Origin of the sequence: Candidatus Seongchinamella marina, from assembly GCF_026262685.1 — a bacterium.
Classification (GTDB): Bacteria; Pseudomonadota; Gammaproteobacteria; order Pseudomonadales; family Halieaceae; genus Halioglobus; species Halioglobus marinus.
Genome location: NZ_SHNP01000001.1, coordinates 115344 through 173014 on the forward strand (window position 1 = coordinate 115344; position 57671 = coordinate 173014).

The 57671-nt window shown below is 54.2% G+C and carries 53 protein-coding genes and 1 other RNA gene (2 of these 54 cut by a window edge); 28 read left to right on the forward strand and 26 right to left on the reverse strand.

Features of this window, described 5'->3' with window-relative positions:
• Positions 1–128, forward strand: the final stretch of a protein-coding gene (locus tag EYC87_RS00405; protein WP_279251110.1) for a 2OG-Fe(II) oxygenase family protein. 721 nt of this gene lie to the left of the window's left edge; 128 of the gene's 849 nt are visible here — the last part of the coding sequence; the start codon falls outside the window, past its left edge; it ends in the stop codon at positions 126–128.
• Here EYC87_RS00405 and EYC87_RS00410 read toward each other — a convergent pair.
• Positions 118–351, reverse strand: coding sequence for a TetR/AcrR family transcriptional regulator (locus tag EYC87_RS00410; protein ID WP_279251111.1), 234 nt, complete (start codon positions 349–351; stop codon positions 118–120). The two genes, EYC87_RS00405 and EYC87_RS00410, sit on opposite strands and share 11 nt — an antisense overlap.
• A gap of 92 nt (positions 352–443) precedes the next feature.
• Here EYC87_RS00410 and EYC87_RS00415 point away from each other — a divergent pair, with 92 nt between their 5' ends.
• The gene (locus EYC87_RS00415; RefSeq protein ID WP_279251112.1) at positions 444–1592 is read left to right on the forward strand and encodes an aromatic ring-hydroxylating oxygenase subunit alpha; all 1149 of its coding nucleotides are present in this window, start codon (positions 444–446) and stop codon (positions 1590–1592) included.
• Positions 1593–1653: 61 nt separating this feature from the next.
• Here the strand turns inward: EYC87_RS00415 and EYC87_RS00420 are convergent, their stop codons facing one another.
• Together EYC87_RS00420 and EYC87_RS00425 are read right to left on the reverse strand one after the other, a co-directional pair.
• Positions 1654–2790: an acyl-CoA dehydrogenase family protein gene (locus EYC87_RS00420; protein ID WP_279251113.1), complete on the reverse strand. Its 1137-nt coding sequence runs from the start codon at positions 2788–2790 to the stop codon at positions 1654–1656.
• Positions 2791–2792: 2 nt separating this feature from the next.
• Positions 2793–3995, reverse strand: coding sequence for an acyl-CoA dehydrogenase family protein (locus EYC87_RS00425; protein ID WP_279251114.1), 1203 nt, complete (start codon positions 3993–3995; stop codon positions 2793–2795).
• A gap of 539 nt (positions 3996–4534) precedes the next feature.
• Here EYC87_RS00425 and EYC87_RS00430 point away from each other — a divergent pair.
• Positions 4535–11146, forward strand: a complete 6612-nt coding sequence (locus EYC87_RS00430; protein ID WP_279251885.1) for a DUF7507 domain-containing protein — start codon at positions 4535–4537, stop codon at positions 11144–11146.
• 422 nt (positions 11147–11568) lie between these two features.
• On the opposite strand, the gene EYC87_RS00435 is transcribed toward EYC87_RS00430, so the two are convergent.
• Positions 11569–12249, reverse strand: coding sequence for a DUF3313 domain-containing protein (locus tag EYC87_RS00435; protein ID WP_279251115.1), 681 nt, complete (start codon positions 12247–12249; stop codon positions 11569–11571).
• 246 nt (positions 12250–12495) lie between these two features.
• Here EYC87_RS00435 and EYC87_RS00440 point away from each other — a divergent pair, with 246 nt between their 5' ends.
• Positions 12496–13407, forward strand: coding sequence for a bile acid:sodium symporter family protein (locus tag EYC87_RS00440; RefSeq protein ID WP_279251116.1), 912 nt, complete (start codon positions 12496–12498; stop codon positions 13405–13407).
• Between the two features lie 20 nt (positions 13408–13427).
• Here EYC87_RS00440 and EYC87_RS00445 read toward each other — a convergent pair whose 3' ends face one another.
• Positions 13428–14723 carry a cytochrome P450 gene (locus tag EYC87_RS00445; RefSeq protein WP_279251117.1) on the reverse strand — a complete coding sequence of 432 codons (1296 nt, stop codon included), beginning with the start codon at positions 14721–14723 and terminating at the stop codon, positions 13428–13430.
• A gap of 283 nt (positions 14724–15006) precedes the next feature.
• Here EYC87_RS00445 and EYC87_RS00450 point away from each other — a divergent pair, with 283 nt between their 5' ends.
• Entirely contained in the window at positions 15007–15576 is a 570-nt protein-coding gene (locus EYC87_RS00450; protein WP_279251118.1) for an NUDIX hydrolase, read from the forward strand.
• 50 nt (positions 15577–15626) lie between these two features.
• On the opposite strand, the gene EYC87_RS00455 is transcribed toward EYC87_RS00450, so the two are convergent.
• Positions 15627–16862: an MFS transporter gene (locus EYC87_RS00455; protein WP_279251119.1), complete on the reverse strand. Its 1236-nt coding sequence runs from the start codon at positions 16860–16862 to the stop codon at positions 15627–15629.
• Positions 16863–17067: 205 nt separating this feature from the next.
• On the opposite strand from EYC87_RS00455, the gene EYC87_RS00460 reads away from it, so the two are divergent.
• From EYC87_RS00460 to EYC87_RS00485, 6 genes are all read left to right on the forward strand, one after another.
• Entirely contained in the window at positions 17068–17610 is a 543-nt protein-coding gene (locus tag EYC87_RS00460; RefSeq protein WP_279251120.1) for an HD domain-containing protein, read from the forward strand.
• Between the two features lie 147 nt (positions 17611–17757).
• Positions 17758–17922, forward strand: coding sequence for a PIN domain-containing protein (locus tag EYC87_RS00465; RefSeq protein WP_279251121.1), 165 nt, complete (start codon positions 17758–17760; stop codon positions 17920–17922).
• Positions 17923–18007: 85 nt separating this feature from the next.
• Positions 18008–19150: a hypothetical protein gene (locus tag EYC87_RS00470; RefSeq protein ID WP_279251122.1), complete on the forward strand. Its 1143-nt coding sequence runs from the start codon at positions 18008–18010 to the stop codon at positions 19148–19150.
• A 2-nt stretch (positions 19151–19152) separates the two neighbouring features.
• Entirely contained in the window at positions 19153–20280 is a 1128-nt protein-coding gene (locus EYC87_RS00475; protein WP_279251123.1) for an Ldh family oxidoreductase, read from the forward strand.
• Positions 20270–20785, forward strand: coding sequence for an SRPBCC family protein (locus EYC87_RS00480; protein WP_279251124.1), 516 nt, complete (start codon positions 20270–20272; stop codon positions 20783–20785). Before EYC87_RS00475 ends, EYC87_RS00480 begins: the two co-directional genes overlap by 11 nt.
• A gap of 10 nt (positions 20786–20795) precedes the next feature.
• The gene (locus tag EYC87_RS00485) at positions 20796–21575 is read left to right on the forward strand and encodes an SDR family NAD(P)-dependent oxidoreductase (RefSeq protein WP_279251125.1); all 780 of its coding nucleotides are present in this window, start codon (positions 20796–20798) and stop codon (positions 21573–21575) included.
• Here EYC87_RS00485 and EYC87_RS00490 read toward each other — a convergent pair.
• From EYC87_RS00490 to EYC87_RS00500, 3 genes are read right to left on the reverse strand one after another with little or no spacing between them, the layout of a single operon-like run.
• Entirely contained in the window at positions 21572–22636 is a 1065-nt protein-coding gene (locus EYC87_RS00490) for an arginase family protein (RefSeq protein ID WP_279251126.1), read from the reverse strand. The genes EYC87_RS00485 and EYC87_RS00490 overlap by 4 nt on opposite strands.
• Before the next feature lie 14 nt (positions 22637–22650).
• Complete coding sequence (locus tag EYC87_RS00495; protein WP_279251127.1) at positions 22651–23415, reverse strand: SDR family NAD(P)-dependent oxidoreductase; 765 nt, start codon at positions 23413–23415, stop codon at positions 22651–22653.
• Positions 23408–24727, reverse strand: a complete 1320-nt coding sequence (locus EYC87_RS00500; RefSeq protein WP_279251128.1) for a pyridoxal phosphate-dependent decarboxylase family protein — start codon at positions 24725–24727, stop codon at positions 23408–23410. Before EYC87_RS00500 ends, EYC87_RS00495 begins: the two co-directional genes overlap by 8 nt.
• A 134-nt stretch (positions 24728–24861) precedes the next feature.
• On the opposite strand from EYC87_RS00500, the gene EYC87_RS00505 reads away from it, so the two are divergent.
• Positions 24862–25698 carry a response regulator transcription factor gene (locus tag EYC87_RS00505; RefSeq protein WP_279251129.1) on the forward strand — a complete coding sequence of 279 codons (837 nt, stop codon included), beginning with the start codon at positions 24862–24864 and terminating at the stop codon, positions 25696–25698.
• On the opposite strand, the gene EYC87_RS00510 is transcribed toward EYC87_RS00505, so the two are convergent.
• The 6 genes from EYC87_RS00510 to EYC87_RS00535 form a co-directional block, all read right to left on the reverse strand.
• Entirely contained in the window at positions 25695–26876 is a 1182-nt protein-coding gene (locus EYC87_RS00510) for an MFS transporter (protein ID WP_279251130.1), read from the reverse strand. The two genes, EYC87_RS00505 and EYC87_RS00510, sit on opposite strands and share 4 nt — an antisense overlap.
• Positions 26877–26969: 93 nt before the next feature.
• Positions 26970–29210, reverse strand: a complete 2241-nt coding sequence (locus tag EYC87_RS00515) for a TonB-dependent receptor (protein WP_279251131.1) — start codon at positions 29208–29210, stop codon at positions 26970–26972.
• Positions 29211–29348: 138 nt separating this feature from the next.
• Positions 29349–30410 carry an AraC family transcriptional regulator gene (locus EYC87_RS00520; RefSeq protein WP_279251132.1) on the reverse strand — a complete coding sequence of 354 codons (1062 nt, stop codon included), beginning with the start codon at positions 30408–30410 and terminating at the stop codon, positions 29349–29351.
• A 15-nt stretch (positions 30411–30425) separates the two neighbouring features.
• Positions 30426–31193: an SDR family NAD(P)-dependent oxidoreductase gene (locus EYC87_RS00525; RefSeq protein ID WP_279251133.1), complete on the reverse strand. Its 768-nt coding sequence runs from the start codon at positions 31191–31193 to the stop codon at positions 30426–30428.
• Position 31194: 1 nt separating this feature from the next.
• Positions 31195–31686, reverse strand: coding sequence for a VOC family protein (locus EYC87_RS00530; protein WP_279251134.1), 492 nt, complete (start codon positions 31684–31686; stop codon positions 31195–31197).
• A gap of 7 nt (positions 31687–31693) precedes the next feature.
• A complete protein-coding gene (locus tag EYC87_RS00535) occupies positions 31694–32608 on the reverse strand; it encodes a VOC family protein (protein ID WP_279251135.1) in 915 nt (304 codons plus the stop codon).
• Between the two features lie 291 nt (positions 32609–32899).
• Here EYC87_RS00535 and EYC87_RS00540 point away from each other — a divergent pair, with 291 nt between their 5' ends.
• Genes EYC87_RS00540 through EYC87_RS00555 form a run of 4 tightly spaced genes read left to right on the forward strand, consistent with a single transcriptional unit; the run spans position 32900 to position 35922 of the window.
• Positions 32900–33670: an SDR family NAD(P)-dependent oxidoreductase gene (locus tag EYC87_RS00540; protein WP_279251136.1), complete on the forward strand. Its 771-nt coding sequence runs from the start codon at positions 32900–32902 to the stop codon at positions 33668–33670.
• 11 nt (positions 33671–33681) lie between these two features.
• Complete coding sequence (locus EYC87_RS00545; protein WP_279251137.1) at positions 33682–34917, forward strand: zinc-dependent alcohol dehydrogenase; 1236 nt, start codon at positions 33682–33684, stop codon at positions 34915–34917.
• Positions 34918–34942: 25 nt separating this feature from the next.
• Positions 34943–35431 carry a VOC family protein gene (locus tag EYC87_RS00550; RefSeq protein WP_279251138.1) on the forward strand — a complete coding sequence of 163 codons (489 nt, stop codon included), beginning with the start codon at positions 34943–34945 and terminating at the stop codon, positions 35429–35431.
• A gap of 14 nt (positions 35432–35445) precedes the next feature.
• On the forward strand, positions 35446–35922 hold the full coding sequence (locus EYC87_RS00555) for a VOC family protein (RefSeq protein WP_279251139.1): 477 nt from the start codon (positions 35446–35448) through the stop codon (positions 35920–35922).
• A 60-nt stretch (positions 35923–35982) separates the two neighbouring features.
• On the opposite strand, the gene EYC87_RS00560 is transcribed toward EYC87_RS00555, so the two are convergent.
• Complete coding sequence (locus EYC87_RS00560; RefSeq protein ID WP_279251140.1) at positions 35983–37014, reverse strand: AraC family transcriptional regulator; 1032 nt, start codon at positions 37012–37014, stop codon at positions 35983–35985.
• A gap of 110 nt (positions 37015–37124) precedes the next feature.
• On the opposite strand from EYC87_RS00560, the gene EYC87_RS00565 reads away from it, so the two are divergent.
• Genes EYC87_RS00565 through EYC87_RS00585 form a run of 5 tightly spaced genes read left to right on the forward strand, consistent with a single transcriptional unit; the run spans position 37125 to position 42800 of the window.
• A complete protein-coding gene (locus EYC87_RS00565) occupies positions 37125–38108 on the forward strand; it encodes a thiamine pyrophosphate-dependent dehydrogenase E1 component subunit alpha (RefSeq protein WP_279251141.1) in 984 nt (327 codons plus the stop codon).
• A gap of 13 nt (positions 38109–38121) precedes the next feature.
• Positions 38122–39090, forward strand: a complete 969-nt coding sequence (locus EYC87_RS00570; protein ID WP_279251142.1) for an alpha-ketoacid dehydrogenase subunit beta — start codon at positions 38122–38124, stop codon at positions 39088–39090.
• A 10-nt stretch (positions 39091–39100) separates the two neighbouring features.
• Positions 39101–40303: a dihydrolipoamide acetyltransferase family protein gene (locus tag EYC87_RS00575; RefSeq protein WP_279251143.1), complete on the forward strand. Its 1203-nt coding sequence runs from the start codon at positions 39101–39103 to the stop codon at positions 40301–40303.
• A gap of 22 nt (positions 40304–40325) precedes the next feature.
• Positions 40326–41717 carry a dihydrolipoyl dehydrogenase gene (gene lpdA, locus EYC87_RS00580; RefSeq protein WP_279251144.1) on the forward strand — a complete coding sequence of 464 codons (1392 nt, stop codon included), beginning with the start codon at positions 40326–40328 and terminating at the stop codon, positions 41715–41717.
• Positions 41718–41732: 15 nt separating this feature from the next.
• On the forward strand, positions 41733–42800 hold the full coding sequence (locus tag EYC87_RS00585) for a tartrate dehydrogenase (protein WP_279251145.1): 1068 nt from the start codon (positions 41733–41735) through the stop codon (positions 42798–42800).
• Between the two features lie 75 nt (positions 42801–42875).
• Here EYC87_RS00585 and aguB read toward each other — a convergent pair whose 3' ends face one another.
• Both aguB and EYC87_RS00595 read right to left on the reverse strand, forming a co-directional pair.
• Positions 42876–43763: an N-carbamoylputrescine amidase gene (aguB, locus tag EYC87_RS00590; RefSeq protein ID WP_279251146.1), complete on the reverse strand. Its 888-nt coding sequence runs from the start codon at positions 43761–43763 to the stop codon at positions 42876–42878.
• Between the two features lie 183 nt (positions 43764–43946).
• Positions 43947–44993, reverse strand: coding sequence for an SAM-dependent methyltransferase (locus EYC87_RS00595; protein ID WP_279251147.1), 1047 nt, complete (start codon positions 44991–44993; stop codon positions 43947–43949).
• Between the two features lie 227 nt (positions 44994–45220).
• On the opposite strand from EYC87_RS00595, the gene EYC87_RS00600 reads away from it, so the two are divergent.
• Positions 45221–45841 (forward strand): demethoxyubiquinone hydroxylase family protein, encoded by a 621-nt coding sequence (locus tag EYC87_RS00600; RefSeq protein ID WP_279251148.1) that lies wholly within the window; start codon positions 45221–45223, stop codon positions 45839–45841.
• 384 nt (positions 45842–46225) lie between these two features.
• Here the strand turns inward: EYC87_RS00600 and EYC87_RS00605 are convergent, their stop codons facing one another.
• The 4 genes from EYC87_RS00605 to EYC87_RS00620 form a co-directional block, all read right to left on the reverse strand.
• Positions 46226–47386, reverse strand: a complete 1161-nt coding sequence (locus EYC87_RS00605) for a hypothetical protein (protein WP_279251149.1) — start codon at positions 47384–47386, stop codon at positions 46226–46228.
• A 335-nt stretch (positions 47387–47721) separates the two neighbouring features.
• Positions 47722–49107, reverse strand: a complete 1386-nt coding sequence (locus tag EYC87_RS00610; RefSeq protein WP_279251150.1) for a haloalkane dehalogenase — start codon at positions 49105–49107, stop codon at positions 47722–47724.
• A 360-nt stretch (positions 49108–49467) separates the two neighbouring features.
• Positions 49468–49998: an SGNH/GDSL hydrolase family protein gene (locus EYC87_RS00615; protein ID WP_279251151.1), complete on the reverse strand. Its 531-nt coding sequence runs from the start codon at positions 49996–49998 to the stop codon at positions 49468–49470.
• A gap of 314 nt (positions 49999–50312) precedes the next feature.
• Positions 50313–50561: a hypothetical protein gene (locus tag EYC87_RS00620; RefSeq protein WP_040541719.1), complete on the reverse strand. Its 249-nt coding sequence runs from the start codon at positions 50559–50561 to the stop codon at positions 50313–50315.
• Between the two features lie 265 nt (positions 50562–50826).
• Between EYC87_RS00620 and EYC87_RS00625 the strand changes: the two genes are divergently transcribed.
• On the forward strand, positions 50827–51891 hold the full coding sequence (locus EYC87_RS00625) for a DUF1254 domain-containing protein (protein WP_279251152.1): 1065 nt from the start codon (positions 50827–50829) through the stop codon (positions 51889–51891).
• Between the two features lie 224 nt (positions 51892–52115).
• On the opposite strand, the gene ssrA is transcribed toward EYC87_RS00625, so the two are convergent.
• Positions 52116–52505: a transfer-messenger RNA gene (gene ssrA / locus EYC87_RS00630) on the reverse strand.
• A 139-nt stretch (positions 52506–52644) separates the two neighbouring features.
• Between ssrA and EYC87_RS00635 the strand changes: the two genes are divergently transcribed.
• Positions 52645–53469, forward strand: coding sequence for a sulfite exporter TauE/SafE family protein (locus EYC87_RS00635; RefSeq protein ID WP_279251153.1), 825 nt, complete (start codon positions 52645–52647; stop codon positions 53467–53469).
• A 105-nt stretch (positions 53470–53574) separates the two neighbouring features.
• Here EYC87_RS00635 and smpB read toward each other — a convergent pair whose 3' ends face one another.
• Entirely contained in the window at positions 53575–54057 is a 483-nt protein-coding gene (smpB, locus tag EYC87_RS00640; RefSeq protein WP_040542430.1) for an SsrA-binding protein SmpB, read from the reverse strand.
• A 107-nt stretch (positions 54058–54164) separates the two neighbouring features.
• Here smpB and EYC87_RS00645 point away from each other — a divergent pair, with 107 nt between their 5' ends.
• The 3 genes from EYC87_RS00645 to EYC87_RS00655 are packed head-to-tail and all read left to right on the forward strand — an operon-like array spanning position 54165 to position 56277.
• Positions 54165–55517 carry a sodium-dependent transporter gene (locus EYC87_RS00645; RefSeq protein WP_279251154.1) on the forward strand — a complete coding sequence of 451 codons (1353 nt, stop codon included), beginning with the start codon at positions 54165–54167 and terminating at the stop codon, positions 55515–55517.
• Between the two features lie 12 nt (positions 55518–55529).
• Positions 55530–55961 carry a type II toxin-antitoxin system RatA family toxin gene (locus tag EYC87_RS00650; protein ID WP_279251155.1) on the forward strand — a complete coding sequence of 144 codons (432 nt, stop codon included), beginning with the start codon at positions 55530–55532 and terminating at the stop codon, positions 55959–55961.
• 4 nt (positions 55962–55965) lie between these two features.
• The gene (locus tag EYC87_RS00655; protein ID WP_279251156.1) at positions 55966–56277 is read left to right on the forward strand and encodes an RnfH family protein; all 312 of its coding nucleotides are present in this window, start codon (positions 55966–55968) and stop codon (positions 56275–56277) included.
• Here the strand turns inward: EYC87_RS00655 and EYC87_RS00660 are convergent.
• Positions 56274–56756, reverse strand: coding sequence for an outer membrane protein assembly factor BamE (locus EYC87_RS00660; protein WP_279251157.1), 483 nt, complete (start codon positions 56754–56756; stop codon positions 56274–56276). The genes EYC87_RS00655 and EYC87_RS00660 overlap by 4 nt on opposite strands.
• Positions 56757–56829: 73 nt before the next feature.
• On the opposite strand from EYC87_RS00660, the gene fur reads away from it, so the two are divergent.
• Entirely contained in the window at positions 56830–57264 is a 435-nt protein-coding gene (fur, locus tag EYC87_RS00665; protein WP_279251158.1) for a ferric iron uptake transcriptional regulator, read from the forward strand.
• Here the strand turns inward: fur and recN are convergent.
• Positions 57261–57671, reverse strand: the 3' end of a protein-coding gene (gene recN, locus EYC87_RS00670) for a DNA repair protein RecN (RefSeq protein ID WP_279251159.1). 1239 nt of this gene lie beyond the right edge of the window; only the last 411 of its 1650 coding nucleotides appear in the window; its start codon lies off the right edge, out of view — the gene reads right to left on this strand; its stop codon occupies positions 57261–57263. The genes fur and recN overlap by 4 nt on opposite strands.

Sequence of the window (57671 nt, forward strand, 5' to 3'; positions counted from 1 at the left end):
GTATTGTTTATTTCGCCAATCCGGACCTCGATGGCATGTTGTGGCAGTTCGATGCTGGGGGTGCGGTCAAGGGGAGCTCCTCGGTGCAAGACCTGTTCGCACGCCTGGAAAAAAACCTCACCGAGTAACCTCAGTCTTCATGAAGTTTTCTTGTTGCGCGCTACCACCATGCGTGCAGCTCAATTTTTGACTGTCACCAACGCCGGGCTGTTGATCGATGCCGGCCATCATTTTCGCCCAAGCCTTGTCAGCAATATCCTCGAACGCCCCGGAAAACAGATCCTCTCGACTCGGAAAGCAGCACTGCAGCGTGGCCATTCGAATGCCAGCGGCCTCGGAAGTGTTACCCATGTGTCAGGGCTTAACGCCAGTACCCAGCGATAGGTAAAAAGGGTGTAGACTGCACCTTCATTTTTATAACAGAGTAGAAAGTGGACAATAACGTGAAAATTTCTACGCCTTCGAGTGTCTCAGACATACTGCTGAAGGATGAACAAGAAGTTATCGAGCGCATTTTTAATCATATTGATAATGGCACCACGGATCTCGGTGATACTGTCTGGCAGGAGCCAGTGGAGCACTATCGTTCCCAACAGAGATTTGCTGACGAAATCGCTTTACTGCGGCGCCTCCCAGTGCCTTTCTGTCCGTCTGCCGCCTTGCCGAAGAGCGGCAGTTACTTGGCAAGAAAAGCGGCTGGCACACCGCTGTTGATCGTCAGGGACGCAGCGGGTGTGGTGCATGCTTTCATCAACGCCTGTCGGCACCGCGGCATGCAGGTTGCTAATGGCAGTGGCTGTGAGAGTGCTTTCAGTTGCCCTTATCATGGATGGACCTATAACCTTGATGGCAAGATTAAAGGAATTCCGGGGAGGGCGGGCTTTCCTGATTTGGATCCCGAAGAACATGGCCTGGTCGAGGTGAGTGCTTTTGAGAAAGGAGGCATTGTTTATGTGGCACAGGTAGGGTCCATAAGCCCAGAGTTCAAGAACAGCTGTCTTGACTACTTTGCGCCAGAACAGGAGATGTTTGAAGAAGACGGTTTTATTGATCAAGCAAATTGGAAGTTACTCAATGAAACGGCCCAAGAGGGCTATCACATCAAGTCTCTGCACCGGAACTCGTTTTATCCTTACGGCTTAGACAATACTAATCTGGTCGACACGTACGGGGCAAACTCGCGCATTATTTTTCCCTTCCGGCGCATCGAAAAGCTCAGAGATATTGCGCCGCATGAGCGCCGTATTGATGGTGCTGTGACTACCGTCTACCACCTGTTCCCTAATGTCAGCGTGTCTGTGCTGTCCAAACATACAAACCTGGTTATTCTTGAACCACTCGCCCCGGGGCTTACGCAATGGGTGATCTACCGCATGATTAATCGACAAACTGATGAGCATCCGATTACATTGGAAGAAGCTGTGCGGGACGCCCGATTTGTGAATGACTCAGGGCAAGACGAGGATCGGGAAGCGGCGTGTGCGATACAGGAGACAGTGACTACCAGCGCCAATACGCATTTGACCTTTGGGCACTATGAAAAGGCGATCGTCAATTTTCATCAGCACCTGGCGAAAAATCTGGACAAATAGGCACCTGCCGCGGGTAACTCACTACCGGCTAGTCTAAAACTGCCAGTGCAGGCTTCTCCGGCTAAAAACCCAGCAACCGTGCATAGCGGTCGCGGTGGTAGGACCGGTTACCGTAACTGGCTTCCAGCGCACGGGCGCGCTTCAGGTAGAGGCCCGCGTCAAACTCATCGGTCATACCAATGCCGCCGTGCATCTGAATCAGTTCATTAGTCATATCGTAAAGAAACTGTCCTGCCCTGCACTTTGCCAGCGATGCAAGTTCAGCGCTGTTGTCTGCGTCGGTATCAATCGCCTGCAGAGCTGCCTCTACACACGAGCGTGTCTGCTCCATGGCGGAGAACAGTCCGGCCGCGCGGTGACCCAGTCCCTGGAATGAACCAATAACCGAGCCAAACTGCTCTCGTGTTTTCAGATAATCCAGCGTCATATCAAAAGCCTGTGAGGCTGTACCCAGCATCTCGGCCGCAATACCAGCCCGGGCTCTATCGAGAACCTGCTGCAACAAGGGCAAACCCCCACCCAGGCGCCCCAGTAACGTATCGGCGTCGACATGGACGTCGTCAAGCTGAATGTTGGCGTAATCGCGACTGTCCAATACGTTGAGCGGCGTGCGCGATACACCGACGCTGTCAGCGGGCAGGAGGAACAAGCTAATCCCATCGTTTTCACCGGGAGTGCCCGCTGTGCGCGCCGCAACGACAAAGTGCGTGGCTGCGCTTCCCTCCGCGACACTGGCCTTGGAGCCCGCCAGAGTAAAGCCTCCTTTACTCGCGCGCGCTTCAAGTGCGGTGTTTTCTGGTCGGTGATGCGTGCCCTCGTCAACCGCCAAAGTCAGGATAGCGGTCCCATCGATAATCTTTGGCAACATTGCGCCTTGCTGCTCAGCGCTGCCGCCCAATAGCATTGCGCTGGCGCCGGCCAGTGCAGAGGGCAGCAATGGTGAGGCCGTCAGTTGGCGACCCAACTGCTCCAGCACCAGGCCAAAGGTAAGCATACCGAGATCTGAGCCTCCATATTCTTCCGGCACCAGGATCCCCGTCCAGCCCATCTCGATCATTGCGCCCCAGGTCGCCTGCTCAAAGCCGGCGTTACCACCGGCATCACGCAATGCACGGAATTGACTTACTGGAGATTCTTTCAGCGCCCAGGCACTAGCCTGTTCGCGAATGAGCGCTTGTTCTTCTGTGAATGCAGCCATGATTAACCCTTTTGTGTAGTTTCCGGCAGGCCGAGAATATTCTTGGCGATGATGTTTTTCTGCACTTCATAGGAGCCACCGTAAATCGACATGGCCTTGGTACCCAGCCACTCCCTCACGGAGTGCAACTCCCCGCCGGAGAATTCGGCGCCCTCCCAGCCCAGCCCCTGGTTACCCATAATCTCCAGCAGTAGCTCGGAGCGATCCTGGGCAACGTCGGTGGCTGAATTCTTCAGAATGGACGCAGTCGCTGACACCTCGACGTTTCCGCCCTTGGCTTCGGCCATAATACGGCCGATAGTTAACGTATGAGCCGCCGCATCCATCAGGTGATCGGCCAATCGAGAGCGTAAGTCACTGTCGGCCAGGGTACCGTCAGGCCCCAATCCAATATAGTTGCGCGCCAGATCCTGCAGCGGCTCGACCTTATTGCTGGTGGGCGGTGCGGACGTCTGGCTAGCGCGCTCATGCTGCAAGAGGCGCTTGATCACGCTCCAGCCATCGTTGAGCTCACCTAACATGTCGTCAGCACCGGCTTGCGCGCTGTTGAAAAAGGTTTCGCAAAATGGTGACTCACCCGCGATCAAACGGATGGGCCGGGTCTCAATCGACGTCTGATCCATCGGTAACATCAGGAAGCTAATACCGTTCCGCTTGGCCGCGTCGGGGTCGGTCCGCACCAGGGCGCCGCACCACTGGCTTTTGTCGGCTCCTGATGTCCAGGTTTTCTGACCATTGAGAATCCAATGATCGCCCTCCTGCACGGCGCGGGTCGCCAGCGAGGCGAGATCGGACCCCGCGTTCGGCTCGGAAAGCCCGAGGCACCAGCGCACTGCCCCGCTGGCCATGCCGGGGAGATGGCGCGTTTTTTGTTCCTCCGTTCCATATTCCATAAGCGTGGGGCCAACCATTGTTACCCCCATTCCAGCGAGAAAAGGTATAGGGTTCATACTGCCTGCGGCATGAATTTCCCTAGCTATAATTTTCGCCTCAGCGCCAGCAAGACCGGCGCCACCGTACTCTTCAGGCCAGGTCGGAGCGCCCCAACCTTGTTCCGCCAGCCGCCGGCGCCAGAGCTCAAACGCCTCCAGAATTTCCGGTTCTAGTGAGCTGGGACCATACATACCAATGTCTACGCCCTTTAAAGCCTCTGGCAGGTTATCTGCCACCCAAGCCTTCACGCTTGTCGCGAAACCATCACTCATTCGCTTTCTCCTAATAATCTGAGGTCAGTCTTTTCAATCATTCTATACGAGGTGTCCCATGTGTCCCGATAAGTGTATACGCGCCGCGTGCCACCTCCGTTCAGTCGTTTCGACGATATTCATAACGTTTGAACAGCGGGCGGTCATCCGCCACGCCGTCTTTGCGTGCAGGAAGCGAATCAACAACCCCAATACAGTGAACAAACTTGGTGGATTAACAAGCGCGAACTTGTCCAGATCAGCAGCTAGTCGACAAAAACTGCGAGAGTGCCTCCCCTCAACAGGGCTTTTATGGTGGTTATACTTTAAATGATGAGTACTTGTTGTAGATCATCAATTGTCGCTCCAGTTCTGGTGCGCGCTGGGTATCTTTATCATATGGCCTCAATGTGAGGCAAAATGAGAGATTGGTCACAGAACAATGCCGTTTTCACTCCCACAGATCAGAGAATTACGATAAAATTTCAAGCAATAAAAATATTGTCAGAGAAGGCGTAGTAGTGATCAGAGCCAGAATAGCAGTACTTTGTGCAGTGTCAGTGGCGTTCCTACTGGTTTCTTTATCGGCGCTCGGCAAAGGGCAGTTGACCCGAGTCGGAGAAATAAACGTTACTTATAACCCGACCAGCCCCCCGGCGGAGCTGAGCTCGTTTCAGGTCCTCGCTACTTTCAAGGGAAGCGGACACGGGCAACCTTGCACGATACGAAATCTCACAGCTAGCATAGGAGGAAATACGCGCTCGGCGTCGCCGACGAGCGCTACTGTACACGTACCGGATTCAACCCCCAGGTTTCGCTTTGATTTTCCCGGATTTCCTGCTGGGACCGATGTCACCCCGACATTCTCGTATACAGCTACAAGCAGGAATGGTAGCGATTGCTCGTGCGTAGAAAGAAATAGTTGTATCGTACTTCCGGGGGGGCCACCGATAATACCTGACACGGCTAAACCTAACCTCACGATCACGAAAGAAGTAGTAAGCCCATTGGCAGGAGAGGTTGTACCGGGCCAGACTGTGCAATATCGGTTGCAGATCGAAAATATTGGTAATGCTACCGCCTCTAACGTTACGGTGAGCGATAATCTTGACTCGCGGTTGCTGTTTGAGGGGTCCGATAAACAAACATCAACTGCCCCCGCGGTGGGAAGCTCGGGCGCTGTTGAATGGTCGATCAACTCCCTGGCGGCAAATGCCGACTACTCAATTACGGTGACCGTTTCGGTTGACACCGGCGCCGTTGCCGGACAGGTTGATAACATCGCGACTACTTCCGTTAGCATTGGAGGCTCCAATGTCGTCACACAGAGCAATGTGGTGTCCGTCAACGTTAATCGAGAGCCAAAGGTTGTTCTAGGAAAAACGATTAACGATAAGGTTAGCACGCGGAAAACTGTACTCACCGGAAGCGCCGTTACTTACAATATAAGATACGACAATGTTGGATTTGCCAGCGCTGGCAGCGTTGTTATTACCGATCGATTACCCGATGAACTCATTGGGACTCCTTCTTTTAGCCCCGCTGCGTCCTGGGACCCCTTGCAAAGGCTGGTCACGTGGACACTGGTTGATGTTGCTCCGGACGATCCGCCGGGGTACGTGGCTGTGTCCGCGCAAATTGATCCTGGTACCACATCGCCGGGTTTTGGGAATACGGCCAACACATCGTGGTCTTCAGCGTCAGGTAGTGGTTCGAGTTCGAGTAACGATACTTACGTAGACCTGCAAAAAGAGCCATTCTTTAAGCTTTCAAAACGTATTCTGGGGCAAACGACGGTGGCGCCGGGTGACGTGGTTCAATATCAGATAGACTTTGAAAATATCGGTGCGACAACTGCTGCCCAGACAACGATCGTTGATTCAGTGCCAACTGGTTTGACGCCGGTGCCTAATAGTTTTACTGGTAGCTTTGATGCATCAAAGATGACGATAACCTGGACGCTGGGCGATGTGGACCCTGGTCAGCCAGGTTCATTCACCTACAACGTCACCGTCGATACAGGAACGCTGCCCGGCGATCTGGCGAATATCGCAGTTATAGATGCAGACAACCTGCCCGCACCCTTTGTGGCTTCTGCACAAGCCAAGATCAACGTGCTCGGGCTTGTTGACTTGGAAATAAGCAAAACACTCGACAAGAGCAGTCAGAATTATGTCGTCGATGGCGATCGAGTGACTTATCGAATTCAGGTTAGAAACCGCGGTAATGTTACTGCTACAAAAGTCGAAGTGCTAGACGATCTACCACCGGGCCTTTTATATGAAAGCTCGTCTCCGAAAGGTGCCGGGGCCGGCAGTAGCTGGGCTGTTGATCTACCAGACATTGATGCCGGAGGCAGTTCAGCTATTGTGTCCGTGACAGCTCGTGTCGATGGGTCACAGCTCCAAGATGGAGAGATTGTTGCCAACGTAGCTCGCACGCAGGCAACCGACCAGCAAAATAATAATTACAGTGCTACCAGCCCGACTGTCAGGGTCACTTATAATGCGCCGCCTACGATTTCGATAGAAAAATCTGCATTGCCTCCTCAGTCTGTGCCGGTTTTTCAGAATGATGTTATTGACTATACGATAACGGCCACGCTGGAAACGATTGTTGGAGTCAGCGACTTACAAGTCATTGATTTTCTACCCCCAGAACTCGAGTTTGTCAGTAGCTCGATACAACCCGAATCGGTGAATGCTGCACCAAATGGCGGCACACTGATTGTTTGGCCAAAAGAAGCGCTTCTTGTGGGTCAGGCGCAATACAGTTTTCAGGCAAAAGTAAAAGCGACAACACCACCCGGCACATCGGTATTTAATATTGGCGGTGCTTTGTACGATGTTGACAGATTGGATCTCGATTTTACCAACCACTATACGTCGGATGCCGCGGTCGCATTGACGAAGTCACTCCGACCCGACCAGCAACAGATCGTTCCCGGAGAAACACTTGTTTACAATATTGTAATAGAGAACACGGGAAAGATTGACCTCACAGATCTGCGGCTTATAGATACACTGCCCGAAGATACCACTTACAACACGGCATCCAAGCCGAATGCTGCGTCGATAAACGGCAAAGTTCTGGAATGGAATTTTCCAGTTTTAAACCCTGGAAAGTCGATAAATGTGCAGCTACTGGTTGACACGAGCTCGGTACTTGTCGGCACAACTTTGTTAAACACTGTGCAAATCTTAACAAATGAAGGGCAACCGAGAACAGCCTCAGCAAGCACTGTGGTGAGAGCTGCACCGGCATTGCGGGTTACGAAGACGGTAGACAACGCCGTGGCGCACCCCGGGGAAGAAGTAAACTATACGATTGAGTACTCGAATATCGGCGATGGCAACGCACTCGATGTCGAACTGAGGGACAACTTCCCCAGCGAGCTTGAATTCGTCAGTGCTAGCGGTGGCGCTATCGGGCCAGATGCCAAAGGGAATATTGTCTGGAAACTCGGAAATCTGAATGCCAAAACAGGGCCCTTTGTTCAGGTCGTTAAGGCACGGGTTCGTCCCGGCAGTTATTTGCCGGCGGTCAAAGTTCCGAACCTAGTCAGCCTTGAGTCTCAAAAGGACTCCACCACGGATTCGGCACAAGTGACGATTGTCGATCTTCCCGATTTTTCGATCAGTAAACAGGTAGCGGGAGGAACGACGAGCGTTTTTGGACATGCGGCACCCGGAGATGTGCTCCACTACACTCTGGATTTGACAAAAACGGGCTCGGCAGCAACAGACGTTTTGGTTGCAGATCTCTTACCCAATCAAGTCACATATGTCGACGGCAGTAGCACACCACCCATCGATACAACGCTTAGCGATATTTCTGCAGGATTGCTTGTCTGGGATGTTGGATCATTGTCTGAGGGAAACAAGCAGGGTGTCTTTACTTTTAATGCGAAGTTAGACGCCGTCATCGATAACGGGACGAAACTTTACAATCGCGCGGGCATGCAGTCTGCTGAGCGGGGCGCAATCTACTCAGCCCCTGTGCTGACGATTATTGATAGTGCACCTGTGCTTGATGTGAGAAAGACAGCGAGCACAGCAACGCTATACTCGCCAGCCCCCGGACAGGGTGAGAACGCCGGTAACATTACCTATACTATAGAAATCGAAAACCTCGGTGATTCAGTCGCCTCGAATGTTGTCATAACAGATACGCTTCCGGACGAGCTGGTTATTGATGCTGGCAGCACTTCGGGTTCGGTGACAGGGTCCGGGCAGACGGTAGAGTGGTCAGTGGGCAATCTTGATCCTAAAGTTCCGGTTACAGTCATAGTCAGTGCCAAGGTCAAAGAGGGATTGCCCGGTAACACTGTGCTGCGGAACGTGGCACAGGCAACTACGGATACGCCAGGTGTCGGTAATGCCGTTTCAAATGAGGTCGTGGTAACCGTCAGTGGTGAGGCGATATTTGAGCTCAAGAAGACGGCCTCCGACGATATTGTGCTACCCAATCAGCAATTCGTTTATACACTTAGCTACACCAATGTGGGTACGGACAGTAGCGGCCCCATTACTATCGAAGACTCGCTCCCGGGCGGCGTGATATTTGTTGACGCTTCTGATGGAGGCGCTAGTCAGGCTCCAGCGGCACCATTGTTGAAGCCCGGTCTTCTCCAGTGGGTCAATTTGCCGTCGTTGGCTCAAGGCGCGACCAACACGCTTCAGGTTACTGTGCGTGTTAACGATGTTATCCCAGACGGCACCAAGCTACCGAACACAGCGGTACTGTACGAAACATTGACGCCGTCTAAGTCGGTACAATCACAGTTTGTTGGGGCGGTGCCAATAGTTTCCAGCGCGCCATTTCTTACAATCAATAAAACGAGTGATACAGGCGCTTATGTAGCGGCGGGCGGCAAGGTATCATTTGACATAGCGTATGAAAATTCCGGCGGTGATAGTGCGAACAACCCCGTCATTGTGGATGTACTGCCGCCCGGGCTTTCACTGGTAAGCGCCAGCGGCAATCCTAAAATATCTGGCGATGGCAGCATTATCACCTGGAGTGCAAGCTCCCTAGCCGCTAAAGATTCTGGCAACCTGAAGGTTGTTGCACGTGCTGATGTGTCCCTGCAGAACGGAAAGGATCTTACCAACAGTGCAAGCATCAGTTCGACAGAAACTCCGCGACCCGTCATTGATTCCGAAACAGTCAGCATACAGAACGCTGTGTTATCTATTAATAAAACTGTGAATAGCAAAACTGTAAATTCAGGCAATTCTGGTTCTGGGCAGCCCGGTGACCTGTTGGTTTATAGTATTGACTACGAAAATACGGGTGCAATAACTGCCAGTGACGTAGTTGTGGAAGATATCTTGCCGGGGGATGTCATTTTCGAATTTGCCACACCACAGCCTGATAGCGTTAAAGACCAGACGTTGAGTTGGAACATCGGTTCTCTGAAGAGCTCCGAATCGGGGTCTATCTTAATTCAGGCACGCGTCGGGAATGATTTGAGAGATGGAACAGAGCTCGTTAATTACGCCTCTGTCGATAGCAACAATACCGGGAAGATATTTGCCCAGCCTGCTAAAACCATGGTCGTAAGTTCGGCGCTGCTCACGATTGATAAGACAAGCGCAGTGAATCAGGTTTTACCAGGGCAAACGTTTTCCTACGAAATCACAGTGAAAAATGCCGGATCAGATGTCGCCGAAAATGTCGTCATTACTGACGTGCTTCCGCCTGACGTCGTATTCGTGGATGCGAGTGCCAACGGCCAACTGGTCGGCGATGCCGTGATCTGGGATATCGAGAAAGATTTCGGTCCGATGGGGCCAGATACGGACCTGTCTTTGCAGGTGAAAGTGCGTGCAAATGACGTGATCGCCGATGGCACCCCATTGTTGAACAGATCAGTGGTCTCAGGAAAGAAGCCCGATGGTACGATACTGCCAGAGGCAACGGCTACTTTGTTGGTACCGGTGATTAGCAACCCTGACTTGTTACTGATTTACAGCGTTGACAAACAGCTGGCGCAACCGGGCGACGCTCTGCTTTACACGCTGCAGGTCCGAAATGCTGGCAACGATATCGCCCTCAACCCAGCGGTATACGCAACCTTGCCGCCCAACTCGAGCCCTCAAACTATTAGCAACAACGGTAGGTTTGAGCAAGGCCAGGCAGTCTGGACTGCATCGGCATTGCCTCCGACAGGGTTTATTAACCTGCAGTTCAGCGTGTCGGTTGATGCAACGGTGGCTGACGGGGCGATAGAACCTTCACTTGCGGTGTTTACCGCCGATAATGCAGCTGCTCAAACGGATCAGGTCGAAACGATAATTACTGCTCAGCCTGCCTTGTTGGTGAGCAAGGTCGGGCCAAACAGCGTTGCTGTACCTAATGCGATAACCTACCAAATCGATTACTCAAATCTTGGTAATGGCGTGGCAGTTAATGGTGTGCTGGAGGATTTGATTCCTGTGGGAACTGCATTTGCAGGCGCCTCAGACGGCGGTACCGAGACGTTCGATGGGTCAGGGGTGGTGCGATGGGATCTCGGTGATGTGGCGGCCGGCTCCGGGGGTAGGGTCAGCGTGAGCATCGACACGCCGACGTCTGCGCTGGACGGTACCAAGCTGACTAATTTAGTGTCGTTTGATAGCGCAAATGGGTCCCGTGTCACAGACACCGCTGTCACGTACGAGCGGAGTCACACCGAACTGGAAGTCACCATAACAGCGAACTTTGATCCGGTGGCTCCCGGGGATAAACAGGTCTTCACCGTAACTTGGGCAAATACGGGAAATCAGAATACAACCGGTGCGCAGGTGACTGCCACAGTGCCTGCCGACACGCTGTTCGACTCTGCAACCGGGAGCTCCACGGCGCAAAACAACACGGTGGTGTGGGCTGTTGGAAGTTTGCCTGCCGGCGCCGCTGGCCAGGAGCAGTTCACGGTCGATGTTAGCGCATCCGGTTCGGGTGTTGCTCGTTCTGGAACACTGTTGAAAAGCGTCGCAGATATCACTGCTGATGAGGGTCTGCCCGACTCCGATGAGGCGCTGTTTGCAGTGACAGGTGATGATAATTGGCCCAATCCTTCGATCCCTGAGAGCATACCAACCTCTCACAGTAAGCTCTGGTTAATAATCCTAAGCTTGCTCATAATCCAACTCGCCTGGTTCCAATGGAGATTCAGGCGACCCTGCTGAGGGCCGATGGCGATACGATAGGTCACAGAACTGCCCAAGATCTGGGGCATGGCATCGGCATCTTCTGCAGGGTCGAGATTCAGCCTGCCTGTTGCACAGGATGTCGATCTGCAAATGCCGCTGTTATGGGCACTAAGAGAAAACCTCTTGCTGAGCGGCACAAAATTTAGCTCATCCGCCACGCCGTCTCTTTGCGCAGGAAGCGAATCAACAACCCTAATACAGTGAACGAACTTGGTGGATTAACAAGCGCTAACTTCTCCAGATACGCAAGTCCAGTTGTAAAAAATAGCGTGAGTGCCTGCCCCCATCAGGGGTTTTATGTTTTCTATACTGGAATTAATGACTAGCGATTATTGGTGGGTATCACGCCGCTGAAAAGTAGGCTTAGGCCTGCAATAACGTTAACTATACGCGCAACATTATTTCGCTGGTGCCGAGGTAGCAGACGTTTCCATGGCTACTGTCACTGCCTCTTTAGCCATCGCTATAAATGAATCTAAGGAACCAGAGTTGGTTCTGAATGATTCACCCTGAACCATCACCAGCCCCTCTCCAAGCAACTGATTGGTTTGACTATCGACAATCTTACTTTCCACCAGGAGTGTCGGTGTTTTTTGGGTTACACCACCAACATAAGCCGCTCCATTTATAGCCAGACCAATTGGAGTAAAGCTCCATGGTTTCAGGTTATCGGGTGAACTTTCCGCGCCAGTAATGCCCACAGAAAACCTTGCTACGCCACGCCCTGGCTCAGTCACAATTTTCACGTTACCTTTGCTAAGCACGGCTTTCTCCATCGAAGCTTGTAAAGCTTCTTTGGTTTGCTGAATTGTTTCTTGACTTACTGCCTTGGTGACGTATTGATTTAAATAAATAGGATCCAGAATGACGCCGGTATAGACCGCGGGATCAACGCTTGATTTTCGATACCGGTAAATGCGTACGTCGGGCACCGTCGTTGATACTGGGACAAGGATCGAATAGTTCGACAAAAAGCCAGATTCCGGAATCGCCTCACTCGCTAATTTAGAAGTGGTATTGCACGCCGTGAGCAGTGTTGTAAGACAGACTGCTGTTACGAATGCGGCTTTGGTTTTCATTAGCTTGCCCTCTGGGTGGAATAAGTTAAAGCAAGTAGGTTAAGGGTCTATAAGCTACACTAAAATAAAATTTCAGGGTACCGACAAGTTAAGTCGCCGGTATTACTAGCGCGCGTCAATGAATACTTATAAATGATATAGATTTTCTCCCGACATTATTTTCAGTAAAGCTGCGATATTCTTTGCAGATAACGCTGCTGATGGTCATTTTGCCCGCAGCCGAGAACAGAATAGGACTCATAATTCATGGGCGATTTTTACGTAGAGTACGAGTACTGGGTTGCCGTTTTTCAGCTGATGATGGCGATGTTCGGTATGGGTGCAACATTGACTGCTGGTGATTTTGGCGACGTTATACGTGAGCCAAAACCGGTGACCCTGGGTCTTCTGGTTCAGCTGCTGGCGGTGCCTACGGCAGCGTTTCTTTGTTTGCAGGGTCTTGGGCTTGAGGGCGGCATTGCTATTGGTATTGCGTTGATCGCGGCTATTCCCGGGGGTACTACTTCCAATATATTTACATTTTTTGCGCGAGGTAATAGTGCACTTTCGATTGCTATTACCGCCTTAACCACACTGGCCTGCCTGGTGACCACACCGGCGATTCTCTCCCTCCTTATCAGTGATAGTCTGCCCGCCGGTTTTAGTATGCCTGTTGCCCAGATTGTGACGGAAATCGGCCTGATACTGCTGTTACCTCTGGGTCTCGGCATGCTGTGCCTGCATTTGTATCCCGCACCCGCTGCTGTGTTCTCTAAATGGTGTATTCGTGCATCGTTATTTGGAATTCTTTTGATCGTAGTGGGTTCCCTCAGTGCCGGGCGGCTGGACTTAACTGCATTCGGCATCGAGAACGTGTTGCGAGTGATCGTTTTCACGTTAGTGCTGTTTGTTACCGGTTGGTTAACGCCGCGCTTGTTTCGATTGTCCAGAAAAGATGCGGTGGCGATAGAGTTTGAGGTGGTTGTACGCAATACCAACCTGGCTGTAATGCTCAAGGCTTCGATGTTTCCTGCTGCGGCAGGAGCAACGGCTCAGTTGGGGGATACGATTTTGTTTACCGTGCTCCTGTATGGCGGCTTGCAATTACTCATCGCGCCGATACTCATTAGAATTTATAGTCAGGCAGCAATCGCCGCTCAAGAGCGGGACGAGAGCTGATGCGATCGTATCGGCGACTGTTACTTTTTAGGATGCAGTATGACGGGCAGGGAGGAGTAGCCTTTCACAAATGAAGAGGGAACGCGCTCAACATCACCAACCACTTCTACGCGGTCGAAGCGCTGAAGAATTTCCTCCCAGAGAACACGCAGTTGCATTTCGCCGACAGCATTGCCCATGCAGCGGTGAATTCCAAATCCAAAGGAGAGATGACTGCGCACGTTGGGCCTGTCAATAATGTAGTCATCGGGATTCTCGAAGTGCGATTCGTCGCGGTTGCCAGACACGTACCACATGAGAACCTTGTCACCTTTCTTGATCTGCTTATCGCCAAGAGTAGTGTCTTGGTTGGCTGTGCGACGCATGTAGGCCAGTGGTGTCTGCCAACGGATGGTTTCAGAGACCATGCTGGGAATTAACTCAGGCTGTGCTTTGAGTTTGTCGAACTGTCCGGGATACAGGTTCTGGCACAACACGCTGCCACTCATAGAATTACGCGTCGTGTCGTTGCCGCCAATGATGAGCAGCAATATATTGCCCAGGTACTCAAAGGGATCCATTTCCTGCGTTGCAGAACCGTGGGCTAACAACGAGATAAAATCACCCCTGGGCTCCTCGTTTACGCGCTGATTCCATAACTCGGTGAACGCAGCCAGACACTCCAGTAATTCCTCGCGTCGCTGCTCTTCGCTATCCACGACACCCAACCCCGGAATGGCGAATGTCACATCTGACCAGCGAGTTAACTTTGCGCGATCTTCAAAAGGGAAATCAAACAAAGTTGCGAGCATGCAGGTTGTTAGTTCAATTGATACCCTTTCAACCCAGTTGAACTCTTCACCGACTGGCAGTGAGTCCAGCACTCGCTGTGTACGTTCTCTAATGAGAGGTTCAAAATCACGCAACTGCTTACCACGTACTGCAGGGTTGACTACCGCCCGCTGCTCGTCGTGCTTGGGGCGATCCATTGCGATAAAGGTCGCCAAAGGAAAGTCTTCTTGCAGGTCACCCACAGTAATATTGGGCTCGGAAGAAAAAATGTCATGTGAGGTATCGACTTTCATGATGTCGTCGTAACTGGTGACTGACCAATAAGGCCCGAATACGCTATCACGGCAGTAATGCACAGGTTCCTCTTCGCGCAGGCGTTTAAACCATGGCCACAGCGTGTTGCTCGAAAACAGGTGCGGATTGATCATGTTGAAGTCCGCGATATCGACATCATAAGGATCTTTATCAACGACGGTCGCGTCGTAATTTTCAATCCGGTCTTGCTGAAGTTTGTCTTGGCTATGGTCTAGTGCGACTTCGGGCATGGTTCTCTGCTTTGCTTACTTTTAAGTATACCTAGTCTAGGAGATCGCTTGCGAAGCCCCAAGGGTTAAATGTGGCCAAGAATGGGCCCGACATGCCATCGAGCGCCGCGAGTTCAATAGGGTCAAAGCTCCGATTTGAGATATTTAAGTCGTTGATTGCATCAGACGATTAAATACTCCGAAATCGGATCCAGCACCGGCTCTGGGGCGTAGTGTTTATTAACAGGCATCATGCACAACCAGGAAAAGTATTTTTTCGCCGCTTTAAGAAAGGGACCGATTGATGATAGAGGTATGGCAACGAGAGCACATCGCGCTTCTGCAAAAAACGCGCATTCTGGATCTCTGCGAGGCAACCGATGTATCCCCTTACACGGGCAAAGCGCACCACTTTATTTCCATAGACTGCGCGGCGTGGGTCAATATGGTACCTATCACTGAAGAGAATGAAGTCGTCATGATCCGTCAGTACCGTCATGGCAGCCAGGATGTCACGCTGGAGATACCCGGGGGCATGGTGGATGCTGGCGAGGAACCTGCACAGGCAGCAATGCGTGAATGCAAGGAAGAGACCGGTTATGTGGCGAACGCGGTGAACTGCCTGGGTGTACTCAACCCTAATCCGGCCCTGTTCAATAACAGTTTGCACACGTTTATTGGTCGGGTGGCCGAGGGCCCGCGGATCGACCATGCCAGTGAAACTGAAAAGACCGAGGTAGAGCTTATACCGATGGAGCGTCTGAGGCCGCTGTTACTGGACGGCACTATCGATCACGCACTGGTGTGTGCAACCCTTTGGCGGTTTCTCGACGGATGGCGGCAGGGCGATTCGTGGTGGGAAGAAAGAGCGTGACGTGTAAACCAGGGCCGGATAGGCAGTGCACAACGAAGCTTAACCCCGCGCTAGGGTTGTCGTACTCGATGCCGGTTCAGGTACACCAAAGCGACCAGCGCCAACAGTGAGAAAGCGGGCAATACCAGCGGGAACGCGAACTGGTCGGCGAGCATTCCCAACGACATAGCGCCTACGGCAGGCGCCCCCATTGCCAGCATGGTCCACAGGCTGAGCACACGACCACGATACTCGTCATCTACCTGCAGTTGTGCGAGCGCCTGGCTACTGGTGCCGACAATGGTGGTTGCCGTACTCAGCAGGCCAATGAGGCAGGCGAAGCTGATAAGCTGGCTTGTCCATCCCAAAGCCGTCACTAGAAGAGCGCCTGCTGCTAGACAGGCAAGCATTAATGACACAAGCCGCGATTCTTCACTTCCCTGGCGGCTAACCACCGCGCCCCCGAGTATGGAACCCGCCCCGGCGGCAGCGGTGAGCGTTGCCAACGTGGAGGAATCGCCTCGCAATAGCACGCCCGAGAGCGCTGGCAGTAGCTCCATGACCGTTCTGCCCAGTAGAGCGTTAATCAGGGTGAAGCCGAATATCAGACGAATGCTGAGGTGCGTGCGCGTATAGCGAAACCCGTCGCGAAGCTGTTCAAAAAAGCCAGACTTCGAGGCCGACACAGCGTCTGGTTGACGCCCTGAGACGCCTAGCAGAAACGGTAGACCGCAGGCCATGAGCCCTGTTGCGCAGAAGTAGGCCGCTGCGGGAGAACTCCATTGAATCAGCGAAGCACCTAGTGCCGGCCCAAGGATTCGCGACGTGTTAAAAGTAATCGCGGAATAACCGATGGCGCTGGGCAGCGATATGCGGGGTACCAGCGATGGAATCAGGGCCAGCCGCACGGGAGTTTGGGCCGAACTGGCTATTCCAAGGGCGACGGATAGTGCGAGTAGCACAGGGAGAGCAAACAATCCGCTCACTACTGCCAGCCCCGCTATGCCTGCCAGTGCGGCGTGCAGGCCCAGGGTAATCAGCAGGCCATTGCGAGGGTTTATACGGTCGGAGACAATGCCAAAAAGCGGCGACAGTACCAGTGCAGGTGCGAGCAAGAGCCCGGCCACAATTCCCACCCAAGTGGCTGATTGGGTTAGGTCCCAGGCGCTCCATCCTAATAAGAAGCGTAGAATCCAGCTGCCCAGAGTGGAAAATATGGCGGCGGGAAAGTAGCGACGAAATTCGGTTGAAGCAAACGCTGAACGGTGTGATCCTGACGCGCCCTTGTCCTCGGAGGATGTAAGCATGTGGCCACCGTATAGAGCTTCTGGTAAAGGTCAAGATGTAAATCCAGGCTGAACAGTTGTGGCGACTGGTAGCTACGGCGTGCTCACTGCTGCAAACAGCAAATCTTGCGAGAAATACGGGCGCAGATAGACTATAGTTTGAGGCAGGTTTCAGGCCTAGTGAAGCGGCGCATACCGACGTAATAAATCCAGATAGGTGGAAATAATGTTCACAAAAATGCAAGAAGGCACTGCTGAAGACTGGTCAGTGATTGGCGCTGCCCACATGGAGCATTTTGGCAAGACTCCAGATACGCTCATGGGCATGCTGCGTAGTCTTGAAGACATCACACTAGGCTTTGCTTGCAACCAACTGCAGCACAGTTTAATGACAGGCACCCTGGCACGCCGCTCTGGCGCGAGCGACGAAGAAGTGGCTATTGCCTTACTCCACGATGTTGGCAAGGCGATTAATGTGCCGAATCACGGCCCCATTGCAGCCGAGCTGATGCGCCCCTATATTAGCGACGACGCTTATCACGCTATTTATAATCACCAGGCGTTCCAGGGTAAGTTTTACTTTGAGTATTTAGGGGCTGACCCTAATGGCCGTGATAGTTTTACCGATGAAAGCTGGTACGACCTTGCCGTAAAGTTGGTTGATACCTGGGACGCGCCAGCATTCGATCCCGACTTTGAAGTAGACAGCCTGGAGTCGTTTGAACCGCTACTAAAGCAATTGTTTACCTCGCCTATCAAGATGCTTTAAATAGGCCACAGTAGGCGCGGCTCATTCGTTAGTCGCGCTCTTTATGTGTCAGGGACGACAGATGAAAACCAGTCAGGACCACCCACTAGAAATTGATGCCGTATCTGTGCCGGACGGCGCCGGCAGGATTGGGATGACGTTTTGCCAGTGTCTGTTTACCATGCCGAGCAGGCCAGCGGGTTGCCTGCCCACCACCGCGACCCCTTCGATCGCATGCTGGTTGCACAGGCACAGATGGAGGGGCTTTTGCTGTTCTCGCAGGACCAGCGGATAAGCGCCTATGGGATAAGCACGGCTAACCCCTTGGTTTGACGATCGGCAGGCTGCAGCGCCCGGCCAATCTTGTTCCCACTAGGGGGTATGTCGCCATTCCCCTGTGAGCGCCTACACTGATCCCATGAATAACAATAAGCAGGATTCCAGGCCCGTTATCGTCTCGGTGGCCGCCCTGGGCACCGCCGCCATTTTGCTGTTTGCGATAATGCCCTTGGTCGTTGGGGGCATGGCCAGCCGGTTTGCGCTGTCCGACACCCAGAGTGGGTTGGTCGCCACCGCCTATTTCGTGATCTACGCGCTGTTGGCGCTTACCTCGCCCACCTGGGTTCGCCGCCTGAATTGGCGTCACGCCGCCTTTGGTGCCTATGCGGTGCTGCTGGTGGGCATAGCCCTGGCGGTGTTATCTGCCTCCTACGAGCAGGCAATCGTGGGTATGGCGGTGGCGGGCATAGGCGCCGGCATTTTATTCCCCATCAGCCTCACGCTGGCTTCAGATACACAGAATACGGACAGAACCTACGCCCTCAAGCTTACCGCCGAGCAGCTTGTGCCAGCTTCCCTGCTGTTGCTGATCCCCTTGCTGGGTTTGGGCGCTGGCCTTTCTTCCATACTGTTATTAGCCGCCGCCACGGTGGTTGTGTGTTTTCTTGCTAGCCTTGCCATGCCGGCCTCCAGCTCACGTGCCGACAATGCCATAGCCGCAGCTTCAGGCCATGCTGTTTGGGGATACCTGGGCTTGCTTGCCCTTGCCATTAATTTTGCCGGATTTGGTGGCTTGTGGGTTTTCTTTGAGCGCATCGCGGTAGAACAGGGCTTCGCTCCCGATTTCACCAATCTGTGGTTGGCAGTCGGTTTGATCACCTCGGGTCTTGGGCCTCTGGCTGCCGCTGTATTGGCCGACCGCCTCGGCCGGGTGCTGCCCATTGTGTTTGGCACGCTGCTGGCCTTGGTAGCTGTTGGTGTATTGGCCAGCGGCGTCGATCAGTTCCGCTATGCGCTGGTGCTGTTTACCCTGCCGCTGGCCTATTACTTTGCCGTGTCCTATGTAATGGCAGTGATCGCGGCTGCCGATACCAGCGGAAAAATAGCTGGTTTGATGGCTTTTTCATTGGCGGTAGGTGCCGCCACCGGCCCGGCGCTGTTTGGCATGATCAAAGACGCCGGTGGCCCGGTGCTTATGGTGATGGGCGCCTGCATCTTGCTGGGTGGGATATTGATTGTTGTGGTCGCTGAGGCGGCCACTGAACCAGAAAATCAGGAGTAGGCATGGCAGAGCAGGTACGCACCGAAAACCCCGAGTTTTTGCATTTCAGTTTATCGCAGGTGGCGCAGGGCGCCGGCATGAGCGAGGAGCACGCGGGCTATATTGCCGATGCTATTGTCTTCGCTCACCGTCAGGGCAAACTTAATCAGGGGCTGGGTGTGTATGAGGCAATAGATCTGGTGCTTGAAATTGGTGTGTTGGACCCTTTTGCAGTGCCAGAGCTGGTAGACGAGGGTCCGGCCTTTGCTGTCTTCGATGGCAAAGGCTCCAGCGGCTACTACACGCTTACGCTCATGGCTAAAGCGGCCATCGAGAAAGCGCGGGAATATGGCATTGCTATTGCGTTTGGCGGCAACCATAACGACGGCGGCAGTTTCGCTAGTTACGTTCACATGGCCTACGAGCAGGGCATGGTCGGTATCGCATCCAACAACACCGTGCCATTGGCGGCACCCTTTGGCGCCATGGAGAACATGCTGTCGTGCCCACCCTTCGACGCAATCATTCCCAGCGGCAAAGAGCCGCCTATTTGGGCCAGCCTTAAGTTTGCCGAGTGGTACGACGCCGATATTTCAGAAGCGGTGCTGCAAGATAAGCCTATGAAGGGCAAGTGGTTGATAGACCCGGAGTCTGGTGAACTTACCGATAACGCCAAACCCTACGCCAAGCCCATCCCCGGCTACGGGCGAGTGTGGGACGCCACCTGCGCCGGGCAGATCGAAACACCGCGCACCTATGCACTGAACCTGTGGAACGAGGGCATGTGTTCCATCATCAACCCTCTGGGTAAACCCAGCACCGAGTTGCCCACTATCGAGGACTTCGCCGCCGGTAATGCGGCGCCCAGTGTCGGTGGCAGTTACTTTATGTGCATAGACCCATCACGTTTTGGCCCGTTAGCGGCAGTGCAGGAACGATCCGACAAATTCATTAACAAGGTGCGCAACGCCAAACCGCGGCCCGGGCATCGCGTGCGTATTCCCGGTGAATCCGGTTATCGCTCACTCACGCAGAATGAACCCACCGTAGAGGTACTGGAAAATCACTGGGCACCATTCTTCGACAACATCGCCGTCAAATATGGCCTCACCGAAAGTGGGCTGCGCGAGGCGTTCAAGAATGAGCAGTAATCCTTCTTCCGCTGAGGTGTTCGACATCAGCGCGTTTACCAGCGCCACCCTGCGCATGGATGCTCGTATTACTTATGAGGGCAAAAGCGCCGACGAAGTGTTCGACATTATGGGCGACCCCGAGCGCATCATCGATTGGTACCTGCTGGCCAAGCAGGTAAAGATGCACCCGCAAGTAGAGAGTGAAGAGCAGAGCTTCAATGTGGAGTTCACGTTTTTTGGCGATGTGTTCGAAGAGATCCTGCACTGGGATCCACCGCATCGCTATGTTTATCTGGCCAAGGGCGATGACTTTCCCATCAAGGATTACGTGGCCTGCATTGAGGTAACGGAAGAGGGCGCCGGTACCGGCACCATGAGTTGGAAAATCTACAGCGACGTGATTGAAGGCGAACATTTCCAGCGCATCTTACCGGTGATGCTGCCCGCGATTAACGAGGCCAGCATGAACAAACTGTGCGAGTTGATTGGCGGTACCTCTTGCACCGTTGATAGCTATTTTTAGGGAGCAGCCCATGTTTTTTGACTTAAGCGGTAAGCGCGCCTTCATCACCGGTGGTGCCAGTGGCATTGGTCTGGCCGTGGCGCGGCGCTTTGCCGAGGCGGGTGCCCGCGTGGTCATCGCCGATATGCAAGATGGGCAAGCTGTGGCAACAGAGCTGGGCGGTACCTTTGTGCACCTGGATGTGAGCGACAGCGCAGCGGTGCTATCAGCCCTTGCGCAGAACTGTGAGCAGGAAGGCAAGCTCGATATTCTCATTAACAACGCCGGTATCAACGGTGCCGACGGTGTCACCATAGAAGACAGCGACGAGGCGCTCACGCGCAAGTTGTTGGAGATTAATACACTGGGTGTTTATCACGGCCTTAAGCATGGGCCAGCACACATCCGCGACGGCGGCGCTATTATCAATACCGCGTCGCTTGGCGCCACGCTGATGTTCCCCGGGTCCGGCCCTTACTCCGCCACCAAGGCCGCGGTGATCAACCTCACCCAAATGTCAGCGCTTGAGCTGGCCCCCCGCAAGATTCGGGTGAATGCTGTTGCGCCCTCGTTTATTCGCACGCCGCTGGCGCAAGACGATATCGAACTGTTTGAAAAGATGAGTTACAACGCCACTGCGGCGCAGCGTATTGCCGAGCCGGAAGAAGTTGCGGCGGTGTTTCATTTTCTGGCCTCAGACGATGCCAGTTACATGAATGGGCAAGTGATCAATGTCGACGGCGGAATGTCGCTGGGTTTCACCAATGTGCAATTGGATATGATCAGCCAGGAGCTCACCAGCGGTGGCTAAGTCCAGTGGGTTGCACCGCAGCTTTGCTGTTCGCTTCTAACATCCGCTAGTAAACACAGCAGTTCAAAGAACAGGGCAGCGGCGAGATGGCCGCTCTTGCCGTCGCTGTCGCGGTTGGGGTTCATTTCCACCATATCCGCACCGATAATGTTCAGCCCGCGCGCGCCCAGAATGATGTCGCGCACCTGTCTGGGGTTTAGCCCAAAAGGTTCTGGGCCGGTGGTACCCATCATGTAGTTGCTGTCCAGCCCGTCCACGTCCAGCGAGAAATAGGTTTTGTCTTTGCCTACAACCTCGCGGGCCTTGTCGATCACGTAGGCGGTGCCTTTTTCAAACACTTCATCGGCGGTGATCACCGTCATGCCGCTGTCGTGAGAGAACTCCCACAGAAAATTGGAGCGGCCGCGTATACCAATTTGCACGGTGCGCTCCGGGTCGATGAAGCCATTGAGCACGGCCTGGCGGAAGATGGAGCCGTCGTTCACCACGTCACCACCCCAACTGGCCATGGTGTCGCAGTGGGCGTCGATGTGTATCACCCCAAAGCTGTCGTCGTGCGCCTCGCTCAAGCCTTTCAGGCAGCCAAAGGTGGTGGTGTGTTCGCCACCGCAGTTGAGGGTGGCGCAGCCGGCCTGGCCCAGTGCCGCGAACACCTGGTAGATGTCATTCAGCCGTGTTTGTAAATCGGTTGCGGACCATTCCACGTCGCCAAAATCAATTACGCTGCACTGCTCGAAGGGAATCTGCCCTGTGCTGTCATTGATGGGGCCGTAGTTGCGGCTCCATTCGCGCACGGCTTGCGGTCCATGCCGTGTCCCAGCCAAGCCGATGGCGCCTAAATCCAGTGGGCTGCCAACCATGGCAATGTCCACGCCTTCGCCGGATCGTCGGTGCGGCGCCTGGAAAAAACCGGGGTGTTGCAGGAACCCGGTGGTGTCCAGGTTGTAACCCTGTTCGGCGGCGCGCTCAAAAAACACGGTCACCCCTGGCTCGGCAAAATCGAATGCGGGTCGGTCCATTGCCCGATACTTTGCCAGTTGTTGTTCGGTGAGCTTGGCCATCTGCTGAATCCTCTTTACAGTCCTGGCGCCATGCCGCCGGCAACGGGCAGCGTTGTGCCGGTGACGTATCCCGACAGCTCGCTGGCGAAATACACCGCCGCCTTGCCAACTTCCTCTGGCTGCGCAGAACGGCCCAAGGGGATTTGGCTTTCTTCCAGCGACTGCGCTTCTGCCATGTTAATACCCTCGGCTTTTGCGATCAGCGCCATGGTCTGTTCATGCATTTGGGTAATTACTGAACCCGGGCAAAGCGCATTCACGCGAATGTTATCCGGCGCATACTGCAGTGCCAGTTGTTTGGTCAGGCCTACGGCGGCAAATTTACTGGCGGTGTAACAGGCCGGAATTGCGGGTAGTGCACCGGTGCCTGCCAGTGAGGCCACGTTGATGATGCTGCCACCGCGGGCTTGCATGTGCGGAATGACGGCCTCGCACACGTTCACCATGCCGCGCAGGTTCACTGCCAGGCTCACATCCCAATCGGTGTCGGTAAGCTCCAGAAAGTCTGCCGAGCCAAGGCCAACGCCGGCATTGTTGACCACAATGTCCAGCTGCCCGTGGCGTGAAATCATGGTTTCCACCATGGCTTTTACCATGGTCTTGTCGGTCACGTCGCAGGCTAGGCCGTCAATATCCGACAAGCCCTCGGCGCCTAGCAAGTCGCAGCCAATCACGGTCGCACCTTCGGCGATCAAGGCATTGAGAATCGCCCGGCCAATGCCGCGGGGGTGTCCGGCGCCGGTAACAAGTGCGACTTTATCTTGCAGCAAATTAGCCACCAGCTTGTTTCTCCATAATCTCAACCGCACTTAGCAGCCACTTGGGTGCATCTTCTTCCGCACCAACGCCGCCATAGCTGAGCAGGCCTTCCTCTTTCAGTTCGCCACTGCGTATGCGCTGGCATACATCGTCCAGGTCATCAACAAAACGTTGCAGGTCTACTGCTTCCATCACATCTATGGTCAGGTGAATCGCTGGCGGATTATTAACACCCAACAAACGCCAGCCTTTTGCCTCCATGCCACCCACTACCAATTGGATATTAAAGCCGTCGGAGGCAATCATCATCAGCGGCCCGTGGGTAGGCCAGGTGCGCAGGCCTTCGATGCGTTCGCAGGCGGCGCTGATTGTACTTTTTACATGCAGCAGGTTGCGGGCATTTTCCAGATAGCCGTCTCTGCCCCAATGATGCATCAGGGCCCATATCCCGGCGACGGGGCCCATGGGCCTGCTGCCGATAAAGCTTTGTGACAGGTACAGCCCACACGCCCACTCGGTAATTGGCATGTAGTGATAGCTCTGCTCTTCCTGGGAACGCCACAGCACCGTCGAGCAGGGCTTGGGAGCATAGCCGTACTTGTGAAGGTCAGCTGACATAGACCTTACGCCTGGCACCGACAGGTCATAGGGTGGAATGTCTTCACCAAGTTCGCGCATGAAAGGCAAAATGTAGGCGCCAACACAGGCATCCACGTGCAGCCACAGATTTTTGGCAATCGCCAGTTCACCCATCTCGGTGATGGGGTCTACATGGCCGTAAGGCCAGTTAGGAGCCGAGGCCACTATGCCGATAGTGTTGGGGCCGATTGTTGCCGCCAAAGCCTCGATGTCGGCTGTCAGGTCAGGTTTTTGATCGATGGTAACGACCTTAAGGTCCAGGTATCGAGCGGTTTTGTGAACCGTTGAGTGGGTGGAGTAGGGCGCCACAATTTCGGGCTCGGTGATCTCGGGTCTGTGCTTTCTAGCCCATGCTCGCATAGCATGCAGGCCGCAAAAATTACTTTCCGTGCCGCCAGAGGTGAAGTTGGCGCGCCCTTGCTCACCACCCCCGGCCAGATCGATACAGATATCGAGTACGTCATTCTCCATCTGTGCCGCGGCAGGTTCCTGAAACGTAAACAGGCCATTCCAGCCCAGGAACTCCATGAATGATTCGTACACCAGTTTGCCCATCTCGTCACGACCCTGAAAGGCGGTGCTGCTGAGTTTGCCGCGTTCACTGGGTGTCATGGCGGCACGCAACTCGCGTACCTTGGCAAGTACGGTGTCGCTGCTTTGGCCGCTGTCGGGCAGTGTGTGAAAATCGCTCACGGATCGCTCCCTCGCTGGTTGTTGGGGAATAGAATCATTTATCCCATGATGCAATATAGCCTATTGTCGCTGCAGATTGACGGCCATCACCCCGAGTGGGTACAGTAACTCTACACCTAAGCGAGGTATTCCCGTTGTCTCAGGCGGAACTTGCCAGTGCCCATTGGCAGGGCTTGCTGGCAAACATCATTAACAGTCTTGCCCAAGAGGAGTTTTATCAAAACTTCTCTCGCGGGTGTGAATATCTCAGCGGTTATGACAGCGTCTTGATCGTGTGGTTTAGCAGCGAACATCGCCCCGTTCATCTCTATGACGACGTGCCAGAGGAATTTGCCAAACAGACGATGCCGCCCTGGTTTGAGGGCGCCTACTTGCTGGATCCCTTTTACCAGCTGTTTGTCGATAATGCCCCCGACGGTGTCTATCCATTGGTCGATGTGGCTCCCGATTTCTTTTTTGAAACCGAATATGCTCATAACTTTTATTCCAACACGGGGCTTAAGGACGAGTGTGCACTGTTAGTAAACCTGGATAAGGATCACGCAATTCTGGTGTCGTTGGGGCGTCGCGATGAAGGAACGGTGTCGGCTGCCAATATCGATACGTTAAAGCTTACCCTCCCTGTATTGGCAACGTTGTGCCGAAAACAGCAGTCGGCAGGCGAAGGCGAAATTACTTTCTCAGCCCCCCTGGATAAAGCCTTTCGGAACTTTGGTCGCGATCACTTGAGCAAGCGCGAGTGCGAAGTGATTCAGCTGATATTAAAGGGTCACTCCAATAAAGGAATTGCGCAGTTGTTGGATATCAGTGTAGACACCGTAAAGGTGTTCAATAAGCGATTTCACACCAAGCTAAATATTTCGTCACAGGCTGAATTGTTCTCACTGTTTCTTGAGGCAATTTCCCTGGTGCCTTTCGATGCCGATATCGATCCATTAACGCATTACTTCGAAATTACCCAGCGGCCTTAAGTCTTTCTTGCGGCCCGTTTGCCGCCGACGTAAGCGAGGCCGGCGAAGAGAGCGGCAGCGCTCATGGCGGCAGCCGTGGCGATGATCACGGGTTGGGCAGTATTTTCAGTGAACAGAAAGCCGGCGATAGCTGGCCCGATCATCGCGCCCAATCCTACTGCAGGTACACTGAGTACAGTGTAGCGTCCGTCGTGGTCGAGTTCCGCAACCTCAGCCACAATGAGCGGTAGGCCGGCACCAAAACCAATCGAAAATAAGCAGCAGCCCGCTGCAAACAGCGTAAAGTCTCCCGGTATATTCAGGATCACCAGCGACGCAAAGATAGAGCCCACCGAGAAAATGAAGGGGTAAAAGTTGCCGAACAAGCGCCCGATAGCCGCCACTGCCAGTGAGCCGGACGCTGCAAATATTAGGGTCAATGCCAACAGCGTACCGATGGCCTCGGCGTCAAAGCCATAGGCATTGCCAAGCCGTTCCATAAAGGCCCACACCGCCGAGGTGCCAGTGAAGAAGGCCAGGGTTGCCAGCAAGGCAAACCAGATAGCACTGTTGGCACCATCGCTGGTAATGCCGGCCACCGGGTCGGCGGAAGGTTGTGTGACCGTGCGGCCTGAGCGAGGCAGGATTAACAACACAGGGCTCAGCGCAGCCAGGGTGATCAGGATCCCCCAGATCATTCCATCAAAGCCGTATTGCGCCACCAGCGTACCGGGCAAAATCACCAGTAATACCGCGCCCAGCCCGGCCTCAGCGGCAATTTTCAGGCCGTACCAGCGCGCGGGGTTATCGGTGTCGCTGATGATTGTTGTGCCAATGCCATATACCACGGCAAAGGCACCGCCAGCCAACGTGGTCAAACCCAGTAGCAAGGCATAACTGTCTGTCAGGGTGCTGGCGTAAAGGCAGGCGCCCCCCAAGGGCAGTGCCAGGAAGGTGATCAGTCGCCAGCTTAAGGCACGAATCCAGTAAAATGCCGACAGGGTGACCAGGTTATAGCCGACAAAAAACGCGGTGCTGATCAACCCCAGCTGGCTGTTAGACAACGCCTTGCTGTCTTGCGCAGTGCCAAGGTAAAGCGGCAGCACATTGTAAAAAATTGCCCCCAGTGCCGAAATTATAATGGCCGCAACAATCGCGTTGCGGGTGGTGGCTGGTTCGGTGTGCTGCGCTTCGCTCATTGTAGTTTTTATCTCCAGCCGTGAAGGCGTAGTGTGCCACAAATAAAAAAGCCGCCATCCACAGGACGGCGGTTTTGTGTGTCAGCAGCGCGCCTAGAACGAGTAGTTCAGGGTGACCCCATAGGTGCGCGGATTGCCTTGCAGGGCAACAACCTGGCCAATGATATCCGACGCAAAACGCTCCTGTTCGTATTCCTCATCGGTAATGTTGCGGCCCCACACCGCCACTTCCCAGTTGCCGTCGGTGCTCAGCAGCGACCCCCGTAGATTGAGTACACCGTAAGAGTCTGTCACCAGCCAGGGGTTGTTGGAGGATTCACGGTAGGCCTCATCGGAGTATTTGCCGTCAGCCTGCAACGCCATGGCGAGGGTGTCGCCCAGAGGTAGCTCGTAGCGCAGCGTGTAGGTGAACTGCATCTCGGGTGAGTTGGGCAGTTCGTTGCCGTCAAAACCGGGAACCCTGCTGCTCACCTCGGTGTCCAGATAGCTGGCGCCTAGGCGAATATCCAGACCATCCGTTGGTGATGCTAGCAACTCGATCTCGGCCCCGTAGATGTCGGCCTCTTCGAGGTTGGTCAGACGGAAGCCGATAGCCGAGGGTACAAAGGTCTGGATGTCTTCATACTCGTAGAAGAAAACCGCCGCGTTCAGCTGCACGCGTCCGTCGGCGTGGGTAGACTTTGAGCCAAGCTCATACGCCGTGACTTCTTCTGAGTCGAAAGGCAGCAGTTCGAAGTTGTCGAAGGTAAAGTCACCAAAGAAACCGCCAGATTTGAAGCCGGTGGTAACAGAACCATAAGTCAGCCAGTCGTCAGTTGGCCTGAACTCCAATGCCACGCGGTAGGAGACGTTATCGTCCGCAATGCTGTCGTCGGTGAAGGTGAAAGGAATGGTAATGCCATTCGGCAGCCCCAGTTCCTCGCCAACAAAGCCGTCAAAGGCGGCAGAGTCGGCGATAGTGCCGTCTGTACCACCTACAAAGTCGGTCTCTTCATCCGAGTAGCGAATGCCGGTGGTCAACATCCAGCGGTCACCCAGGTCCCAGTCGACGCTGGCGAACAGTGCGTAGGCATCGGTTTCCTGATCGTTATTCCAGAACACTGGATTGACGCCAGCCAGTAGGCCGAGGATATCCGCTGAGTTGGCCACGTTGTCAGACTCAAAGGTGTCGTTCCAGTACAGGCCGCCTACCATCCAGCGAATGTCTTCACCGCCAGCCAGGCGCAATTCCTGCGAGAACTGCTCCATCTCTTCTTCATGCAGTACCGCGAAGGCTTCCAGCGGGGATGACCAGATGTTCTCACCAAAGTCCCTGTCCTGCTGCACCCAACCGGTGATCGAGGTGAGTGACATGCCGCCAAAGTCGTAACCGACTTTCAGATTCAGTGAGCTTACGTCAGATTCGATACGCATCTCATCCACGCGTGAGTTCTGGAAGACATGGGTGAACGGGTCGCCATCACGGTCGGACACATCCAGGCCAAGTGTGTTGACGCAATTTGCGAAGTTGCCCTGGCAGGGTGTCACGAACACTTCGTCTGGGGAGTTCCAATAACCGCCCAGCGAGGTGAATGGGCTGTTGACCACGTCCTGGTCGAGGTAGCTGGCCGACAGGTTCCAGGTCAGCTGGTCGTGATCACCCGCCAACTGCGCGCGGATGGCGCTGGTGTCAGAGTCGCCAAAGTCGTCCTTGCCGCCGCTGTCTTTGAAGTACTCGTGGTAGCTCTCGCCCTGCGAGTCCCACAAAATACTGACCCGGCCAGACAGGCTGTCGGTCAGGCCGCCACTAACGGCACCTTCAAACTTGGCCGTGTCGTAGTCGCCCAATGTCAGCGAGGCGAAGCCTTCAAGGTCTTGTGTGGGCTTGGCGCTGATAATGTTCAGTGCGCCGCCGGTGGCATTCCGGCCGTAGAGTGTGCCCTGAGGTCCCTTCAGCACCTCAATGCGGCCCACGTCCAGCATAGACAGGTTGATCATGGCGGGGGAGGCCAGAAAAACCTCATCGAGATAGACACCGACAGACGGGTTGTTATTGGCGTTAAAGTTGTTCATGCCGATACCGCGCACGGTGATCGCCGGGTTGGCGTCGGCCAGGCCGGCACCTTTGATGTCCACGTTGGTGGCCAGCATGGCCACGTCGCGGGTGTCTTCAATGCCCATAGTGCGAGCGACTTCTCCGCTGACGGCAGTGACAGACAATGCCACGTCAGTGATGGCCTGTTCACGCTTCTGCGCGGTAACGATTACCTCTTCGATAATCGAGTCGGCATATGAGCTGCTGGCTGCGGTTGTTACGGCGAGACTAATAGCGGCGGCGAGTGAGGTTTTACGCATGATTTTCCCCTGATAGCTTTATGGCTTTATTAGTGGGTGATGAAAACACACATGTGGTTGGTTCGGCTTTACCCACATTTAGTGACGTAGTGTAGGGCCAACGTCAGTAATGGATAATGATATTTCTGACCCTGTAAGTTACATTTGTGAGACATTGGCTTGCATCTGCGTCCGAAAATGGTCCGGCGCATTGCCGCAATGCAGCTTGAAAGCCCGGCTGAAGGGGGCGGGGGTGGCGTAATCCAGCAAATAGGCAATTTCCTGCACCGACAGCGTGGTATCGCGCAGGTAACGCTGGGCCAACTCCATGCGAATTTCCAGCACCAGCTTTTTATAAGTGGTGCCGGCGCGGTACAGGCGCTTGCGCAATTGCCCAGGTGACATCCGCAACTGCACCGCGGCTTCTTCCAGCCTGGGCATGTGCCGGCCAGAGCGAGTGAGCAACAGTCGCCGCACAATCTGCGCCGTGTCAGAGTTACCATCGCCTGGCCCCAGTACACGCTCGCACATGCCGGCATACACCTGCGACAGTGCGCCACTGCCGTGATAGACCGGGTGCTTCAACCAGGCGCTGGGGAAGGTGAACTCGGAGATGGGACGGTCGAAGTGGCAGTTGGGCCCGAAGAGCTGATAGTAGGTGTCGGCGTAATCCGGTTGAGCGTGGGCAAGGCTCAGGGTAATGCTGCCTGTGTCAGCATCGGGGCCCAGCAACAATTGTAGGGCGCGCCAGTTGCCGCTGAAGCTGTCCTCAATAATATTCTGCAGGTCATCGGCGTAGCCGGGTAAGGGTACCGGGATGATGCGCGCGATATCGCCCTCGACTTCTAGCGTATCCTGGTAACGGTCAGAAGTCAGGCTGTGATACTGGAACATCACGTTTAAAGCACTGCCCACCGAGCCACTGTTAATGGCCGCATAGCCCACCAGCCCGAGGTCGGTAATCTCGGCTCGCGAAAACAAGTGCAGGGTGATGTCTGGTACGTTCTGGCGAATTTTAAGCAGGGTGGCGTCCAGGTGTGTCTGGCTTAGTATCTGCGGACTATCCAGAGCGTTGGCGGGTAAACCGGCGTAACGTAGGCCCGCGGCGTAATGCTGTTGCAGTTCGCCAGGTAGGCATTCCTGCAATCGGTGTAGCCAGTTCGCCACAATGGCGCTCTTTTCTGCCTCGCGGCCAAAATCTGAGTTCAGGGCATTATTCATGCGTAGTTGGCCGCCTTAGCTTGGACTGTGTGCCGCACCGGTAACCATTTCCAGTAAGTTGGTGGTAGGGCCACAGACCCAACCGCCATCCACTTTAAGCGCCTGTCCGGTCATGTAGCGGCTGGCGTCAGAGGCTAGAAACAGGAATACGCCGCTGATGTCATCCACGTTGGCAACCCGGCCCAGCGCGGTAAACGCCTCGCAGATCTTGCGGCCTTCGTCGCCACTGCCCATCGCGGTATCGGTGTAGCCCGGGCACACACAGTTGACGCGAATATTGCGGTGGCCCAGTTCCAGAGCCGCCATTTCAGCGAGACTGATAATGGCGCGCTTGCTTGCAGAATAGGCCGCACCGCCGGGCAAGTTGATAAATGCCGCCATCGACGAGGTGCAGATGATCGAGCCGCCATCGGCCATTACCGTCGGCGCATGCTTCATCCCGTACAGCACGCCCCAGTAGTTGATGCGGGTCACGCGCTCCAGCAGTGACTGGTCCAGTTCGCCAATCTCTGGCCCCACGTCACCGATGCCGGCGTTGAGTACCACGATATCCAGCTTGCCCAGCGCCTTTTCGGCGTCAGCCAGCGATCGCTGCACGTTGCTCTCGTCAGCCACATCGCATTGCAGGGGTATGGCGCCGATTTCTGCCGCCACAGTGGAGGGGTCGTTGATGTCGGCGATGGCAACCTGTGCGCCATTGGCGATCATCAACTCAGCGACGGCGCGGCCTATGCCACCCGAGCCGCCGGTGATGTAGGCTTTTTTGTTCTTGAGGTTGAACATGTCAGTCTCCGGTATTCAGTGCCGAGATGCCGGGCAGTCTGGTGGGGTTTTCTTCCGGCGTGGGTATTTCGCACAACTCGATAATGTTGCCGCAGGGGTCGCGCAGGTACACCGCATTTAGCCCGGTCTCGCGCGCTGGTGGTGTGCCCAGTTCTGTAGCACCTAATCCCAGGCAGCGTTCAAATTCGGCGCGACAGTCGTCAACGTAAAAGGCGAGATGGCGGATGCCGGTGTCATGCGGGCCAAGAGCGGTGGGCTCTGGGGCGTTTGAGTCGGGCGCGGTATATTCAAACAACTCCAGGTAACAGTTGTGCCCGGCCATCATGTAGGTTTTGGCAGCGGAGTTGGAAGACCCAATGGCCTGGTCGACCACCGGGTTATCCTGCCATTGCTCTTCGCTTAATACCGAGAAGCCAAAGGCCTCTTCGTAAAACACTCTCGCCCGTTCGATATCACGAACCACCAGACCAGCATGGGCGAAGGCAAGAATCATTTGGCGCTCACGCGGCCTCTGCCTGAGTCACCGCCGGCGCATAGTGTTCGGTGAGCATGATGCCATTGCCGCCACAGGGTTCGCGCAAATGCGCGGTGAGCAGGCTAGTGAGCGGATCAATCGCGGGCTCCTGCAGTGCTTCCATGCCGGCCCACAGTGCATCTTCCCAGGCCCGCATAACGTCTTTGGCCTGGTAGATAATCGATGAAATATACGGCCCGTGCTTGGCCATATGTTCTTTCTCAAAGTCATGGCGGGCACTTTGCAGGATGAACAGGCTGCGGCGCTCCACCGGGTCGTAGTCTTTGTCGACCATCACCACCATGCCCTGGTCGCCATCGCGAAATTCTTCCAGTACCCGCATGTCCATGATCTGCTGATACCACCGTACCATGGCATCCAGGTCTTGGCACACCTCTGCATTACCGACAACTTCCAGGCCGCACTCGCCGGAGGGCGCATGGGTGAACTCCTGTACACGAAAGGTTTCGTCGGTGTATTCCATGATCTCTATCCAGCGCCCCTCTGGGTCGTGCACCACGAAGCCGTCGTAGGTGGGGAATTCTTCGAAGGGCATCACCTCGGTGGCGCCGTTGGCCAGCAGTTGGTCCATGGAGGCCCGGGCGTCGCTGGTGAGCCAGCAGATGTGGTTGTAGCCATGGCCGTGGTCACGCCACCAGTTGCGCTCGTACTCGAACTGGAAGGGTGGGGCTTCAATCTGGATCTGGTAAGCACGACCGCCGCAGCCCAGGAAGGTGTAGTCGGAATGCCCCTCGCCGGTAACGTGGAAAACCGCCCCGGAAAAGTAATTGGTGATGCCGTGATGCCAGCGCAGATAGGGGAACATATTGTCCCGTGGTTTATCGTCGTAAATGCACAGGTGATGCAGGGTGTAATCGAGTTCCACAGCTGTTTTCATCATTAGAGCCTTTGTTCTTGCGGATGTCCCCTAATAATAGGAGCATGGAAGAGACCCGCAATGGCCTTATCGGACAGCGGTAAGGCTTTTCCGGCCCCTCACAGAGGGCGGCATTAAATATCATGCCTTAGGTCAGATATATCATTCGTATACCTTGGTTGTCTACCTACAATGAAATCAAAATCAGCACACAATAAACAGCAAGCCGTTCGACCAGCCCCCTGATTTGTAAGAGAACAACGAAGGGGATTAACAGATGCGCTGGTTGCGACAAAGTCGGTTGAGGAACCCTGCATGCACTCTCTTGACGGAAAATCTGCACTTATAATTGGCGCTACGTCGGGCATAGGCCTGGCGGTCGCGATTAATTTCGTGAATAACGGTGCCAGTGCGATGATCACTGGTCGGAGAGAATCCGGTGAAAAGATCGCTGAGGAAATCGGGGCTAGTTTTATGGCCTGCGATGCGTCGGTGGAAGCGGATATTGTGGCATGTCTCGCGCAGGCCGAGGCCTCGCTTGGTAAGTTGAATATCCTGATCATTAATGCCGGTTGCGCATTCGATGAGGGCAGTATCGAAGACCTGTCCTCCAGCGAAATGGACCAGACCATCGATCTGAATCTCAAAGGTGCCTTCTATGTGCTCAAGCATGCACCCGCGCATCTGAGCGACGGGGCATCGGTGATCTATACGGGGTCTGTTGCGGGCTCGGGGCTGACGCACGCAGGAACCGGCGCCTACGCCGCCAGCAAAGCAGGGGGCGCATACCTTGCCCGCACGAGTGCTATCGAAAATGCGCCCCGCAATATTCGAGTTAACACCGTGTGCCCCGCCCTGATTGCGGACACGGGGATGATGGTGGCCGATGACGGTGGAGATGAGGCTCGCTTTCTGGGGACATTGACAGCTTTCGGCCGCATGGGCCGACAGGATGAGGTCACGGGGATTTACAATTTCCTGGCTAGCGATGCATCGACATTTATCACCGGGCAGGAGATTTGTGTTGACGGCGGAATGAGTGCCGGATTCGGGCTGCCATTGTTTGCCGCCTTAGCAGGTGAGTAAGAGGGGTAAAAATGATGCAAGAAAAGCAAAATATAGTTCTGACCATACCTGAGCCTAAAAAGGTAGCCCTGCAAAGCTTGCCGTATCCACGCATTAAGCCGGGATACTCGCTGATCAAGGTGGAGATTGCGCCGGTTTGTATCGAGCACCAGGTCTATAACGATCACACGATGGAATGGCATTCAGATGAAGGGCATCAGGGGCACGAGGGTGTTGGGACTATTTGTGAGGTAGCAGCGGGCTCCAGGTTTCGCGAGGGAGACCGGGTTATTATTTACCAGGGCAATCCCTGCCAGGAATGCTTTGTCTGCAAACGGGGCCTTAGCCCAACGCATTGTATGGCAATACCCTATGAGTTATTCGCCAATGCAGGCACGCAGGCTCCCGGGTCCGAACTCGAAGCGCTAGAGAGTATTGGGGTAAGTAACCCCATCGATGTGCCTGGTGGTCTCAAGAGTATTGAGAATGATTGTGGCAGTGAATCAGGAGGGTTCGGGTTCGTCCAGTACCGCATTGCCCCTGACTACATGATCCAGAAAATACCCGAAGAGCTACCTTTTCGTTACGCCGCGCTGGCGAATTGCTCGCTCGGCTGCACGTATACCGGCATTGAAGAGATGAATGTGCGCAAAGACGATTGGGTCGTAGTGGCCGGTGTTGGGTTTATCGGTTTTGGCTCTATCATCAACGCAAAGTACCGTGGAGCCAGGGTTATCGTTCTTGGTCGTAACCCGTTCAGGATGGAGCAGGCGAAGAATATGGGAGCGGACTACATCGTCAATCCCGATGACCCGCAATGGTTGACACAGATTCACGAGATAACTGGCGACCTGAAAGGGGCTGACCATGTCATCGAGGCTTCTGGCTATCCCTATTACCAGCACAAGGCGCTGCAGGCCGTCCGCCGATTTGGCAATGTCTGGCTATATGGTTTTCTGGTCGAGAACAACGATCCCTTACCGATACATCTTCTCAACGAAATTCATAATCGTGGCGTTCACCTGTCTGGCAATCATGACGTCCACGTTAAACATCGCGAGGGACTATTAAAAATGCTGCTCAATCGTGAGGTACAGGCCATGGCCGACCACCTGATTACACACGAATATAATATGTCTGACGGGGCAACGGCATTTGAAGCCGCGCTTTCAAAGCAGGCGGGAAAGATATTTCTGTATCCACAGGAAAACTGTCCGCACTCGGGTATGTCTCGGCAACTCCAGGCACTGGTGTCATCTGTAGATTAGAACTCATGGTTCGGGGGGAGAAGATATGAGCGAAGATGCGGGCATGAGTGCCCTCATGACCAAGTACCTTGCCCAGGCACGGCGCAGTAAGCGCGAAGATAGAATGATCTTTAATCACATATGTATTCGCGTCGAGGATATGGATGTTACGGAAAAGCTGTTGAGTGATTCCTTTGGTTTGGAAGGTTTCCTGCGACCAGGTGGAGAGACCTTCAGCGAGGAAAAGGAGTTTCGTGTCCTGTGGCTGGACGAACATAATATGTATCTAGAGTTGTCGCAATTCGAGAAAGACCAAGCCATAGGCTACGATACCGGCGTCGGCCAACCCATTGGCCATTTGAGCGAAATAGGTTTCTTTGTACCTGATATGGACAAGGCTCTGGCGCATTTGAAACCTCTGGGCTGGCAAGTTACATCGACGATAGACACAGAAGATGCACGTATGTACAAAATCGATACTGCAAACCCGTCTGGGATACCTGTCGAATTGATAGACATTCAGCTAGATGACTAATTTCGGTGGGCGCTATGAGTCCTGATTCCGCGTGCGGCGTGGTGCAGATAGGCCTGGTGGTTGCCGATGTAGAGGCCACCGTCGCCCATTATCGGCGTCTCCTGGCGGTCACGGAATGGTTTGTGAACAAGGTGGATTCCGGTAACGGAAAGGGGGAGCACTTTCATAATCGGGGTAGGCCGATCAAGGCGCGCGCGCTCATCGCCTGGACACGTTTAGGCAACGTCGAGCTCGAGTTGATCCAACCGTTGGATTCAGACAGCGTGTACGCGGAGTTTTTACGTGACCATGGTCCCGGTGTTCATCACGTAATGTTTGAAGGTAAGGACCTGGACGCGACAGCGGCAGACTTCCTGTCCGCCGGTATTCCCGAACTCGCCGGGGGCGACCTACAGAACACTCGTTTCAAAATGTTTGATTCACAGGAGCAGCTTGGCTTGATTTGCGAATTCGCAGAAGGCGGCGAACTGGTGCCTGACGGCAAAATCTGAACCCCCGGCTAGGCTCGGTCCTGCATTGCCGCGCGATATCGCCGGTACGGTTGCTTCTCCCTACCGCTGTTGCAGTTGTAACTCACGGTAGGCCTTAGGGGTCATCTGGTGATAACGGCTGAACGTTCGATGGAAATTTGACGGATCTGCGTAGCCGGTAACATACGCAATCTCCTGTATCGACATTTCGTTCCCAAGTAGATAACCGGCTGCAAGCTCCATACGAAAGTCCAGTACGACCTGCTTGTAGCTTGTACCCTCTTTGGCGAGCCTTCGTCTCAGAGTACGCTCTCCCATCGCAAGAAGTTTTGCGACTTCTTCGATGGCGGGGTATCGACCTGAGGCATTGGCAAGAATGCGTCGAATTTCGCCCGTGGTCCCGTCCGATTGCTTGAGGTCATCGAGCAGGGCCGCACACTGTCTCTCACACAGTTGCGCGGCATCTTCATTGGCAAAATTCAGGCTCGTCTTCAGTAATTCTGCGCTGAAATTGAGTTGGCTGTGTTCGCGGTCAAACAGGACTTTCTCTCCCAGAAAGTTGCGATACATTCGCTGGTGACTGGGTGCGGGGTAGCTGAATTCAACACTCTCAAACCAATGCTTACCCTTGCCAATTGCAGGCCCAAGCTCTGCCCACTGGGTGAACAGCTTCTCTAATTCGTATTGCATCTTGTAGGGGGTGTCGACCATATCGGGGCGCGAAGTACTAATTACCCTGAGGCTGGCGGCGGAGCCCTCCACAAATAGTGCGGTGTGCAGCACAGCGCCGATAACATCCTGGTATTTACTGTGCCTTTCTATAGCTTTCCCAAGATTGGCACTGGCAAACATTGCGTAGCCGAGCAGACCGTGGTCGAGCAGTTCAACGCCACTTCCATCGAGCAAACCCAAGCCCGGTACGTCGTAGTGCCGGGTGATCTCGTCAACCAGCGTGCTGTAATCGTCGCGGCTAAGCAGATCCTCGTCGGCTTGCAGACTTGCCTCATCGATCCCCAGGCGGGCCAATAGGGGGCAAGGATCTACACCCTGGTTTCGCAAAACTTCGAGTGTATGCCTGACGTACACGTTGTATTCGCGCTGAGGCCGGGGCATGACGATATCCTGCTGTCCGGAAATGACAGAAGGTAGGCCTCCGTCCCCATTGTTGTCAACTGCTGGTGGAGGGACGATGTACGAAAGTGTACGCACGGGAGTTTAGCTCGATGGCGCTGACCAACGAACAAATCATCGCTCTGTATCGCAATCTGGTGCGGGCTGATGAATTTAACAAAATGATGTATCGGCGGATGATGCAGGGTAAGTTGATCGGTTTTTACCATCCCGCCGAGGGTGCAATTGCCCCGGGCGTGGGCGCCAGCACCTTCCTCAAAAAAGACGATAACCTCTCTCCGCATCACCGCGGGCACGGCATCACCCATATGCTGTGCAAGGGTATTGATATCAAATACTACCTTGCCGAGCACACCGGCAAAGAGACCGGCTGCTGTAAGGGGCGTTCAGCTTTTCACTTCAGCTTCCCTGAGCACAAGGTGTACATGATGTCGGGCTTCATCGGCTACAACTTTGCGCCGGTAGTGGGTTGGGGTTTTGCCGCCAAGCGTCGCGCGCAGGGGCAGGTGGTCATGAACTGTTCCGGTGACGGCTCTTACGGTCAGGGTCGCGCTCACGAAGCCATGTTGATGTCACAGAACTGGCAGCTGCCGGTTATTTTCTTCTGTGAGAATAACGGCATGAGTATTTTTTCCACCGCGCAGGAAATGCATCCGCAGGAAAACATTGCCTCGCTCGCCGATGGTTTTGGTATGCCGTCCCTCATTGTTGATGGCCAGGATGTCTTTGCCGTGGCCGAGGCAAGCCTGCAGGCGATAGAGCGGGCTCGCAACGGTGGTGGTCCCACCTTTATCGAAGCCAAGACATTGCGCTTCAACGAGCACGATATTGGCACACCGGATTTGTCGGGTTGGGAAGAACGCAGCGAAGAAGAGCACCATGCGATGCGTGAACGCGAGCCTATCCGAATTGCTACCGAGCGTGTATTGGGCGATAGCCTGCTCACCCAGAACGAGATCGACCAGATTGTGCAGGAAGCGCTGGCAGAGATTGAGGCCGTTGAGCAGTTTGCCGACGAGAGCCCGATCGCACGGCCGCCCGTAGAAGAGTTAATGGCCGGCGTGTTCGCGGACTAAAGGAGACGATGCCATGAGAGAAATTACCCTTATTGACGCCATCCGCGAAGCCTACGAGGAAGAAATGCGCCGTGATGATTCGGTGTTTGTCGTTGGGCAGGATGTGCGCGGGGCGATATTCCCCCACACCAAAGGTCTGGTGGAAGAGTTTGGGCCGGAGCGTATCGTCGATACACCGATTGCAGAGTCGGGCATGTATGGGGTGGCGTTTGGCGCCGCCCAGGAAGGCATGCGACCGGTGTGTGATTTTATGTTTGGCGGCTTTTCTTACGTCACGTTTTCCGAGTGTTCGGTAACAACCGGCCAGTACCATTTTTTGCACGGCAGCCAGCATCCGCTGCCGTTGGTGATCACTGCCGGGGTAGGCACCGGACAACGGTTGGCCAATGATCACGCGATGAGTATTCATGGCACGTTTGCCCATCACCCTGGGATTAAGGTGGCGATGCCATCCACACCCTATGACGCCAAGGGCATGTTCAAGGCGGCCATACGTGATAATAACCCGGTCGTGATTCCCTGGCATATGGGCATCATGATGCTCAAGGGCGAAGTCCCTGAGCCTGGCGATGACTATGTGGTGCCCCTGGGCGTTGCAGACGTGAAGCGCGAGGGTAGCGATGTCACCGTGCTGGCCAATTCCCTGCAGCTGCAACACGCACTTACCGTTGCTGAAAAACTGGAAGGTGAATTATCGGTGGAAGTGATCGACCCGCGCAGCTTTGTGCCTTTTGATATGGACACGCTTCTCACCTCATTGGGAAAAACCAATCGGCTGGTGGTTGTGGACGAAGACTGGGAGTCAGGTGGCTTTGCCGCTACCGTCTCGGCGCGAGTCATGGAGCAGGGTTTTGATTTACTCGACGCCCCTGTCACGCGCGTCACGCTGCCAAACATGCCAGTGCCCGGCGGTTACATGGAAGAATATGTAGCGCCCAACCCGGAGCGAATTGAGGCCGCAGTTCGTGCGGTTTGCGCCTAGGAGGTAACAGATGGCTATCGACTACACTATGCCAAAACTTGCCATGGCGATGAATGAGGGCGTTATCAACCAGTGGTTAGTGGAAGAGGGTGCCTACGTTGAGAAAGGTCAGGACTTGGCAACGGTAGAAACCGAAAAAGTCGCTTACGATGTGGAGTCTCCGGAGGCGGGTTACTTTCATATTCTGGTGGCCGAGGGTGAGGCAGTGCCCTGTGACACTTTGATCGCACAGTTTGCAGAAACCGAAGAGGAACTGGCTACGTTGCAGTCCTCGGTAAATACTCCCGCTGCTGTCAGTGCTGAACAGGCAGCGCCGGTGGCGGCGAGCTCAACGCCACAGCTTTCCAATAGCCCAGCCAGAGTCATTGCGTCGCCACTTGCCCGACGGTTAGCGCGTGATGCCAACCTGGATCTGCATACGGTTATCGGTTCCGGACCGGGTGGGCGCATCGTCAAGCGCGACGTATTGCCCTTGATCGCGGCGCTGCAAATTGGCGATGCGGTGATTGCGCGAATGCCCTTCACCGGCATGCGTAAAACCATTGCCGATCGAATGACTGCCAGCCTGCAGTCAACGGCGCAACTGAGCGGCAATTGGGAATCAGATATTACTGCCATGATGGCCTTCCGGCAGGAATACGTGCGACGAGAAGCCGAGTTGGGCACACGTATATCGGTGAATGCTTTGATTGCCAGGGCGATGGCTTATGCCATCAAACAGGTGCCTGTAGCCAATAGCTGCCTTGAGAATGATGAAATTGTGATCTATCGCTCTATCAATTTGGGCATCGCTGTCTCGGTGCCTGGCGCTAGCGAGTACGACAGTGGCCTGATGGTGGGCGTGGTGCACGGTATAGAAAATATGGGCCTGGCAGAACTCGACTTGTCCATGAAAGCCATGGTGGAACGACTGCGCAGTGGCCAGGCCACCGCCGAAGATACCGGCGGTGCAACCATCACCCTGTCCAGTACTGCGGGTGTAGGTCCGCCCGGGCTAACATCAACGCCGGTATTGAATTCGCCGAATACGGCGCTGGTGGGTCCGTCTACGCCGATCGAGCGCCCCGTCGTTGTCGACGGCGAAATGTGTGTGCGTACCCTGATGCCAGTGTCGTTCACTTTTGACCACAGGGTCATGGATGGCGAGCCAGCGGCACGCTTTATGCGCGCACTGCACGATTGTCTTGAGCATCCCGAGTTAATGATGGCATGAGCATCCAAGCGGAGTATTGCAGGTGAGTGGGCGCGACCTTCTTATCATAGGTGCTGGCCCGGGCGGCTATGTTGCTGCAGTGCGGGCGGCGCAGTTGGGACTGTCTGTTACCGTGGTCGAAAAAGCTGCCCCGGGCGGCGTTTGCCTTAACTGGGGCTGCATACCCTCTAAGAACCTTATTCACCAAGCCGATGCATTCAATAGTCTTGAGCACATGGCAGAGGTGGGGGTGTCGATTGATCGCGAAACACTCAACTATGCACTGGTGCAACAACGTTCGCGCAAGGTAGTGAAAACCCTTACCAACGGTGTTGCGGGTTTGCTCAAGCGCAACAAGGTTGAGTGCCTCATCGGTGAAGCCAAACTGGTGTCGGCAACTGAAGTATTGGTAGACGAACAACAAAGCCTGCAGGCCAAAAAAATTATTGTTGCTACCGGTTCGCGACCAATGCATGTCCCCGGTTTTGAGTTTGACGAGGATCGGGTGCTCTCTTCCACCGGCATTCTGGCGCTGGAGACGCTGCCCGAGAGCCTGGTCATACTGGGCGCCGGTGCAATCGGTTGCGAGTTTGCCTATGTGATGAATAGTTTCGGGGTGAAGGTGTTCCTCGTGGAGGCTCTGGATCACTTACTACCAACAGAGGATGTCGACGTTTGTGCGGTGCTGGAAAAGTCATTTAGTAAATCTGGCATTGCTGTGCACACGTCCACACGCGCTTCTGCTTTGTCGCGCTGCAGTGACCATGTGACCGTGTCGCTAACATCTGCGGATGGGCAAAGCACAGAGGTGTCGGCGGAACGTGCGTTAGTCGTATTCGGTCGCAGCCCCAACACGCAGTCCCTTGGGCTTGAATCCGTCGGCGTTGCTTTGGATAAGCGCGGCTTCATTCCAGTGGGAGACTATGGTCAAACCAGCACTCCGGGTATTTATGCGATAGGCGATGTAACAACCACCCCGGCACTGGCCCACGTGGCTTCAGCCGAGGGTGAGCTGGTGGTAGAACATATCGCAGGTATAAAAACTGGCCGTAAGGCGATTGATCCGGCGCTGGTTCCCTCCGCCATTTATTGTGAGCCACAGGTCGCCGGGTTTGGCTTGCGCGAACAGTCGGCAGAGCGTGCAGGGGATGCCTTTAAAACGTTTAGCTTCCCCTACTACGGTGCCGGCAAGTCGATTGCTATTGAAAAACCAGAGGGCCTTGTAAAAGTTATCTGTGATGCAAAGACAGACGAGATTATTGGCGCGCATGTTGTCGGCCATAATGCGACCGAGTTAATCCATGAGATCCTGCTGGCCAAGTCGGCGGAACTTTTGCCCGAGGATATTGCAACCATGGTGCACGCACATCCGACTCTGTCGGAGGCGACAATGGAAGCGATGCGCGGCATTTACAGCCAACCGATTCATGGTTAGGCAGAGGATCAGTTAATGGAAGAAGCCCTGAATATTGCTGTTATACCCGGTGACGGTATCGGTAATGAAGTAATGCCCGAGGGCATTCGCGTGCTCGAGGCAGCCGGCGTCCTCTCCGATATCAGTTTTAACTGGACTCACTTTGACTGGTCCTGCGAGTACTTCGCCAAGCATGGCAGCATGATGCCCGAGGACGGCATCGATATTTTGCGTGAGTTTGATGCCGTTTATCTTGGGGCGGTTGGCTTTCCCGGCGTACCCGACCATGTATCGCTGTGGGGTTTGTTAATTCCGATTCGCCGCGAATTTAACCAGTACATTAATCTGCGCCCGGTACGATTGTTTGACGGTGTCCCCTGTCCGTTGGCGGGCAAGAAGCCCGGTGACATCGATTTTATGGTGGTCAGGGAAAACGTGGAGGGTGAGTACTCGGCGATCGGTGGCATTCAGTACGAAGGCACCGAGGACGAGGTGGTTATTCAGCAGAGTGTCTTTACCCGCAAGGGTGTTGATAGGGTGCTGCGCTATGCTTTTGAACTGGCCAAAAGCCAGGGGCGCACACGGGTGAGTTCGGCGACCAAGTCGAACGGTATCATCCACAGCATGCCCTATTGGGACAAGCGTTTTGCGCTGATGGCCGAGCAGTATCCCGGCATCAAAACGGACCAGTACCATATCGATATCCTGACCGCGAATTTCGTTCGTATGCCCGAACATTATGATGTGGTTGTGGGCAGTAATCTATTTGGCGACATTCTCTCAGATCTCGGTCCGGCCTGCACGGGCACCATCGCCATTGCGCCGTCCGCGAACATCAATCCTGAGGGTTTTTTTCCGTCCATGTTTGAGCCAGTCCATGGCTCTGCCCCGGACATAGCCGGACAGGGTATTGCCAATCCTGTAGGTATGATCTGGTCGGGTGCCATGATGTTGCAGCATCTTGGCCATGAGGATTGTCACGATCGGATCATGACGGCTATTGAAACGGTGCTGCGCGAGAACAAGTACCTGACCCGTGATATGGGTGGCTCAGCTACCACACAAGAATTGGGCGCTGCGATTGCCTCAACGTTGAATGAATAATGTGCTCTGATGTTTAAAAGCAACGCCGGGAATGGGCAGGTCATAGGCTGCGCGATATAGGCTCAGGCAATGCTGTTACTCGGCATCGGCATCGGCACCGAGCGCGGTTTTTCCGATGGGTCCATACAGCTTGGGGCGCCGATCTCTGAAGAGACCCCAGCTTCGACGATAGTTGGCACATTCATCGAGGTCGATGGACGCCACCAGGATTGTCTCTTCGTCACGTCCAGCTTCGGCGATTTTTTCTCCAGTATGATCAGTGATAAACGAGGAGCCATAAAAAGTGGTGCTAATGCCGTCGTCCTCTTCCACGCCGACGCGGTTGGACGCAATGACCGGCAGCAAGTTGGCGGCCGAATGTCCCTGCATGACCCGTTGCCAATGACCGCTGGAGTCGAGGCTGGCATCTTGCGGTTCTGAACCGATAGCGGTGGGATAGAACATGGCCTCGGCACCCAGCAGCGCGCAGCAGCGGGCTGTTTCCGGAAACCACTGGTCCCAGCAGATGCCTGCGCCGAAAGTTCCGTAGCGGGTTTGCCAGACCTTGAAGCCAGTGTCCCCCGGAGTGAAGTAGAACTTCTCGCAGTACCCCGGACCATCAGGAATATGGGACTTGCGGTAATTACCCAGAACAACGCCATCAGCGTCTATCATAACCAGTGAGTTGAAGAAGGTATTAGTGTCTCGTTCGAAGTAACTGATGGGCAGCACCACCTCAAGCTCGGCCGCTACTTTGGCGAAACGTTGAATTAATGGATTACTCAAGAGGGGTTTAGCCAGGTCTAGGTACTTGTATTGCTGGGTTTTGCAAAAGTAGGGGACTTCGAAAAATTCCTGCAGCAGGATTACCTGGGCGCCGGCGGCATGAGCGTCGCGCACGGCCTTTTCGGCCTTTAGCATGTTGGCTTCAATATCCCAACTCATAGCTAATTGCGTAGCGGCGAAGGTGACGATACGGCTCATGTCAGTGTCCTGTCAGGTTTGTTTAGTGGGTCGCTATCAGGATAGATCAAGCGCTCTGGATGTGTTGTACCTACATGGGGTTAGGGTGTTACGGCTTTTGCCCGGGGTGATTCAAATGGGGTTGGAGCCTCCAGCATTGGGGGTGCCCTATGCATTCTTATTCTGTTCATTGGAGGCAAGCGCTCACCCATCACATAATCGTGTCACACAAAACTTTGGATAATTTCCGAGTTGAAAGCTGATCCTATAGTGATCCCCAGGCTTCAATGGCGCCATTTCAGTGCAGCGCAGCGGCAGGGTTATTTCCGATTCGTAATCCAGTAACTGATGCTGCTCAAACGCCTGAACGCGGGTAAACAGCAGCGCATCGAAATTGTTCAGATGGGCTACTGATGGGATAGTGACATTCACCGGGTTCAGCTCAATCATGCCAGTGCTGCTGCTTTGGCATGCGCGCTGTTCAAGTGCTGCGGCCTGATCTGGTATCAGGCTGAAAACAGTAGCGATCGGATAGCGCCCGCCAGCCTCTTCCAACGCGACAAGGTCTGGCGCATCACCGCGTTTAAACGCAGCTGTCTCAGCGTCCAGATGGGCAAGGCACAACTCAACTTCGATTTTCTGGGGAATGAATATTCCTTCGCCGTGTAACTGGGGTGCGAGGTTAGCGGTGACCGCGAATTGAGGTTCTTGCTCAAGAGACTTCTGCATCGTCTCAGTGATAATGATATGGGGGCTGCCGGGATGTTGATAACGGCAGGCATCGTCCTGCACAAAGTGAATGTAGTGTGACTGCAAACCAAAATGCTCGACGAGCTGGCCTACGCTGTCTAGCGAGCGCTGATGGATGTCCAGCAGGTGTACCTGTAGCTCACCGGCGTGGAACCTTCCTAGTAGCGGTAATAGCAGTGTGGCGAAGGGGCCGCAGCCGGCGTACAGGATTTCAATCGGTTGGTTTGCAAAGCGATCGCTGGCGGTGTTGATGGCCGTATGGACAGCGCGAATAAAGACTACGCTGCGCTGATAGTCCTTTACGCAGTGAGCGGCAGCTTCCGGGTTAATGGCTACGCCATCCTTGAGCAGGGAATCGTCGGCCCAAGCGTCAAAGCTGCGGTCCGGTACTACACCGGTGACGTTACTACAAAGCCGGGCGAAGGCATCCAGGGCTTCACGCAGGTGCGTGGGGGAGCTGGCCTCATCAAGGAGGGTGTCGCTGATGTCGTCGAGGGTCATAGTGGCATGATTATTAGGGAAATTGCTGATACAAAAAAGCCCTCCAGAACGATAACAGTTTACGTCGTGCCTCAGAGTGCGCAGATTAGCGGCGTGACACGGGGTACATCACGCTTACCGGATCGGGCAGGGTAGTAGGCTGCTGTGTACAGCTTATGACAGGTTTGCGAGCAGCGCTTGATGATCTGGCGGTAGCCCATATGAGTAAACCAGTATGAGGGGATAAAATGCGAACTTTACTCATAGACGGCGCGGCCCAGCGCACAGAACAAACGGATGTCACCGGGCCTTCAATGGCGGCGTCTATGGCGGCGTATATAGCGTCCCCTGGGGCGTTACCTACTGCCGTGCAAAGAGACCTGCGCTCAGATCATGCGGGTGAGACCGGGGCGGTGTTCATCTACTGGGGTATCCTGAGCTGTACACGTGACAGCGCCTTAAGGGAGTTTGCGACTGAGCATCTGGCTACCGAGCAGCGTCATCTTGCTTTTTTCGAGCAGTGGTTACCAGCGTCGCTAAAAAGTCGTCTGATACCACTATGGAAGTTGGCCGGTTGGCTGCTAGGAGCGCTGTCCCTGCTTGGCGGCAGGCGCGGTGTTTTCCTTACCATCGAAGCCGTTGAAACCTTTGTCGTCGCCCATTATCGCGAGCAACTGCCTCAATTGCGGGAAGTCGGGCAAGAGGGACTGGAGCTCAAGTTACGTAGTTTTATGGACGACGAGGCAGCACATCGCGACGATGCTGCCAGCCGCAGCGTTGCTGGCCCTGCAGGTCCGTTGGGGCGGGTCTGGTGTGCGCTTGTGGGGTTCGGCTCAGCAGCGGGTGTTGCTGCCGCCAGAAGGTTATGAGATGTCCCGCACAAAATCGCCGGTTCGGCATTTTTTGTGCGCGGGTGAAAGTTTTACTCAAATATCTCACACCAGCGGACGTTGAGTTGGGGGAGGCGGCCTCAACTGACGATCATAGTTAATCCATTGATAGACATGAAATAAGTAATTATAAGTGTAGCGATATACCTCTGTTTATACACCCGGATTTTATTAACGCAAAAGTAACGGTAGGCGGTAGCAGGATTGCCCTTTGCGTGGCTTACCAATTGCTCTGACATTCAGTATCTAGCTGTTTACCTAATGTCCGCTTTCACCTCAAAGCGGACCCATTCACTATCTCTGACCCAGTAGTGAACTGTGCTGATTCTGGCAAGTGCGACTACCTAACCTAGTAATGCCCAGTCACGGAAATTTCGGATCTATCAAAGGTGTAGTCATCATCACACTATTTTGCAATAGACCCGCGCCTTTATTGGGGTGTGCCGCCTGCCATCGTGGATCGGTAGACATGGCGACCAGGTCCTGCACGCTGGGGTAATACACCAGATTATATATCTCCCATCCATCCTCAGTACCTAGCACCAGGTGTTCCACAGAGCCTTGAAAGACTGGATAGGCACCACTCTCCGCAAATATTTCACCCACTACGTCGTTATACAGTTGTTGGGCTTCGGCACCGGACAAACCGTGACTTGTGCCATCGGGGTAGAGGGCCATTTCTCGCCTTGTAAGGAGATTCGAATTGTAGATTTCTTGCCGCTCGGGAAAGGGGTCAATCGTGGGGTTAGCGAAGATCGCTTTAACCCAGAGGCTCTGCACCGCTAGCGTGGCCTGATGTTTTAATTGAACGGCCTGTTGGTAGGAGGGAGCTTGAATGACAGCGAGAAAAGCCTGAGGGCTTGGGTAAGCAATCACCCGTACCCGGCTCCATTCACGCCCTTCATGCATATTGGGTTGCTTAAACACGGCGTTTTCAACGGCTATACGTGCGCCAACCAACACCAGCTGACCTGCCAGGACGTCGTCATATTGAGCAAGCATTATATCTGTCTGCGGATTGTCCTGATCGATATGCCAGTATTCCACCAGGTAGAACGGCTCACTGCCGAGTTCATTCTCAATTAACGAGTGCAGCAAGGTTTGGTTTGCGGGCGTGTGATCGCTCGACAGGGACTGGGCCAGAGTACATGGCTCACCGCATACGTTAAATACAGGCGCCAGATAAAAGACCTCATCGGAAAGCAGAAAGTCCATGAGTGCGTCGTTGCCCTCGAAGCCTGATGTAATAATCGGGCAGGAGCTGGTCAGGTTGCCACACAGATAACCAGTTTCCGGGCGCCAGCCCTTGAATTGAAATCCTTCTGCTGGCTCAGCGATGAATGTCTCATTGAACAGCAAGTCGGCAACGTCAATTTCACAGGTCTGTAATGCCTCACACGCATAGTTTCCCGATATTGTGGTAACCCGGCCGTTGTCGGGAACTTGAATTTGAATCTTGCAGCCCGACAGCAGTGCTATGAGCATAATACCTGAAGCAGTGAGCTTGAGCCGAGCTAGTAACATGATTGGTTCCAACCTTTGTTGTTCGTTAAGGAAAGTAGCCGTGCGGTGCACCCTTGAATGCCCATCCTAGCCGAACATCGATGCAACGATGCAACGATTCCCATTATAGGGGTCGGGAGCGGAGGTTCAAATCAATATAACGCAAGGCCCGCTATTAGGCGAAAGCGGACATTGGAGGACCTGAGTCGGCCCTGGGGCGCGTAATGTCCGCTATCACCTCATAGCGGTCGTAAATGCTCGCAGTTACGCCTGGTCTGTAGCGTAGTGGAAAACACCAGTTGTAACTGCGCATATTATACGCGGACACGATTTTATCGCGATTACTTTCACTACAATTACATGGGTGGAGCCGGGTTTTTTTCTATGAAGTCAACGACCTGGGCCGTCAGTTCCGTACCCACATCCTCCTGGATAAAGTGTCCGGCAGTCGGGTAGCGTCGATGATCCTGACCGGCAGCACCAGGCACATGCGCAATCCATTTATCCTGGTTCCCCACTCGCCCCAGGTGCCGGTCCCGCTCGCCAGCCAGAAAAAGGAAAGGCCGATCGTAGCGACCCAACTCTTCCCAGGCTGGTACGTTCTGCTGCCCTATACCTGCTAGCATAGAGGGGAAAGCGCGAATACCTGCCCAGTAGATGCGCGACGGGTAGGGGGCGTTGTAAGAGGCATACTCCTGCACTGTCAGTCCATCTACGCTCGCAAGATCTAGCAGCCCGTCCGCAAATAAATCGGGGGCAGTCGCTGCGAATTCTATCCACTGTTGAAACCCTTCTTCAAAGCTACTGGCCCCTCGGCGACTGATCAGATGAGCGATAAGGCCGGGGTCGGACTCATCGAATTCAAACACCGGAGCGGAATACGGATTCGAGCCGGGCTCAAATATCCGCAAGTCTCCATTAGCCACCACGATTCGAGCGAAGAGCTCCGGCATATCGCCTGCGATACGCAACCCTATCAGGCTACCCCAGTCTTGAGCAAAGAGTGTGATATCTGCAATGCCCAGCTTTGCGATCAGCACTTTCATCCAAGCCACATGTTGTTCAAATTGGTGCACGCCAGGGTCCACAGGTTTGTCTGACCGACCCATACCTATATGGTCAACTGCAATGACCCTGTAACCGGCCTGCACCAGCACGGGAATCATCTTGCGGTAAAGATACGACCACGTGGGCTGTCCATGCAGCATGAACACGATCTCTCCATCGCGGGGCCCCTCATCAATATAATGATAACGCAACCCAGACACGTTGACGTAGTTGGGCTCGAAGTTATAGTCATGAAGAGAGTCAAAGCAGGCACTTGGTGTACGTACGAATTTGATTCCAGCGGCGGCCGTCTGCACCACGATCTCGCCATCAGGAAGCTTGCAAACGGTAAATACAGGCTCAAGAAAAACGGTCACATCAGAGGCCAGGACTTCCATGCACGCCTCGCAACCCTCAAAGAGGGACGTAGCTACTGGGCAGGTGTTGGTCTGGCCGCCGCAGAGGTAGCCGAGCTCCTGGCGCCAACCATCGAATTGGTACCCCCTTGCCGGTTCGGCAATGAATGTCTCGTTGAACAACAGATCAATTACTTCAATTTCACATGTTTGGGAAACTTCACACAGGTAGTTGCCCGAGACGCTGGTAACCCGGCCGTTGTCGGGGACCTGCACCTGAACTTTACACGCCGAGACGGAAGCCAAAAATAGAACAGCCAGTATAAGTCTGCAAATCACGACGATCCCCTATGGTATATGCGGGCAAGCTACAGCTTAGACTATAAAAAAATCTACCAAATGCAGCTTAGTATTTTCAAATAATGAACGCAAACTGAAACGTACAGCGCCATTTGGGTCGGGGGCGGGTGCTCAAATCAGTGTAAGAAAAATGTCCGTTCCTAGGCGAAAGCGGACATTAGAGGACTTGAGTAGGCCCTGGGCGGCTAATGTCCGCTTTCACCTCACAAGAGTCATTTTTGTGTATGCCCCAGTGCTTGCGTCTGAACCACACACCGAATGTGGATGGTGAATTTACCAATCTGGGGGTTGCTGTAATGACGTTGCAACACCATAGCAACTCAGGGTAGTCATTCATCCTTAACCTACTGCCAGTTTTTTAGTTATCCATCGAGCAATTATCCCGTGTCGGTTATCAGTAGGGTGCAGCCCATCAATAGTATCGGCGGTCAGGTACGGAGCAGACAATACAGTCACATTGTCGTATTCCTTTGCGACGGCTTTTGACCACTGTCGTGCATCTTTTGTGCGCTGCTCAAGCTCTGGTGACAGCGTTACTAGCACAGGCAATACCAACCAGACGTCACAGTCGCGGCCGCTAAGAAACTGCATGTGATCGCGTAGCGCCAGCTTGTATAGTCCCTCGCTAACACCATCGCCAGCCTCGTTAGTCCCCAGCCAATAAATGACTTCGCGTTTAGCGCACGATACCTGTCTGGGTATATCAGACTGGGTAATCATGCTGCCGGCCTGAGCCACGTTGTTGATGTGGAAACCCACTTTGCTAGACCATGCACCTGCATCAGATGATAGTGAGTCGCCAAACAACCAGTAACTGGCCGAGTGCGCAGGCGCTGATAACAGCAGCATCAAAATAAATAGTCGAAACATCCTACCGTGTCCTGTTTAGTGCGCACTATTGTGCTGACGGATACAGATTAGGAGGTTGTTGTTCTATTTATAATCGCTCAAGCCGCCAACGTCATGACTGTGCGCGCCAATGTCCGCTATTAGGCGAAAGTGGACCTTTGAGACACTGAATCGGCCACTACCTAAATTCTGCTATTGCAAGCCTCCGGGCGAGGTCAGTAACCGGGCTGTCACCAAGTCAAAGCACCACAGGGCCTGTCAAAATGTTTGCCCTAGCTAGAGAGCCGTCTCATTCGGTGTCAACTGTCTGAACCAACCAAGAGCTAATCTATTTATTAATCGTCATCCTTGCCTAGCCTCTCGCCTTGTTTGCCTCTGACACCATCCCGAACTTCTTCCTGCTTGCAATCACGTTTATCCTTGCCAACCCTACCTTCCTCCTGGCGACAATCTCTTTTGTCCTGGCGCTCATCCGATCTACCACGCTCTTCTCGGCGGTCTTGGCGGTCATCAGGGTCGGCGTAACTCAATATCGGGGTCGCTATGAGTAATGCGCTCGTGATCATTGCGAATATTCTCTTCATTTTGGGTTCTCCTTAAAGCAGTTTTTGCTATCGACGGTAAGATCTTGATCACATTAAACCATGAAACTGAAAGTACGCGGAAGCTTCCGATTGAGGTCCCAAAACCGATATCAAGAAAGGAGGAATGTCCGCTTTCACCTCAGAGCGGATGTCTTTATTACAGTCAGAAACAGCCCGCTACAGGCCAGAAGTAGAAATTCTCTGGACATAGCCCGGTACTCGTCTAAAATCCTCGAGCTACAAATATAAGCAAAGCGAGCTGCACATGTCACTGATTAGCAAATATACCCGAATTATCGCCATCTTCTTTTCATCGATTACCTTGCATGCGCAAGCGGAGCAGGTAACGAATATCCATGAGTTCTTTTCGCCAGATGGGCGAGTGGTAACTGAAGCCAGCTATCCAACTGACGAAACATCGCGGCAGATGCTTCAGGCGCAAACCGTTGTGGGTATCAACCGCTTTCTGCACAAGCGAAAACTGACACCAACCGAAGATCAGCCTGTCGTGCGTATGAACCGAGATACGTACTACTCAATGATAGTAGTTGATGTGTCAAAAGGAGCGAAGATAACCCTTCCAGATATTCCAGAAGGTAAATACATGTCGCTCCAACCGGTGACCGAAGATCACCGCATACAGCCAATGTCGTATGGGCCTGGAACTTTTGAATTGGCCACGCATACTGGCACGCATATCTACGTGATTGTTCGACTGGATGCCACCTTCTCTGAGGAGGAGGCGGCTCGATATCAAGATCAGATGTCGATTAGTGCTGCCAGTGACATGATGCTCAGCACCGAACCGGTCGAGTTGGAGTCGTTTGAGCGTGTCGAAAATGCACTCAAGGCTAAGACACCCATGCTTGCGAAACGTGACGGGATTCTGGCGTTACGCGGAGGTTTCACTGCGCCAACCGACGAGTCGCGTGGGCTGCACGAATTAGACAAGTACCAGATAATGGCGGCAGCCGGTTGGGGCGGCGCTCAATGGAAGGACAACATTTACGAGGTGTCCGGCAGTTATCCTAGCGACGCTTGTCACCAGGCGACCTTTGACGACCCCAAGAACGAGGCTTTTTGGTCCTTCACGGTTTACGACAAGGCCGGTTTTATGTTCGACGACGTGGCAAACGTGAGCTCGGATACCGCCACGCCGAACGGTGACGGCACGTACACCGTAAGCTTCGGCTGCGGTCAGGGGGCTTCTAACAATCTACCGACGGAAAACGAATCGGGTGAATTCACATTGGCTATTCGCCACTACCAACCAGGCGAACTGGTGCGGGACGAAGGTTATCGCCTACTACCGTTCGTTAAGCGAAGGTGAATATTAGGTCGGGAGGAATTCGCCTAATCAGTAAAAAACTCTGAGTGACCTCGTGTTACCTTGAATTGGTGGAGGCGGCCGGAATTGTGTCTACTCCGCCCCTGCGGGCCGTCTTCGACAGACCTCGCTATGCCTGGCCACCGGCGCTCTTTGAGCTGCCGGTCCTATGCCGGCCGATTACATATAAAAAAAGGCCATCGAATTGATGACCTTTTTTTAATATGTGGTGGAGGCGGCCGGAATTGAACCGGCGTCCGCCAGACCTCTGCCTTCGGCTCTACATGCTTAGATTCCGTTAATTAATTTAGCTGCACACAGCCCAACGGGCAGGACGTGATTAGCGAGTTCTGTAAAAGTTTAGCAGCGCCGCCCAGAACATACATTGCTGCGAGCCAGTTCTGTATGACAGTCAATAATGCGGGGCTGGCACCTTGTCATTGACCGCTAGAGCCGAAGCTACTAGATGGTGTCTAGTGACTGCTTACGCAGCCAGTTGAGCACCGTAGTTGTCGTCATTGGCAACTAATAGTTTGCAGCTTTGGATTTACGTGATTGGCTACCATCACGGCATGCACCTAAGGGTTTGTATCCGTCGTCGAATCCAAATCGCCCCCAGTGAACTTTCATTGTACCTCATAACATGGCGTTGAGTTTGGCAATTTTCAAGGCCGTGGTGGTATTGGGCCTAATGACGCCGCTGGCTCCAAGGGGGCGCCACGGTGTATTCTGCGGCTATCTTTTAGTGGGAGTCTGATGATGGAAGGGATGATACCCCTGGTACTAACCATGCTAGCCACCGGCGTTGCTGGGGGCTTGATCGCGGGCTTGCTGGGTGTGGGTGGCGGCATTGTTATTGTGCCTGTGCTGGATACGGCCCTGGCCATTCGCGGGGTTGACCCTGCCATTCGCATGCATGTGGCGGTAGGAACCTCTTTGGCGACCATCATTTTTACCTCCATGTCCTCGGCCCGAGCGCATCATGCCCAGGGCGCGGTCGATATGGATTTAGTAAAACTGTGGGGCCCCTTCATATTCGTGGGCTCCTTAATGGGCTCGGTGGCAGCTGCCCAGGTTCAGAGCGCGGTGCTGGCGGGTATTTTCGGTGTGGTCGCCTTGCTGATTGCGATTCAAATGCTGCTCCCGCTGGATAATTATCGGCCCTGGAAGCAGGTGCCTAAGGGGGCGGGCAGTATTATTGCTCCCACCTTTATCGGCGGCCTTTCGGCGATGATGGGTATTGGCGGCGGTACCTTCAGCGTCGCAACGCTCACCATGATGAGCCAGCCTATTCACCGGGCGGTCGGTACGGCGTCTCTTTTCGGTCTGCTGATTGCCGTTCCGGGTACCATCGGTTTCATCATTAACGGCCTGGGCGACCCTCGGTTACCGGCCGCTAACTTTGGCTATGTGAATTGGATTGGTGTGGCCCTGATCGCACCTATGACTATGTTGATGGCGCCCATAGGCGCGCGTGCTGCCCACAAGCTGTCCAAGCGCGCCCTGAGTCTGGCCTTTGGTGTTTTCCTGCTAGTGGTGGCTGTGCGGATGTTGGCGCGGGTGATTGGTTTTGAGGTTTAGCAGTGTGAATCATTCCCTGGCTTTCACTGCTAGCCAGAGTTGGTGCGCGCAAGGCGGGCCCTAAACGGAGTTTGATTCAATCGTCAGGGGCCAATAACGCTAGGTCTATTGCTTGACGTTGTCCCGCACAATCCGCTGTTTCTGGCGGTTCCAATCTTTGTCTTTCTGGCTGTCGCGCTTGTCGTGTGCCTTCTTGCCTTCAGCCAGGGCAATACGTGCTTTTACCAGGTGACCTTTCCAGTACAATTGGGTGCAAACGCAGGTCTGCCCCTTCTGGGTGACGGCCACTTGCAGCTTGGCGAGCTCTTTCTTGTTGAGCAGCAATTTACGGGTGCGAGAGGGGTCGGTGACATAATGAGTAGACACGGTATCTAGCGGCACGATGTGCGAACCCAGTAAAAAAGCTTCGCCATCCTTCATCAGCACGTAGGAGTCAGCCAGATCTGCCTTGCCCATACGCAGGCTTTTCACTTCCCAGCCAGACAGGGCAACACCTGCTTCAAAGTTTTCCAGAAGATGGTAATCGAAGCTTGCCCGTCTGTTCTGGGCAATAACGTTGCTGGGTTTGTGTGATTTCTTTTTGGCCATGGCGCGCATTATACGTAGGTGGCCCGGCACTTAAACGGTAATCTTTCCCTTTTATGCAGGGTGGGGCTGGTGCAATCTAAGCCTATGATAATTTTCGGGATTTAGTGGTGAATTCCAGACAGCAGCGCGAGCTGAAGCAGTGGCGTAGCCGCACCACCTTTGTCTTGGCGCTGTCCTCGGCAGCGGTGGGCCTGGGCAGTCTTTGGCGTTTTTCCTGGATGATGGGGCAATACGGAGGAGGGGCATTTATGCTCACTTACGTGGCCTGTTTGTTTCTATTAGCCGTGCCCATTATGTGCGCCGAAGTGGTGCTGGGCGCTTATGGTCGTGGTAACCCCATGGCCGCTATTCGCCACGTCTGTGACCGCTCTTTGCTCTATCGCTACTGGCAATGGTTGGGTTTGCTGGCCTGTGTCACCGGGCTTTTGATCCTGGGTTACCAGTCAGTGGTGGCTGGCTGGAGCCTCTACTACCTCGAAGTGATGCGCGGCGATGAATTGTCTGCGGCCAGCCCCCCGATTGTGGCCGCTCACTTCCAGAATTTGCTAGAGAGCCCTGTGCTCCAGCTGAAATGGCAGAGTATTTTTTTGGCTGTATTGGTCGCCGTGCTGGCCTTTGGCGTGCGCCGCGGTTTGGGTGCACTGGTTTGGCTGGTGGTGCCGGTGATGATCACCTTGCTGGGTTTACTAGTGAAATACGCACTGGACAATGGCGACCTCGCGGCGGCGCGGGAGTTTCTCTTTAATGTGCAGATGGTCGATTTCACTCGCGAGTCGGTTTTGGCTGCAATGGGTCATGCCTTGTTTACTTTGGGAGTGGGAGTAGGTGCCGGTATTGTCTATGGTGCCTATGCGCCCAGCCGCATTCCCATCGGCCGATCGGTCATGGCGGTGGCGGTATTTGATACGATTATCGCGGTGCTCGCCGGAATAGCTATTTTTCCGGTTATTTTCGTTAACAACCTGGCACCGTCTTCCGGTCCGGGTTTACTTTTTATCACTGTCCCCTATGCATTTGGCAATGCGCCCCAGGGTGAACTGTTTGGTAGCCTCTTCTTTGCCATGACGGTGGTGGCCGCCCTGGGCTTTTCGGCCGCGTTGATGGAGCCCGCAGTAAGTATGCTGCAACAGCAGCTGCGCTTGCGCAGGGTGACTGCTGTGTTAATAGCGGGCGCAATTGCCTGGCTGCTGGCCTGGGCTGTTTCAGCGTCACTGGGCCCCAGGGGCTGGTTTGGTATGCAACACCTTATGCATAAGCTGGATTTTCTCACCGCCAATATTTTGTTGCCTTTGGTATGCCTGCTCACCGCTGTTTTAGTGGGATGGCGGCTGAACAAGGCGGTGTTGCGTCCAAAATTGGCGCGCGAATCGAACCTGTCTTTCTCGCTTTGGCATGCCCTGCTGCGCTATATTGCGCCCGTCGCCATCGCGCTGATCGTGTTGGCGGGCCTGAATGGGTAAGCAAGTGGCTCCATGACAACGATTAACCGAAGTGTACTGCTACCTTTTCGAGCGCAGCAGCTGTTTGACCTGGTCAACGATATCGAGGCCTATCCCCGCTTTATGGATGGCTGTGTGGGCGCGCAAGTTTTGCGTCAGGAAGAAGGTCTGGTAGAGGCCCGGCTGGATTTGTCCAAGGGTGGGGTTTCTCACAGCTTTTCAACACGCAATCGGATGGTAGATGCCGAACACATTTCACTGGAGCTGGTGGAAGGGCCATTCGATCAGTTTGGAGGGCGCTGGGAATTTACGCCACTGGGCGACTCGGCCTGTAAGGTTAGCCTGAGTCTGCATTTCAGTACCAACAATGCTCTGCTGGGAGCGGCGGCAGCCAGACTGTTCGATTCAGCGACCAATAATCTGGTGTCCGCGGTGGAAAAGCGCGCCAAAGAACTTTACGGTTAACTCAATGACTGAGCAAACGATGATCAACGTAGAAGTGGCCTACGCGCTGGATAACAAGCAGGCGCTGCTAGAGTTGCAGGTGGTTGAAGGAACGACTGCCCTGCAGGCAGCGCAGCAATCGGGTATTACCGGTAAGTTTGAGGGTATAGACCTGGAAAATTCCAAGCTGGGTATTTTTTCGAAAGTCGTCGCGCCATCGCAGGTGTTAAGAGACGGAGACAGGGTGGAAATTTATCGCCCGCTGATTGCCGACCCCAAAGAAGTTCGCAAGGCACGGGCCGCAAGGGCCAAGGAGCGCCGTTCTAAAGAAGGCTAGCCGCCCTCGGCAGTCTCTTCTTCTTCGCCGGTCTCTTCCTCGGTAGTATCTTCTTCGGCAGTCTCTTCCTCGGTAGTATCTTCTTCGGCAGTCTCTTCCTCGATGGTCTCTTCGAGGGGTTCAGTGCCTGATTCAGCCGGGGATGGGCCGGCAAAGGCCTCAGGTATGTAATCGCCAATTACCGATGTGAGTGAGTCGGCCTCAAAAAATACAGTTAATCGATCTTCCGCCAAGACCTCTAGTCCGTTACGCCGGGTGTATATGTAATCCCAACGGTCTCGGTTGAAACTGTCCTCTACCATCGGTGTGCCCAGAATAAAGCGGACCTGGCGCCGACTCATGCCAGGCTGCAACTGGTCTGCCAACTCCTGGGTAACAATGTTGCCTTGTTCGACGTCAATGCGGTAGACGCCGGGAAAGCCGACGGCGGTGCAGGCGCTGATACAGGTAATCGCGAAGGCGATCAGGAGGATACGCATGGGGTAGAACTTCCACTTAGGTTGTAGGGGTGGCATCATACCGCTACTGAAACCCACAGAGAAGCCCTCGCTCATGGCAGAAGAAAATCAGGAGTTACGTCGCGCCGGTCTGAAGGTGACCTTGCCGCGGGTAAAAATCCTGCAAATATTAGAGTCTGCAGCCCAGAGCCAGCGTCACCTGAGTGCCGAGGAGGTCTATGACTTACTTCGGGACACCGGTGAAAAAGCGGGTCTGGCGACGGTTTATCGGGTGTTGACCCAGTTTGATGCCGCCGGCCTGGTGACCCGTCACAACTTCGAGGCGGGTCGCGATGGTTCCAGTGCCTCCCACTCGGTGTTCGAACTGGCTCGCGGCGAGCACCACGATCATATGGTGTGTATGGAGTCTGGCGAGGTCATTGAGTTTCACGACGAGTTAATCGAGCAGCGCCAGCGCGAAATCGCCCGCGAACACGGCTTTGAGTTAGAAGATCACTCCCTGGTGCTCTACGTCCGCAAGAAACCTTAACTTTCCAGCATTTCCCTGGCATGGGCCAGGGTTTGCTTGGTGATTTTCACTCCACCGAGCATCCGGGCAATTTCATCTACCCTGCTACTGTCATCCAGCGATTTAAGGTCAGTTTGCACTGATTTTTTGTCCGCTGTCTTGCTGACCTGCAGGTGCTGATGCCCCTGCGCTGCCACCTGGGCAAGGTGAGTAACACACAACACCTGTGCCTGGCCCGCCAGATCACGAAGTAGTTTGCCGACAACTTCGGCCACCGCGCCGCCAATTCCCACATCGACTTCGTCAAAGACCATGCTGGGCACTGTACCTTCGCTGGCAGTGACTACCTGTATCGCCAGGCTAATGCGCGAGAGTTCGCCCCCGGAGGCAATTTTCCCTAAGGGCTGAGGCGCCGCTCCGGGGTTGGT

Coding starts and splice junctions, on each gene's coding strand:
- EYC87_RS00410 (WP_279251111.1), bottom strand. CDS start 351: ATGGGTAACACTTCCGAGGCCGCTGGCATTCGAATGGCCACGCTGCAG.
- EYC87_RS00420 (WP_279251113.1), bottom strand. CDS start 2,790: ATGGCTGCATTCACAGAAGAACAAGCGCTCATTCGCGAACAGGCTAGT.
- EYC87_RS00425 (WP_279251114.1), bottom strand. CDS start 3,995: ATGAGTGATGGTTTCGCGACAAGCGTGAAGGCTTGGGTGGCAGATAAC.
- EYC87_RS00435 (WP_279251115.1), bottom strand. CDS start 12,249: ATGAAAACCAAAGCCGCATTCGTAACAGCAGTCTGTCTTACAACACTG.
- EYC87_RS00440 (WP_279251116.1), top strand. CDS start 12,496: ATGGGCGATTTTTACGTAGAGTACGAGTACTGGGTTGCCGTTTTTCAG.
- EYC87_RS00445 (WP_279251117.1), bottom strand. CDS start 14,723: ATGCCCGAAGTCGCACTAGACCATAGCCAAGACAAACTTCAGCAAGAC.
- EYC87_RS00450 (WP_279251118.1), top strand. CDS start 15,007: ATGATAGAGGTATGGCAACGAGAGCACATCGCGCTTCTGCAAAAAACG.
- EYC87_RS00455 (WP_279251119.1), bottom strand. CDS start 16,862: ATGCTTACATCCTCCGAGGACAAGGGCGCGTCAGGATCACACCGTTCA.
- EYC87_RS00460 (WP_279251120.1), top strand. CDS start 17,068: ATGTTCACAAAAATGCAAGAAGGCACTGCTGAAGACTGGTCAGTGATT.
- EYC87_RS00470 (WP_279251122.1), top strand. CDS start 18,008: ATGAATAACAATAAGCAGGATTCCAGGCCCGTTATCGTCTCGGTGGCC.
- EYC87_RS00475 (WP_279251123.1), top strand. CDS start 19,153: ATGGCAGAGCAGGTACGCACCGAAAACCCCGAGTTTTTGCATTTCAGT.
- EYC87_RS00480 (WP_279251124.1), top strand. CDS start 20,270: ATGAGCAGTAATCCTTCTTCCGCTGAGGTGTTCGACATCAGCGCGTTT.
- EYC87_RS00485 (WP_279251125.1), top strand. CDS start 20,796: ATGTTTTTTGACTTAAGCGGTAAGCGCGCCTTCATCACCGGTGGTGCC.
- EYC87_RS00490 (WP_279251126.1), bottom strand. CDS start 22,636: ATGGCCAAGCTCACCGAACAACAACTGGCAAAGTATCGGGCAATGGAC.
- EYC87_RS00510 (WP_279251130.1), bottom strand. CDS start 26,876: ATGAGCGAAGCGCAGCACACCGAACCAGCCACCACCCGCAACGCGATT.
- EYC87_RS00515 (WP_279251131.1), bottom strand. CDS start 29,210: ATGCGTAAAACCTCACTCGCCGCCGCTATTAGTCTCGCCGTAACAACC.
- EYC87_RS00520 (WP_279251132.1), bottom strand. CDS start 30,410: ATGAATAATGCCCTGAACTCAGATTTTGGCCGCGAGGCAGAAAAGAGC.
- EYC87_RS00525 (WP_279251133.1), bottom strand. CDS start 31,193: ATGTTCAACCTCAAGAACAAAAAAGCCTACATCACCGGCGGCTCGGGT.
- EYC87_RS00530 (WP_279251134.1), bottom strand. CDS start 31,686: ATGATTCTTGCCTTCGCCCATGCTGGTCTGGTGGTTCGTGATATCGAA.
- EYC87_RS00535 (WP_279251135.1), bottom strand. CDS start 32,608: ATGATGAAAACAGCTGTGGAACTCGATTACACCCTGCATCACCTGTGC.
- EYC87_RS00540 (WP_279251136.1), top strand. CDS start 32,900: ATGCACTCTCTTGACGGAAAATCTGCACTTATAATTGGCGCTACGTCG.
- EYC87_RS00545 (WP_279251137.1), top strand. CDS start 33,682: ATGATGCAAGAAAAGCAAAATATAGTTCTGACCATACCTGAGCCTAAA.
- EYC87_RS00550 (WP_279251138.1), top strand. CDS start 34,943: ATGAGCGAAGATGCGGGCATGAGTGCCCTCATGACCAAGTACCTTGCC.
- EYC87_RS00555 (WP_279251139.1), top strand. CDS start 35,446: ATGAGTCCTGATTCCGCGTGCGGCGTGGTGCAGATAGGCCTGGTGGTT.
- EYC87_RS00560 (WP_279251140.1), bottom strand. CDS start 37,014: ATGCCCCGGCCTCAGCGCGAATACAACGTGTACGTCAGGCATACACTC.
- EYC87_RS00565 (WP_279251141.1), top strand. CDS start 37,125: ATGGCGCTGACCAACGAACAAATCATCGCTCTGTATCGCAATCTGGTG.
- EYC87_RS00570 (WP_279251142.1), top strand. CDS start 38,122: ATGAGAGAAATTACCCTTATTGACGCCATCCGCGAAGCCTACGAGGAA.
- EYC87_RS00575 (WP_279251143.1), top strand. CDS start 39,101: ATGGCTATCGACTACACTATGCCAAAACTTGCCATGGCGATGAATGAG.
- EYC87_RS00585 (WP_279251145.1), top strand. CDS start 41,733: ATGGAAGAAGCCCTGAATATTGCTGTTATACCCGGTGACGGTATCGGT.
- aguB (WP_279251146.1), bottom strand. CDS start 43,763: ATGAGCCGTATCGTCACCTTCGCCGCTACGCAATTAGCTATGAGTTGG.
- EYC87_RS00595 (WP_279251147.1), bottom strand. CDS start 44,993: ATGACCCTCGACGACATCAGCGACACCCTCCTTGATGAGGCCAGCTCC.
- EYC87_RS00600 (WP_279251148.1), top strand. CDS start 45,221: ATGCGAACTTTACTCATAGACGGCGCGGCCCAGCGCACAGAACAAACG.
- EYC87_RS00605 (WP_279251149.1), bottom strand. CDS start 47,386: ATGTTACTAGCTCGGCTCAAGCTCACTGCTTCAGGTATTATGCTCATA.
- EYC87_RS00615 (WP_279251151.1), bottom strand. CDS start 49,998: ATGTTTCGACTATTTATTTTGATGCTGCTGTTATCAGCGCCTGCGCAC.
- EYC87_RS00620 (WP_040541719.1), bottom strand. CDS start 50,561: ATGAAGAGAATATTCGCAATGATCACGAGCGCATTACTCATAGCGACC.
- EYC87_RS00625 (WP_279251152.1), top strand. CDS start 50,827: ATGTCACTGATTAGCAAATATACCCGAATTATCGCCATCTTCTTTTCA.
- EYC87_RS00635 (WP_279251153.1), top strand. CDS start 52,645: ATGATGGAAGGGATGATACCCCTGGTACTAACCATGCTAGCCACCGGC.
- smpB (WP_040542430.1), bottom strand. CDS start 54,057: ATGGCCAAAAAGAAATCACACAAACCCAGCAACGTTATTGCCCAGAAC.
- EYC87_RS00650 (WP_279251155.1), top strand. CDS start 55,530: ATGACAACGATTAACCGAAGTGTACTGCTACCTTTTCGAGCGCAGCAG.
- EYC87_RS00655 (WP_279251156.1), top strand. CDS start 55,966: ATGACTGAGCAAACGATGATCAACGTAGAAGTGGCCTACGCGCTGGAT.
- EYC87_RS00660 (WP_279251157.1), bottom strand. CDS start 56,756: ATGCGTATCCTCCTGATCGCCTTCGCGATTACCTGTATCAGCGCCTGC.
- fur (WP_279251158.1), top strand. CDS start 56,830: ATGGCAGAAGAAAATCAGGAGTTACGTCGCGCCGGTCTGAAGGTGACC.